This window comes from Leisingera sp. JC11 (genome assembly GCF_040704725.1).
Lineage (GTDB): Bacteria > Pseudomonadota > Alphaproteobacteria > Rhodobacterales > Rhodobacteraceae > Leisingera.
In genome coordinates this window covers 112,972-167,297 of the sequence record NZ_JBFCVS010000010.1, presented here as the reverse complement: position 1 = coordinate 167,297, position 54,326 = coordinate 112,972, and the positions used below count along the sequence as shown (strand labels likewise).

The following is a 54,326-nucleotide window of genomic DNA, read 5'->3' as shown; positions in this document are numbered from 1 at the left end:
GCATGCAGGCAAGAACGCCCCAATTCCAACAGCCGGCGGCCAGAGGTCTTCAGGACGCTCAGGTCATATTCATCCTCGGAATAGAACTGCCCTGCCTTTGCCGCCTGGTCATCGCGCAACAGCCGGTACACACCCACCACCATGCCTTTGACTTCATCCGTCACCAGCATGTGGTCAAAGAACGGGTCAAACCGGTCACACTCCAGCCCGGCCTCGTGATCAATCAATTCGCCGCCGCCGCCCAGTTCGCGCACGAAAACATCATAGCGCAGAGCCTGCGCGGCTCGCAGCTCGTGCTCCGTTTCGGCGATTTTCACGGAAAAATCCAGGGCGGTGTCTGGCATTCGGTCACCTTGCATAGTTCAGGCTTGAGCGCTTCACATCAATAAGGCAAAGAGCGCGCAGGAATTGGGGAGAATTTGAGGGATTACGTTAACCCTTCATAAACCGTTATGGATCAATGACGGGAATAAGGGAGACACGCGCTCCGTCAATCACAAGCTTGCCCTGATCGGGAAAGTTCACAGTGATCTTGCCGCCCGCGTTCGACTGCACCTGGCCGACGCCCCATTCAGGGTGGTCCGGGTGCCGGACAAACATGCCGGGGGCCAAAATAGCGTTGAGGTCATTCATTTGCGGATGGCCCAGTTTGGAGGAAGTAATAGTTATGGGTGTAGATAACGCCAATCTGGCCGCATTGGTAGGGTCTCGGATCTGTCATGATCTGATCAGCCCGGTCGGCGCCATCAACAACGGCCTGGAACTGCTGGGCATGGCCGGCAGCATGTCGGGACCGGAACTGGAGCTGATCTCTGACAGCGTCGCCAATGCAAATGCCCGCATCCGTTTTTTCCGCATCGCCTTTGGTGCCGCCGGAGACCAGCAGACGCCGCGGGCCGAGATTGTGTCTGTTCTGGAAGACGTCGGCAAAGGCGGGCGGATCAAATACCAGTGGTCGCCGCTGGAGGGCTGCACCCGCAGCGAGGCGCGGCTGGCGCTTCTGTCCGCGCTGTGCCTGGAATCGGCACTGCCCTACGGCGGCACGGTCAAGATATTCTGCGCAGACGGCAAATGGACGGTCATGGGCGAAGGCCGCAAGGTCACCGTCGATGATGAGCTGTGGGCGCGGGTCAGCGGCGGCAATTCGAACGCTGAAATCACCCCGGCACTGGTGCAGTTCGCATTGCTACCGGAAGCAGCCAAAGAGGCAGGCCGCACCGTGCGGCTGGAGCTGAACCTGGAAAGGATCACGCTGCAGTTCTGATCTGCGCCAGTTCTCACAAAGAAACGCCGGGCAATCTGCCCGGCGTTTTTCACTTTCTGAGGGTCAGGCGCGGGTGGTGCCGTTACCGCGCACCAGGTATTTGAAGCTGGTGAGCTGGGTGGCGCCCACGGGCCCGCGGGCGTGCATCTTGCCGGTGGCAATACCAATCTCTGCGCCCATCCCGAACTCGCCGCCATCGGCGAACTGTGTCGAGGCATTATGCATCAGGATCGCGCTGTCGAGTTCTGAGAAGAACTTCTGAACAGCCATCTCATCCTCGGTAATGATGCAATCGGTATGCTGGGAATGGTGCGCACGGATGTGCTGGATTGCTTCGTCAACGTCCGCGACCTGTTTCGCCGCAATGATTGAATCCAGGTATTCCTTGCCCCAGTCCTCCGCCTTGGCAGTGGTCATGCCATCCGGTCCGGGCAGGCCTGCCTCGGCGCGGATTTCAACGCCGGCAGAGGCAAGGGTTTCCAGAACCATCTTGCCCAAGCCGGGTGCAATGTCCTGATGAATCAGCAGGCATTCTGCGGCGCCGCAAATGCCGGTGCGGCGGGTCTTGGCGTTCAACACCACATCCAGCGCCTTCTGCGGATCAGCAGCCTTGTCGAGATAGATGTGCACGATGCCCTCAAGATGGGCAAAGACCGGCACTCGCGCCTCGCGCTGGACGAGTCCAACCAGCCCCTTGCCGCCGCGGGGAACGATGACATCGACATAGTCGGTCATTGTCAGCAGTTCCTGCACCGCGGCGCGGTCGCGGGTCGGGACCAGTTGCACGGCGTTTTCCGGCAGACCTGCAGTTCTTAGGCCCTCCGCCAGGCAGGCATGGATGGCCTGGCTGGAATGGAAACTTTCCGAGCCGCCGCGCAGGATCACCGCGTTGCCCGATTTCAGGCACAGCGCGCCTGCATCGGCGGTCACGTTGGGGCGGCTTTCGTAGATTACGCCGATGACACCCAGCGGGGTGCGCACACGCTGGATTTTCAGGCCGGTGGGCTGCTCCCACTCTTCCATCACTTCGCCAACCGGATCGCGCTGCTCTGCCACAGCGCGCAGGCCGTCGACGATGCCCTGAATGCGCGTCTCGTCCAGCATCAGCCGGTCCATCATCGCGTCCGACAGCCCCTTGCCGCGACCAAACTCCAAGTCCTTGGCGTTTGCCGCGATGATTTCTGCCCGGCGGCTCCAAACCGCTTCTGCAGCGCCGATCAGCGCTGCATGTTTGCGTTCTGCACTGGCCGTGGCCAGGACTTGCGCCGCTTGCTTTGCACGTTTGCCAAGCTCCGCCATCACGGCGGGGATGTTTTCATTGTCTTTCATGTGTCTCGTGCCCTTGCCGGTCGCTGTCTGGCACTGGGTGCCGTCCCGGCTGGAATAAACTATCAGGTGGTGCGGTCAAAGCGCCATATCATCGCGGTGGATCAGCGCGGCGCGGCCGGGATAGCCCAGCGTGGCCTCGATCTCCTTCGAATGGCGCCCCTGTATGGCACGGGCCTCATCCGCGGTGTAGCGCGACAGACCCTGCCCCAGTTTGCGCCCGTCTGGGCCAAGGATGGCCAGCGGATCGCCGCGGCCAAAGTCACCCTCCACATGACGGACGCCTGCGGGCAGCAGGCTTTTGCCAGACATCAGCGCGCGGGCGGCGCCCTCGTCAATGGTCAGAACGCCGCGGGTCTTCATCGCCGCAATCCAGTGCTTGCGCGCGGCCTGCGGATCACCCTGCCCTGCGAACCAGGTGCAAGGTGCGCCTTCTTGAAGTGTTTTCAGAGGGTTCAAGGGAGAACCTTCAGTGATCGCCATGGCGCAGCCTGCAGCGGTTGCCATCTTGGCGGCCAGAAGTTTGGTGATCATCCCGCCCTTGGACAGGCCGGAGACGCCATCGCCGGCCATCGCCTCGATCTCTGGCGTGATTGCGTCAATCCGGTCATAGCGCTTGGCCTCCGGATCCAGTGCCGGATTGGCGCTGTAGAAGCCGTCAACGTCCGACAGCAGGATCAGGCAGTCAGCCCCAACCGTCACCGCGACCTGCGCCGCCAGACGGTCATTATCGCCATAGCGGATCTCATCCGTGGCAATGGTGTCATTCTCGTTGACGATCGGCACGGCACCCATCGCCAGCAGCGTCTCCAGCGTCGCGCGGGAGTTCAGGTAGCGGCGGCGGTTCTCGCTGTCTTCCAGCGTCACCAGCACCTGTGCGGTGGTGATCCGGTGCGGCGCCAGCGCCTCTTCATAGGCGCGGGCCAGGCGGATCTGGCCCACTGCGGCGGCGGCCTGGGATTGTTCCAGCGGCAGGTCTGCGCGGGGCAGGCCCAGTACACCGCGGCCTAGGGCGATGGAGCCGGAGGACACCAGCACAACGTCGGTGCCGCGGGACTTCAGCCAAGCAACGTCGTTGGCCAGCGAATGAAGCCAGCCGGCGCGCAGCTCGCCGGTTTCCCGGTCAACCAGCAGCGCCGAGCCGATCTTGACGACAATCCGTTTTGCAGACGTCAGGGCTGCCAAGGCGCTTCCTCCTCGGCGGGTTTCATCCGCAAGCGATCGTCGTCGATCTCATTGCGCAGGGCGCGCAGGATCTCGTTCACACCCTGGCGGCTGACACCGGACATGAGGTGCACAGGACCGCCGACAGCCTCTTCCAGCGCCTTGCGCTTCTCGTCCAGCTCCTCCGGGTCGATGGCATCGACTTTGTTCAGTGCGGTGATCCGGGTCTTTGTGGCCAGAACGCCGCCATAGGCCTCCAACTCGCCGATGATGGTCTCGTAATCTTCGACCACGGTGTCGGAAGTGCCGTCGATCAGGTGCAGCAGCACCGCGCAGCGCTCCACATGGCCCAGGAACCGGTCGCCGATCCCCTTGCCCTCATGCGCGCCTTCGATCAGGCCCGGAATGTCCGCGACCACAAATTCGGTGTTGTCGATGCCGACCACACCCAGGTTCGGGTGCAGCGTGGTAAAGGGATAATCGGCGATTTTGGGCCGAGCGTTGGAGGTGGCCGACAGGAAGGTCGACTTGCCTGCATTCGGCAGGCCAAGCAGGCCTGCATCCGCAATCAGCTTCAGCCGCAGCCAGATGGTACGCTCTACGCCCTCCTGGCCCGGGTTGGCACGCCGCGGCGCCTGGTTGGTCGCAGACTTGAAGTGCAGGTTGCCAAAACCGCCATTGCCGCCCTTAGCCAGCAGCACGCGCTCACCCGGCGTGGTGAGGTCGGCCAGGACGGTTTCCTGATCCTCGTCCAGGATCTCAGTGCCGACAGGCACGCGCAGCACGATATCATCGCCGTCCTTGCCGGTGCGCTGGCGGCCCATGCCGGACTGGCCGTTCTTGGCAAAGAAGTGCTGCTGGTAACGGAAGTCGATCAGGGTGTTCAGACCTTCGGTAACTTCAGCCCAGACAGAGCCGCCCTTGCCGCCGTCGCCCCCGTCCGGGCCGCCGTATTCGATGTATTTCTCACGGCGGAAGCTGACGCAGCCGTTCCCGCCGGCGCCCGAGCGGATGTAGACCTTTGCCAGATCGAGGAATTTCATGACAGCTCCTTAATGCGGCAGGCCCCAGTGCCTGCCCGCGCAGTACAAGAGTCCCGCCAGAACCCAGGGCACTGGCGGGACTGTTTCGATTGCCTTACCGCAAAGCGCGCGCCGCGCCAATCACAGTTTTCGGCTGTAAGTCCAGGTTGGGACGGAGGCGTCGCGCGCCACCGAATAGCTTTCTGCATCGCCCAAATAATCAAAACCGCAGTGGATCAGCACCCGGGCAGAAGCGGGGTTGTCCTGAAAGACTGAGGCAAACATCGCGTCGTTTTTCTGCGGGTTCGCATCGACCAGCGCCTTCAGCGCCGCTGACGCCAGGCCGGTGTTCCAGAACGGCGGCGCGGTCCAATAGGACACTTCGGACTGGTTGCGGTCCATCCGCTTCAGCCCGATCACGCCTTTCAGCTCGGAGTCGCCCTCGATGGTTCCGTCGATCACCCAGACGTCCTCATCCCGCTCCTCGGCCATGGCGCGTGCCACAAACGCCTCAGCCGCGCCGGGCGGCAGCGGATGCGGCACTGAGCGGGTCATGCGGGCAACGCGTTCGTCGCTGACATAATGTTCAATCAGGCCGGCGTCGGATTTTCGCAGGGGCCGCAGGACAAAACGCTCAGTTTCAATCACCTGCTGGCACACGATCTGTTCCAAATTCACGGACACGCTCCTCCTCGGCCAAAATTCTTGCGGCGGCAAACGCCTTTGTTGTTATCGCGATGAATTTCAGATGTGCACGCCGAGCTGTCACGGCAAGGCACACGGCATTCAAATATGGCAAAACTTCCCGTTTGCCCGGTGTGAACACCTGGCTGGTTCAGCGCGCTATACCTGGTTACTGCGGTCACTGGAAAACTCATCACAAGCTCAAGTTTCAAAACAGAAAAAGGGACCGGCCTTGCAGCCGATCCCCTAAAGACTTCTTTACCCTTCGGGTCGGCTTACTCAGCGGCCTCCGCCACTGGGAGAACCGATACAAAGGTGCGGCCTTTCAGGCCTTTGCGGAAGCTCACAGCGCCGTCAGCAGTTGCAAAGAGGGTGTGGTCTTTGCCCATGCCCACGCCTTCGCCGGCCCAGAACTTGGTGCCGCGCTGACGCACGATGATGTTGCCTGCGATGGCTGCCTGGCCACCGTAGAGTTTCACGCCAAGGCGGCGACCAGCAGAGTCGCGGCCGTTACGGGAGGAACCGCCAGCTTTTTTATGTGCCATTCTCTCTCTCCTTAGCCTTTGGCCAGCTCTTTGGCCTGCTCAACCCACTCGGGCTTCACTTTGATCGCCTCGATACCAGCAATGTCGTCTTCGGACAAGGCTGCGATCTGAGCAAAAGTGGTCAGGCCTGCTTCTGCCAGTTTCTTGGCAGCTGCGGGACCGACGCCGGTCAGGGCGGTCAGGTCGTCCGAACCTGCAGCAGCTTCAGCGGCCGGAGCGGCTTTGGCTTTGGCAGCAGCTTTCGGAGCGGCTTTGGTTGCGCCCGAAGCCAGGATCTCGGTGATCCGGACCAGGGTCAGTTTCTGACGGTGGCCTTTGGTGCGCTTGGAAGAGTGCTTCCGGCGGCGCTTGACGAAGTGGATCAGCTTCTCGCCTTTGATCTGCTCGATCACTTCTGCCTTGACGGCTGCGCCGTCAACCAGAGGAGCACCGACAACCGGAGCGTCGCCGCCCAGCATCAGAACTTCGTCGAATTGGATGGTGTCGCCGGCATCTGCAGCAAGTTTCTCAACGCGGAGCACGTCGCCCGCCTGAACCTTGTACTGCTTGCCGCCAGTCTTGAGGACCGCAAACATGTGCGTCTTTCCTTTTCTAACCGCGTCCTACGGCCCCCTTGCGGGCGTTTCGGCAGATGCCGCCTCGAACAGCGCGCCCTTGGATGGGCGTATGACAAATAAACCCCGGCGCACGGATTCCGGGCCGGGATGCGGGCTTATGGTTCGGAACGGGCGGTGTGTCAACCGTTTTCCACAGGCTTTTCAATCAGCCTGCGGAAATCAGATATCCTGGCCCGGCGTCAGCTCGGCCATGCGGTGGGCCAGCTCCTCGAACCGGTTGGCGGTGATCTCATACTGAACCGCATTCAGCAGTTCGTAGACCCGCTGCATCGGCTCCTCCTCCAGCGCCTCGACATAGGCCTGTAATTCGGCGTCCGAGAATTCCTGGTAGGTATAGGCAGAAGCGGCCAGGCTGGACGCCTGCAGGCTGAGACGCAGTTCGCCCTCCTGCTCTTTCATCAAGGCCTGAAGTTCTTCCGCGTCGAGCTCCATCTCGATCACGCCGGCGGCTGAAGCTGCCATCAGGAAGCGGAACTGGATCTGCTGCAAGGCCTTCACACCTGTGCCCGCGGCATCGATGGCACTTCCCATCCGCCTGTACATCGCCACCCGCTTGCTGCCGGCTTTAACGAGGTCGGAAATGATGCGGTTACCGGCCAATTGCTTCACCTCATCATCCTCAATCAGATGGGAGGCATTTTCAGCGCGCACCAGCCGTTTGCCCAGATCGCTGGCATAAAAGGCGGCTGCATGATCCAGTGCCTCGTCATCCAGGGTGTTTTCCAGGATATCCAGCGCCAGGCCGCGCATCTGGCTGGTGTCAAAGACCTCCTCCGACAATTCGGTCCACTGGCTGCCAAAGGCGCCTGCATCGACGCCCAGCATGCCCGGCGCGCTGGAAGCTGACAGAGCGATGCTGTCCAGAGCCACGTCAAATCCGGTGACTTCCAGAAATGCCTCGACCCGAGCGCGGTCGGCGGCAGCGGCGGGCTGGGAAACCGCCCAGCAGGCAAGCCATAGCATTGCCAGAGATGGCAACAGGGAAGCGGAAAGTGTTCGGATCATCTGCATAGTGCAAATCTAGGCAAAAACCTTTGGCTGGCAACGGAAATCCGGCTTTTTTTGCCAAAGCTGCAAATCGCCCCTTGCGCCGGTCCTGAATCAACATTAAACCGCGCCTCACCCCCCGCGGAGAGGTGCCGGAGTGGTCGAACGGGGCGGTCTCGAAAACCGTTGTGGGTGCAAGCCCACCCAGGGTTCGAATCCCTGTCTCTCCGCCATTTTCCCCTTCTGACCGCTTCACAATCAGGCCGCATGCCGCAGCGCTGACGCGCCCTGCATTTACAGGCTGGCGCCCCTTTTCCGACCCCGCCGCAGCTTCATCCGACCGTCTACACGCCTGAAATTTCGGCAACAAAAAAGGCCGGACATTTCTGTCCGGCCCTTGTGTAGTTCTGCCTGTGCGGATCAGGCGCGGCGGCGGCGTCCGCCGGCGCGGCCGCCACGGCCACGGCCTTCTTCGCCTTCAGCGGCAGGAGCCTTGTTGAACTTGATCCACTCACCGCCATGCGGGTCGTTGTTGGTCAGGAAGTTGGCAGCGCGGATGGCTTCCATTTCCTTACCGGCGCGCGGCTTGGTGGAGCCCAGGCCGAACATGGTGACAAACGCTTCGTCATCCATGCTTTCCGGCAGGATGATGCCAGCGGCCTCGACTGCAGCCTTCTTCTCGGCAATGGCCTTCTGGGTCACCGGCAGCGCCACCGGGTTCATGATCGCAGAGGTCATGCCGGCACCCATTGCCATGGGCAGGAAGGCGTTGTTGATGCCGTGACGGTTCGGCAGGCCGAAGGAGATGTTGGACGCACCGCAAGTGGTGTTCACACCCAGTTCTTCGCGCAGGCGGCGGACCAGGGCAAACACCTGCAGGCCGGCAGTCGCCATGGCGCCAACCGGCATCACCAGCGGGTCAACCACGATGTCATGCGCCGGGATGCCGAAATCGGCAGCACGCTCAACGATCTTCTTGGCGACGGCGAAACGCACATCGGGGTCTTCCGAGATGCCGGTGTCGTCGTTGGAGATTGCCACAACCGGCACGTTGTACTTCTTGACCAAGGGCAGGATCTGCTCCAGGCGCTCTTCTTCACCGGTGACAGAATTCAGCAGCGGACGGCCTTCGCAGACTTCCAGGCCTGCTTCCAGCGCACCCGGAACCGAGGAGTCGATGCACAGCGGCACGTCGACCAGCCCTTGAACCAGTTCAACGATCTTCCGCATCAGCGGCGGCTCGGTCTCATTCGGGTTCGGGTTGGAGTTGTAAACCACGCCCGCGTTGATATCGAGAACGGTGGCACCGGCCAGAACCTGAGCCACAGCGTCTTTTTCGACGGTGGAGAAATCGCCGGCTTCCAGCTCGGCCGCCAGTTTCTTGCGGCCGGTCGGGTTGATGCGCTCACCGATCACACAGAACGGCTCATCAAAGCCCAGGACCGCGGTTTTTGTTTTTGATTCTACGACTGTACGGGTCATTGTTGATCCTTAGGGTCTTAGGAGTTGACCGGCTTCGCCGAGGCGCCGCCGTTGTTGATAGCCCAGGTGGCATTGGTCTTGATGCCGCCCAGCGGGAAGAAATGAACCTTCTCGATTGCAAAGTCAGGGTTGGCTGCCTTGTGGGCTGCCAGACCCGCCAGTACCTCACCCGGCTCATGCGGCAGCAGCAGCTTGGAAACGTCCTTGGCGCGCTTCTGCAGAACCTTCAGCGACGGGCCGACGCCGCAGGCGATGGCAAATTTGATCATGGTCTGCAGCTTGGCCGGACCTGCGATACCGATGTGAATCGGCAGGTTCATGCCGCGCTCGTTCAGTTCATTCACCCAGTCGATCACCGGCTGAGACTCAAAGCAGAACTGGGTCGCCAGCGCCATCTGGGCGTCGGTGCGCTTGGAGAATTCCTGTTTCCAGTCCAGCGCCGCGTAGGTGTTGGTGCGGCCGCCCTTGGGGTCGATGTCCAGGTTCGGCTCGGGGTGACCCGCAACGTGAAGGTTGGTAAAGCCCGCCTGGTCAAACAGGCCGGTCTCAAGCAATTGCATCGAGCTGTCGAACTCACCATGCGGCTTGGCAACGCCGCCGGCCAGGATCAGGCCCTGCTTGACGCCCGCTTCGCCCTGGTAGCGGTTGATCCAGTCACCCAAGGTCGCCTTGTCCTTGATGATCCGCGCCGGGAAGTGCGGCATCACATCGTAGCCTTCACCAGCGATACGCTTGGCGGTCTCGACCATATCCTCGATCGGGGTGCCTTCGATGTGCGCAATGTAGACGCGGGTTCCGGCGGGCAGCAGGTCGCGGAAGTCTTCCACCTTTGCAGCCGTGCGGGGCATCACCTCGATGGAATACCCCTTCAGGAAGGCCTCCATCTCAGGGGTGGCGGATTGGCCTGCGCCAGTGTCGCGTTTCTTAAAGTTCAGCAAAGCCATCACGGCCTCCCAAAGTGGTAGGGGTCACGCCCATCCGTCATTCGCAATCAGTGCCTTCAGGCGGTCCTGATCATACTCAGTTTCCAGGCGTTTGGCTTCGGATTCGGCGATGTCAGCGGCCTCTCCCTCAGCAGAGAAAGGCGCAGCCTTGCGCCATTCAGCCAGATAGGCATCCGCATCTTTTGCGTTTACCTTCATGGCTGCGCGGTCAATCGCCTGCTCGAACCGTTCTTCGAGCTGACGCTTGGCGCCGCGGCGGCCTTTGCCAACGATGACCTGAGCGGGGATATCGCGCCAGTATACGATCGTAACGTCGGGCATGCCTTGCTTTCCTCCTAGCCTGGATAGACCACGTTCTAGTGCGGTGGCGCTCAGTAAGTTGGTCGATTTTCGACAACACGATGGGTTTGAGCGACGTTTTGCTGCCGCGACACTAGCTTTGCACACCTGCGAATGCCACAGCGGCTTTGTGCCAAAATATTCATGTGGATTATGAGATTTCCGCGAAGCAGCGGAAATTGCTTCACTTCTGCCTCCAGGGCGCTTGCGCCGCCGCATTTGCGCACCTATTGTCATTCTTAACACGATAATCGGAGGGCGTGAATCATGGCGCCCAGGCGCTCGAAAGGTGCGGGCGCGTTTCCCAAAGCGGTTGAGACCCCTGCACCGGCCCGTCCCGATCCTGATGCGCTCTATGCGGCGCTGGATTTGGGAACAAATAGCTGCCGCATGCTGATCGCCCAGCCCAAGGGCAGCGGCATTCATGTGGTCGACAGTTTCTCCAAGTCGGTGCAGCTCGGCGCCGGGCTGGAGCGGACCGGACGTCTGTCGCGGTCCTCGATGGCGCGCACCATTCAGGCGCTGCGGATCTGTCAGCAGAAACTCAAACGCAACAAGGTCAAGCGGATGCGCCTGGTGGCGACCGAAGCCTGCCGCCGGGCAAAAAACGCCCGCGACTTCATCCGCCAGGTTAAACGGGAGACCGGCCTTACGCTTGAAATCATCCAGCCGGAGGAAGAGGCGCGGCTGGCGGTGATCTCCTGCGCGCCGCTTGTCTCCACCAAGACCGAGCAGCTTCTGGTGGTCGATATTGGCGGCGGCTCGACCGAGTTGGTCTGGATCGATGTCTCCTCGGTGCCGCGGCGCGACCGCCCGTCCGCCATCATGCGGCTGCACAACGGGTTTCACCCGACCGAAAGCCCCTTCCCCGCCGCCAAGGTGGTGGACTGGATCTCGGTGCCGTTGGGGGTCGCCACGCTGCGCGACCAATTCAACGACGTGGAAGACGACGCTGCGCGTTTTGCCCTGATGAGCTGGTTCTTCGAAGAAAATCTTGCCGATTTCGCCCCCTACAAGGATGAGCAGGCGCGCGAGGGCTTTCAGATCGTCGGCACCTCCGGCACCGTCACCACCGTGGCCGCGTCGCATCTGGGGCTGAAGCGCTATGACCGCACCAAGGTCGATGGCCTGCGGATGACCAGCGATCAGATTGACAAAGTGATCCGCGGTTATCTAGAACTCGGCCCTCAGGGCCGCCGCCGCGACCCCCGCATCGGCGAAGACCGGCAGGCGCTGATCATGTCCGGGTCCGCCATTCTGCAGGCACTGTTGCGCTGCTGGCCCACCGACCGGCTGTCGGTCGCCGACCGCGGCCTCCGCGAAGGCCTGCTTTATGCGCAGATGAGCGCGGATGGCGTTCTGGAAGACGGCCCCTATTAAACGGGGCCGGTAGAATTGGATTTTTCCGGGCCGGAGTTGGCAAAACTCCGGGCACCCGGCGCAAATGGTGGCAGTCATGGCAAAGACACCGACAGGAAAGAACACATCCGGCCGCGGGCAGCGGGATCTAAAGGTCAATGTGAAAACCGCCCGCGGGCGCAAGCTCAGCTCGACCCGCTGGCTGCAGCGGCAGTTGAACGACCCCTATGTAAAACGAGCTCAGGCCGAAGGCTACCGCGGCCGCGCGGCCTACAAGATCATGGAGCTGGACGACAAGTTCCGCTTCCTGGTGAACGGCGCCCGGGTTGTCGACCTGGGCTGCGCACCGGGCGGCTGGGCGCAGGTTGCGGTAAAGCGGATCAATTCCCTGGGCGAGAAGCCGGGCAAGGCGGTCGGCCGCATCATTGGTGTCGACCTGCAGGAGGTCGAACCGCTGGCTGGGGCCGAATTCCACCAGCTCGACTTCATGGATGACGGGGCCGATGAACAGGTCAAGGAATGGCTGGGCGGCAAGGCGGACGTGGTGATGTCGGACATGGCGGCAGCCAGCTCGGGCCACAAGCAGACCGACCATTTGCGGATCATCTCGCTGTGCGAAACCGCAGCCTATTTCGCCTTTGACGTTCTGGAGGAAGGCGGCACCTTTGTCGCCAAGGTTCTGGCTGGCGGCGCCGAAGGCGAGCTGCAGAAGCTGCTGAAGCAGAAGTTCACCAAGGTGATGAACATCAAGCCGCCCTCCTCGCGTTCGGACAGCTCTGAAAAATTTGTGGTGGCCACAGGCTTTCGCGGCTAGGCCCCGTCAGACCCGGCGGCTGTGCGGCATGGTCAGCGACCGTGCCGCCAAAGTGCGCAGCATAATGGCCTCCTCGCCGTCTTCATCGGTCAGCCGGGATACCCGCAGCTTGCGGCCGGCATGGCCGCCCATTTCACGCTGCCGCTTGAGTTCAAACAGCCGCAGATGGCGCAGTTTGTTTTGCAGTTTCGTCATGATGGCCCCTTCTGGATCCGCTGCTTTCCTGCGGACCTAAAGGTCGATTGGGCTGAGACATGGGCGCAATTGTGGCAACCCTGCCTTATTGTTGAAATTCCGGAAACAGTTGCACATAGGCCGCAGGCGTCACGTCCGACCCAGGCTGTTTGCGATATCGATCAATGCGCCGTTGAACTCCGCGCCCAGGATTAAAATTGCGGAGTTGAGATAAAGAAAAATCATCGCCGCCATGGCACCAGCAAGGCCCGCGTAAGTAGCGGAATACTGCGCGAAGGAGCTGACATAAATGGCAAATCCGCTGCCGCAGATCAGCCACAACAGAAGCGTCAGCACCGCACCTGGCAGGATCCGCCGGAAACGGTGGACCCGCCCCGGCAGAATGAGGTGAAACGAAAGCACTGCGCCCACCGGCAACATGACCGCAAACAGGCGGCTCAGCCCCCTCTCCCATTGGCTGGAGGGCTGTCCGAACGGCAGAAGGTCGGCCAGGTAGTGCACATACAATGGAAGAAAGACTTCAAAGACCGCTGAAGCCAGGATCCCCGCCCCGCCAAGGATCACCAGCCCGATACAAAGCGCCCGGGTTTTCCAGAACGGCCGGGTATCGGTATCGTGATAGGCCTGCACCAAGGCAATGCGAACGGCGTCGACTCCGTTGGACGCAAAGTACAGCGCAAACAGCCCGCCCAAGGTTGCCAGTTGCGTGCTCGACGTCCGTAAGACCGCCTCAACCTCCGCAAGGATCGGCTGAGCAACGGATTCCGGCCATGAACCGAATACCAATTCGGTCATACTGTCCATTTCTACCCTCTGCGAAAAAATGCCCGCCACCGTGCCCGCCAGTGCCACGGTAAACAGAACAAAGGGAAACAGCGCCAGCATCATCGACATGGCGATGTGACTGCTCATTACCCAGCCATTCTTTCTGTTGAAGCGGCTTGCGGCGGTTATCAATGCGGCTGGCCACATTCGGATTGGCGGCAGGATGGGCATAGCGGCACGGTTCCACAACTGCAGCGAAAATGCCAGCGGCAAAACAAGTCGCCCGCTCTCGCCTTGCTGGACTGGAGGCGCCGGGGATGGCGAAGTGTCCCATTCAGTATTAGGTTGACTCCAAGGCAGTTTTTGGAGCCCGTGATGTTCTGGATTGTTTTCAGCACGGCCGCGCTGGCCGCAACCTGGACGGCTGCCGGACTGGCGGCGCTCAGTGCCGCGCGCACCGCGCGCACACCGCAAGGGGCCATCGGCTGGGTTGTGTTCCTGCTCGCCGTCCCGGTCCTTGCCCTGCCTGCCTATCTGATCTTCGGTCACCATCGGTTCAAGGGATACTGGAAATCCCGCAGGGCCGCAGAGCAGGCCGTTATCGCCAAGCGAAACTTTACCAGCGCCCAATCACAGGACGCCGCGGCGGCGGGTGTCAATACTGCGCCTTTCGAAGTGATTGCCGGCCTCAACATATGCCGCGGTAACGGGTTGGATATCCTGGTTAACGGCACCGAAACATTCAACTCCATCTTTGAAGCCATTGAAAACGCACAGGACTACATCCTGATTCAGTACTACATACTGCGCGCCGACGGCCTGGGGATGCAATTGCAGTCCCGGCTGATTGCCGCGGCAGAGCGCGGCGTTACTGTCTGGTTCATGACGGACAGCATCGGCAGCCGCAAACTGTCCCGCGACTACAAGCGCGCGCTGGAGGCTGCGGGTGTCAACATAATAGATCCGGCGGTTCAGCGCGGCCCCTGGCACCGTTTGCGGATCAATTTCCGCAACCACCGGAAAACCGTAATCGTGGACGGACGCACCGGTTTTACCGGCGGCCTGAATGTAGGGAATGAATACTTGGGGCTGAATCCTGAGTTCGGGCCATGGCGGGATACGCATGTCCGGCTGACCGGACCTGTGGTGCAGCAGCTTCAGCTGTCCTTTGCGGAGGATTGGCTCTGGCGCACCCAGGAGCCTATCCTGGACCTTCTCAACTGGGAGCCCGAAACCTCACCGCAGGACCTGCCAGCACTGATCGCCTCAACCGGCCCCGGTGACACCACCGGCAACGGTTCCATGCTCTACTTCTCCGCCATCACGGCTGCGCGGACCCGGATCTGGCTGGCCTCCCCGTACTTTGTGCCAGACCAGGATGTGTTCGCAGCCTTGAAGCACGCAGGCCTGCGGGGTGTCGATGTCAGGGTACTTTTGCCGGAAACCATTGACCATCACCTACCGTGGCTTGCCAGCTTTGCATTTTTTGATGAACTGCGCGAGGCCGGCGTCCGCATCCTGCGCTATGAGGGCGGTTTCATGCATCAGAAGTGTTTTGTCGTCGACGACACGATCGCCGGAATTGGAACCGCAAACCTGGACAACCGCTCCTTCCGGCTGAACTTTGAAACCATGGCCCTGTTTTTCGCCCAGCGGCCCGCTGAGCAGGTTGCGGAAATGCTCGCCAAGGACTTTCAGAACGCGAAGGAGCTAGCTGTGAGGCTTGACCAGCAGAACCCGCGCGTCCGCCTTCTTGCGCCTGTCGCGCGCCTGCTGGCGCCTGTGCTTTAACCGTCTCCCTCAGAGCGCTGTCCGTTAAAGGAAAACAGCCGCCCCATGGCGCTGACAAGGAACGCCGTGCTGATTCCGAAACCGAACAGCCCCGTTACCGCAGCCAGCGCTGCAAAGATCCTCAGCGCGGGTCCCAGAACCACATCGCCGTAACCAAGCGTGGTGTAGGTCACCAGCGAAAAATAGACCGAAGTATTCCAATCCTCGATCGCGCCGACCAGAACAAAGGCCGAGGACCAGATCCAAACCTGTGCGGTATGGCTGCCAAGAATAATGAAAATGGCCACCACCAGCATAAGACCCAGCTGCCAGGGCCGGTAGGGTTTAGAAAACCGCTTGGACAGCCTGTTCAGCACAGAGGCGCACCAAACCAGGATCGTGATCTCCAGGATCAGGCAAGAGCTGAGGTAGATTGATCCCCACAGCAGCTGGTTCCACAGCGTCATGCCGGACCTCCCATTCTGATCGTGCTCTGGCAACCCATGGCTGCACCTTAAAAATCCTGCCTGCAATAGGCAATTGCCGCTTTCCGCCGCTCCCGGCAGCCGGCGCCGCAGTTGAGCCGGTCTGGACTTCCCGCAATCACGGGTGTTGAGTACCTTTGCAGCAATTGATGACCAAAAAAGCGAAAGTTGCCGCAAATGGTTCTGAAGATCCGCAATGTGACCAAGAGCTATCCCGGCCAGACGGCGGAAACAGCCGTTCTGCGCGGGGTATCCCTGGATCTGGCAGCGGGCAGGAGCCTGGCTCTTACCGGGGAAAGCGGCTCCGGCAAAAGCACGCTGCTGCATCTGGCCGGGGCGCTGGATCATTTCGACAGCGGCGAGATCGAGATTGACGGGACCCGTCTGTCCGGGCTTGGCGACGGTCAGCGGGCTGCATTGCGACGGCGTGACGTTTCGCTTGTATTCCAGCAGTTTAATCTGATCCCTTCACTCAGCGTCGGAAGCAACATCGCATTGCATGCCCGTCTTGGCGGCAAATGGGACACAGGCTGGGGAACACGGCTGGTGGACCATCTGGGCCTGTCCACCGTGCAGGAGCGCTATCCTGAGCAGCTGTCCGGCGGGCAGCAGCAGCGTGTGGCCATCGCCCGCGCGCTGGCCGTGCGGCCCAAGCTGCTGCTGGCGGATGAGCCGACCGGCAACCTGGATGAAACCGCCAGCGCCGCCGTGATGGAGCTGATGCTGCAGCTGGTCCGGGAAAGCGGCACTGCGTTGTTCCTGGTCACCCATTCTGCCGCAATTGCCCAGATGCTGGACCACCGCCTGCATCTGCAGCACGGCACGACCGCATGACAGGCGCCACGCTTCTGGTCATCCTGTCGCATTGGCGGCGCCATCCCCTTCAGCTGGCAACCCTGGTCACCGGGCTGGCGCTTGCGGCTGGTTTATGGTCGGCAGTTCAGGCCATCAACGCTGAGGCGCGGGCCAGCTATGACCGTGCCGCGGAACAACTTGGCACCGCGGGGGCTGCCCGGCTTGTTCCTGAAGCTGGAACCATCCCCGTTGCCCGTTATGCCGACCTGCGCCGGTCCGGCTGGCGGCTGGCCCCGGTGCTGGAGGGCGTTGTCAGGCTCGAGCGGCAAAGCTTTGATATCATGGGGGTTGACCTGCTCCAGCACCCGCAGGCCCCGGCCTTGGCCACGGCCGCGGAAGCAGACTCCGTTCCGCCGCTGGAAGCTCTGCTGCCGCCAGGAAGGATCTTTGCGCACCCGGAAACGGCAGCGCTCCTGACTGCATCGCAGCACGTGCACCCTGTAACTCGAATGGCAACATTGCCACGCGGAATAGCTTTGGCGGACCTCAGCCTCGCCAGCCGCTTGCTGCGGCGTCCGGACAGCCTGAGCTATCTGCTGGTTCTGCCGGAGCAGCGCCCGGGGCTGACACCGCTCAGTGAGCTGGCGCCTGAGCTGACCCTCATCCCTGCCCATGCCGCCGCCTCGGACACAGCGCGGCTGACGGACAGTTTCCATCTGAACCTTACCGCCTTTGGCCTGCTCTCCTTTGCGGTAGGCCTGTTCATCGTCCAGGGCACCATCGCGCTCAGCCTCGAGCAGCGGCGCGGGATGATCCGGACGCTGCGCAGCCTCGGGGTGCCAATGCGCTTGCTGTCCGGCCTTTTTGCTGCGGAACTGGCCGTGCTTGCGCTCCTCGCTGGCGCAGCCGGACTGGCCGGCGGCTATGTGGTGGCGGCCGCGTTGTTGCCCGGTGTCAACGCTACGCTGGCTGGTTTGTATGGTGCACCAGTGGATGGCAGCCTCTCGTTGCGGCCGGGCTGGGTTCTTTCAGGTCTGGCAATGACATTGGGCGGCACGTTCCTGGCCGCGGCGCAGTCTCTCTTTGCGCTTTGGCGCATGCCATTGCTTGCTGCTCCGGCGGCCCGCGCCAGAGGCCAGCAAGCCAGCCGATCGCATCTGGCAGGAGCTGTGTGCGGGGTCGCAGCTATCGCCGCTGGATTCTTGATACTTGCAACATTTCAAGGACTTATTTCTGGCTTTGCATTTCTGGGCGCCCTCATGCTCGGCGCTGCACTTTTGCTGCCGCTGCTTGTTTCAACCGGTTTGTCGCTGGGCGCGCGGTTTGCGAAGGGGGCCTACTCAGAGTGGCTATGGGCTGACACGCAGGCGCAGATTCCGGGTATGTCCCTGGCCTTGATGGCACTTCTGCTGGCTCTGGCCGCAAACATCGGCGTTGGCACCATGGTATCCAGTTTCCGCCTGACCTTTACCGGCTGGCTGGATCAGCGCCTGTTTGCTGAGGTCTACGTCACAGCCACCAGCGATTCCCAGGGCGCAGAATTAGCGCGATGGCTTGAAAAGCAGGGTATAACAGCCCTGCCGCGCCGCTATAAAGACAGCCGCTTCAAAGGTGCGCCCTTGCGGATCTACGGCTTTGAGGATGACGCCGCCTTCCGGAAGAACTGGCCGCTGCTGGACGCTCTGCCGGATGTCTGGGACCAGACCGCCAGAGGTGAGGCCATGCTGATAAATGAGCAGCTGGCGCGCCGTCACGGGCTGGTTCCCGGCGGGGTGCTTGAGCTTGAACCAGAATGGCGTCTGCCCATTGCCGGAATCTACTCAGACTATGGCAACCCGAACGGCCAGGCAATGGTCTCGCTGGCGGCCCTTCTGGCACGCGCGCCGAACATTCCAAACCGCCAGTTCGGTTTGCGCGCAGCTCCGCAGGAGATTTCAGGATTAATCAAGTCGATCCGGGAAGAATTTGATATTCCCAGGGAAAACATCACTGACCAAGCGACAGTCAAGGCCCGCTCACTGGCGGTCTTTGACCGAACCTTTGTCATCACCGCGGCACTGAACCTCCTGACGCTGGGGGTGGCGGGTTTTGCGCTGCTGACCAGCCTTCTGACTTTGTGGAACCAGCGCCTGCCCCAGCTTGCACCGGTCTGGGCCATGGGAGTGACCCGCCGCCAGCTGGCCGCTGCGGAGGTTCTGCGCAGCCTGCTATTGGCGGCTGTCACAGCGGTTCTGGCGCTGCCGCTGGGGCTGGCTTTAGCCTGGTCGCTGCTGTCGGTGATCAATGTGGAGGCCTTTGGCTGGAAGCTGCCGATGTTTCTGTTTCCGCTCGACTGGCTGCGGCTGTTCCTGCTGGCGCTGCTGGCAGCGGTCATTGCCGCCGCGCTGCCTGCCCGGCGGCTCAGCCGGATCGATCCGGCAGAACTGCTTAAGGTGTTTGCCAATGAACGTTAGGTTTTTCCTTTGTGCCGCAGCCGCAGGCTGGGCCACCGCCGCGCAGCCACAGGGCTACGCCGGGCTGGGAACGGAAGCAGAGGGGTTCGCCATCCCGCAGCCCGGCACCCAGCTGTCCTTTCCTGCAGACCATGGCCCGCATCCCGATTTCCGCATTGAATGGTGGTACTTGACCGCCAACCTCGTAGGAACCGACGGTGCGGATTACGGCATCCAGTGGACGCTGTTCCGCTCCGCTCTGGCGCCGGGAGAAGCGGAAGGCTGGAAAAGCCCGCAAATCTGGATGGCCCATGCGGCCGTGACCTCGCAGGATCAGCACCTGTTCGCAGAGCGCATTGCCCGCGGCGGGGTTGGCCAGGCTGGCGTGCAGGCGGATCCCTTTAACGCCTGGATAGATGACTGGCAGATTCGCTCCGCTAGAGAGACCTTTGAGAAGTTGTCACTTTCCGCCGCTGGAAGTGACTTTTCATACGATTTGGACCTCACCTCTTATGGCCCGCTGGTACTGCACGGCGACAATGGCTATTCGGTGAAATCCGCCAGCGGCCAGGCGAGCCACTACTATTCTCAGCCGCATTATCAGGTCTCCGGCACGCTCGAGCTTCCCGACGGCCCAATCACGGTCACTGGCCATGGCTGGCTGGACCGCGAGTGGTCAAGCCAGCCGCTGGCAGAGGATCAAAGCGGCTGGGACTGGTTCTCCCTCAGCTTTGACAGCGGCGGCAAGCTGATGGGATTTGTGCTGCGCGGCGAAACCAGCAATTTCACTTCCGGCACCTGGATAACTGCTGACGGAACAGCTGAGCCGTTGGCGCCGGGAACTTTCCAGGCAGGACCCTTGGAAACCAGTGATGTGGAGGGACGCAAGATCCCCACGCGCTGGAAAGTCTCCCTGCCTTCCCAAGGAGTTTCCGTTGAAGTTCAGTCGCTTAATCCGCAAAGCTGGATGGGCACCTCGTTTTCCTACTGGGAGGGGCCGGTCACGGTAGCCGGCAGCCACAGCGGCACAGGATACCTTGAGATGACCGGTTATGAATAAGGGCGCCCGAAAGCGCCCTTGTTTTTTAGCGGACCACAAAGACCGAGCAATCCGAGTGCCGGATCACCCGGGCCGCGTTTGGCCCAAGCAGGTAGTCCTTCAGATCCGGCTTATGCGCACCAATCACGATCAGGCCGCTGCCCGCGGTTTCGGCAACCTTCAAGATCTCCTGATAGGCGGTACCGGTTGCCACCAGGTGGCGGACCTTGGCATTGCGCTCTTTACCCAGAACCTTGGCGCATAGATCGCTCAGACGCTGGGTCGCGTCCTTGACCGCATTCTCATGGTGATGCTCCTCAAAGAACCCCGAGACCCAGCTCTCGCCGAAGTCCGGCAGGACATTGACAACATCCAGCTGGGCCCCGTCCAGGCCGGCCAGCCGCCCGGCCTGCGTCAGGACCTTCTCGTCCAAGTCCTGATCGTTCAGTTCCAGGGCGCAAAGAACGGGTTTGCTCATGCTGTTACTCCTTCTTCTTCACGCGCGCGGCCGCGCTGCATCAGGGCGATCAGCGCCACCAGCAGCAGCGCCGGCAGGAACATCAATTCCTTTGGAAGCTGGCTGGCGGGCGCCTGGATTGCAATGATCTGAACCGGTGCGTCAGCGTAGAAATCGAAGCTTTCCAGATTCGGCGCTGCCGGGGTTCCGAACATCGGTTCTTCCAGCTTGACCGCACCGTCTTCCTCCAGCAGCAGAAGCCCGTAGGCATCCACAGCCGCCTGGCCATCCGTGCCGTCGGCGGTCATGATCATTGTAGTGCTTTTGATTTCGGAAGTGTCGAAATCAGGACCTTCCACGGTGATCCGCAGCTCCGCCCCTGGCTCCGCATCTTCCAGCGCCTGTGCCAGCTGGGCCGGCGGGACCTGAGCAAAGGGAGGCATCACCCGGTCCATGAAGAAGTCCGGCCGGAACAGCGCAAAGGCTGCGAAGATCAGCAGGATGCTTTCATAAATCCGGTTGCGGCTGACGAAGTAGCCCATGGTGCCGGCGGTAAAGACCAGGATCGCAATGGTGGCTGATATGGCCACGAGTATCCCCTGTATCCAGTTCACATCGATCAGTAGAAGATCGGTGTTGAAGATGAACACAAACGGCAGTGCCACAGTCCGCAAGCTGTAGAAGAACGCAGTGAAGCCGGTGCGGATCGCATCGCCGCCTGATACCGCCGCCGCCGCAAAGCTGGCAAGCCCGACCGGTGGCGTCACATCCGCCATGATCCCGAAGTAGAACACGAACAAGTGCACCGCAATCAGCGGCACGATGAGCCCGGACTGCGCACCCAGTTCCACCACCACACCGGCCATCAGCGAGCTGACAACGATGTAGTTGGCGGTGGTCGGCAGGCCCATGCCCAGAACAAGCGAAAGAAGGCCGACCATCACCAGCATCAGTATCAGGTTTCCGCCCGAGACAAACTCGACCAGATCTGCCATCACCTGACCCACACCGGTCAGCGTCACCGTCCCCACGATAACGCCTGCAGTAGCAGTGGCCAGCGCGATGCCAATCATGTTGCGGGCGCCATCGATCAGGCCGTTCCACAGGTCATGGACGCCTTCAACAAAGGCGTTTGCCATGTGGCTCTGACCGCGGAAGATCGCCTTAAGCGGTTTCTGGGTCAGCAGGATCACAAACAGAAGCGCAGTTGCCCAGAACGCCGACAGCCCCGGCGACTTCTGTTCGATCATCAGGAAGTAGACCAGCACGATGATCGGCAGAAGGTAATGCAGGCCTGCCTTGTAGATCTCAGCGACCACCGGCAGTTCGACCTCCTGCGCGTTCGGGTCATCCGGCACCAGGTCATCCACACCCGAGGCCAGCCACAGCAGCGCGATATAGGCAACCACGACTAGCGCAGACAGGGTCATGCCAGACGCGCCGGGCATCGCCGCGACGATCCATTTCACCGGATACTGTACGCCGTAGCAAAGCGCAGCAAAGCCTGCGAAGAACAACGCCATGCCGCCGATGGTGCGGCCCATGGACACCACGCGGTTGCCAAGCGTAGGCATGTTCCGCTTCACCGCCTCCAGATGCACGATATAGACCAGCGCGATGTAGGAAATCGCGGCCGGCAGGAAGGCATGGGTGATCACCTCGACGTAGGAAATGCCCACGTATTCCACCATGAGGAAGGCGGCAGCCCCCATCACCGGCGGCATGATCTGTCCATTCACAGAGGAAGCGACCTCAACCGAGCCCGCCTGTTCGGAGGTGAAACCGACGCGTTTCATCAGCGGGATGGTGAATGTGCCGGTGGTGACCACGTTCGCGATGGAGGACCCGGAAATCAGGCCGGTTGCGGCAGAGCCGACCACCGCTGCCTTGGCCGGGCCGCCGCGCAGGTGGCCAAGCGCGCCGAAGGCCATCTTGATGAAGTAATTGCCGGCGCCTGCCTTATCGAGCAGGGCACCGAACAACACGAAGAGAAAGACGAATTTGGTGGAGACACCCAGGGCAATGCCGAACACGCCCTCAGACGTGATCCACATATGGCTCATCGCCTTTTTCAGGCTGGCGCCCTTCCAGCGGATGACTTCCGGAACGTATTCGGAAGAGCCGAAGAACACGTAGAGAAGGAAAATCGTCGCGATGATCGCCATCGCCGGTCCAAGGGCCCGGCGGGCAGCTTCGAACAGCAGGATCAGGCCGGCGAGGGCAAACCACTTGTCCATGTCGTCTGCAAGGCCGCCGGAATCAACGATTTTCTGATAGAAAATATAGCCGTACATCGCGATCGCGGTGCCGGCCAATGCGAAAATCCAGTCCTGCACCGGGATGTAATTCCGCGGACTGGACTTCAACGCGGGATAAGCAGCGTAGGCCAGGAAAATGGCAAAGGCCAAATGGATTTGGCGGGAATTGTTAATCACGCTGCCAGGCAGCAGCAGGTTGGCCACTGGCGAGGCCAGGATGACTTGGAACACGGACCAGATGACGGCGACGATCGCCAGGAACAGCCCCACGCTTCCCACCGGGTTGCGGGCGCCGGCGTCGGAGGACGCGACCAGTTCCTGAAGCTCTTCTTCGCTAAGCGGCCGATTTCCCTGAGCATCGGATGTCATGGATAATCTCCCCTGCGGCCGCCGTTTCCCGGGGCCGGTATTGTCAAGCCCGGGCCTGTGGCCTCAGGCGAAAACGGGGCGCGTGATGCGCCCCGTTCCTGCTGTCTGGCGGATTACTCGATCCAGCCTTTTTCTTTGTAGTATTTGGCTGCGCCCGGATGCAGCGGCGCCGACAGGCCGTCCGCGATCATCTCTTCCGGTTTCAGGTTGGCAAACGCCGGGTGCAGCTTCTGGAAGGCTTCAAAGTTCTCGAAGACAGAGCTGACCACTGCATAGACCGCATCCTCAGAGACGTCGGCGGAGGTGACGAAGGTCGCGCCCACACCAAAGGTGTTGGTGTCGTTGTCGGACCCGCGGTACATGCCGCCCGGAATGGTCGCGGTACGGTAGAAGGAGTTGTCGGCAACCAGTTTCTCAACCGCTTCACCATCCACGGTCACCAGCACCGAGTCACAGGCGGTGGTGGCTTCCTGAATGGAGCCCGACGGGTGGCCAACGGTATAGATCATCGCGTCGATCTGGTTGTCGCACAGCGCTGCGGACTGTTCTGCCGCCTTCAGCTCGGTCGCCAGGGCGAAATCTTCCATGCCCCAGCCCTTGGCTTCCATCAGAACTTCCATGGTGCCGCGCTGGCCGGAGCCCGGGTTGCCGATGTTGACGCGCTTGCCTTTGAGATCGTCAAAAGTGGAAATACCGGCATCTGCGCGGGCCACAACGGTGAAAGGTTCCGGGTGGACCGAGAACACGGCGCGCAGGCCTTCGAAGGCACCTGCTTCCTCAAACTTGGAAGAGCCGTTATAGGCGTGGTACTGCCAGTCGGACTGGGCAACGCCGAACTGCAACTCGCCTTCGCGAATGGTGTTGATGTTGTAGACCGAACCGCCGGTGGATTCGACGGCGCACTTGAACCCGTGCTCCTTTCGGCCCTTGTTCACCAGACGGCAGATGGCGCCGCCGGTCGGGTAATACACGCCGGTCACGCCGCCGGTGCCGATGGTGATATATTCCTGAGCAAATGCTGCGGGCGCCGAAAAGGACGCCGCCACCAATGCACCGATAGCCAGCTTGGTGTGTTTCATGATCAAGTCTCTCCCACTTGTCTTATGATTTGCAGCTTGTCCATGTACGCCGGAAACACAGTTCTGCAGTCGTCCCACTGCCGTAAGTTCCGGCCCGCTGGGCAAGCTGCGTGCCGATTATTTTGCACGCGCAGAAGGGTTCCACTGCCCATCCTTCAAGTCAAGGGTGCTATTTATTGCCGCACCCACTTTGTGCCTGTTTTTCCCGGCATTGACGTCACTTAGGGAAATTTCCCCGCAGAAGACCGGCCCTTCCCTCCTGAAGTAGCACAATGTTTTTTCTTGCAAGGAAAATCCGCTTGCGCGCGATTCTCCTGCAGCCCCTCTTCCATTTCGCTTGTGGCGCTTTTCCCGCTCCGCAGGAAATTTCTGCGTTCCTTGCCCGTTTGGAAAATGAACCGGTGACAAACTGCCGCAACGACGCTATCAAGCGTCACATAAAAACTTGAGCCACGATTCAAAAAGCTGTGGCCATTACCAGCAATTGACAGGGAGCCTGCAGCAATGCTGCTGAGCCAAGTAATTATCAACAATCCGTCCTTGACGGATTTTTGGGCGTTGGAGCGATGTGTCTCCGCCCAGGCCCGCCGGATTCCGAAAGAAATCAGCGCGCCGCTGACCTGTGATGTGGAGCCGGAATTCCGCTGCACGCCTCGAAAGTGGGACCTGATCCTAGCTGAAGCCCACGAACGCGGCCTGCGGGCGAGGCAGGCCGCCTGAGGCCTTCCGGCCGTTTCAAGTCTAGAACAGTTCCCCGGCAGAATTAAACCTGCCGGGGATGTTTACCTTACTCAGCTGGGCTAGGCTCCGGCTGGCCTTTGATCCGCTCACGCAAGCCCTGCATCATTGCATAGAGCACCGGCACCACGATGACGCCGACGACCGTCGCCGCCAGCATTCCGCCAAAGACAGCGATACCGATGGCACGCTGGCTGGCCGCCCCTGCGCCGGATGCGACCATCAGCGGCACTACCCCCAAAAGGAAGGACAGCGCGGTCATCATCACCGCCCTGAAGCGCTGTTTGGCCGCCTCCTGTGCGGCTTCGCGGATGCTGAGGCCAGCGGCCCGCTGCTCCATTGCGAATTCGACGATCAGAATGGCGTTCTTAGATGCCAGGCCGATCAGCATGATCATCCCGATCTGCGTGTAGAGGTTGATGTCATTACCTGCCAGCGCCACAGCAGCAACCGCACCGAACAGGGCAACGATCACCGACAACAGGATCGCAACCGGCATGGTCCAGCTTTCGTATTGCCCGACCAGGAACAAGTAACCGAACAGCACCGCCATCGCCAGGATCACGGTCACCAGCCCGGCCGAGTCCAGCTGCTGCTGCGCGGTGCCGGTCCATTCAAAGGCGTATCCCGGCGGCAGCGCCGTCGCGGCTTCTTCCTGCATCACCCGGATCGCGTCGCCCGTAGACAGGCCGGGTGCCGGAACCGCAGTGACGGTCGCCGAGCGGAAGATATTGTGCCGCTTCAGCAGCACCGGCCCCAGCACGTTCTCAACGTCGATCAGGGTCGACAGCGGCACCATCTCCCCGGACTGCGCCCGCACGTACAGGCCGCCGATATCCTCGATCTTGTCGCGGTAGGAACCCTCCGCCTGCAGCATCACTTTGTAGACGCGTCCGAACAGGTTGAAGTCGTTGACATAGTAGGACCCTAGATGCGCCTGCATGGTTTGGAACACCTCGGCAATCGGCACGTTTAGCGTCTTGGCCTTTTCCCGGTCCAGGTCAACAAACACCTGGGGCACGTTGGCCCGGAAGGTGGTGTAGGACTGGGCAATCTCCGGCCGCTGGTTGGCAGAATAGACCAGTGAGCCGACCGACTGCGCCAGGTCCTGCGGCGTGCCGCCTGCGGTCTGCTGCACTGCCATTTCCACACCGGCCGACATGCCAAGGCCGGAAATCGGCGGCGGGTTGAAGGCAACGATGCTGGCCGCAGCCTCGCCGTTGGCGATGCCATAGATCTGGCCAAGGATCGCGTCCGGCTGCAACGCCTCGTCCTGCCGCTCATCCCAGGGGGTCAAGTTGGCAATGATCATCGCACCGTTGGCGCTGGCGCCGTTCAGCAGGCTGAACCCATTGACCAGCACGGTTCCCTGCACACCCGGGATCTGGCGGATCTGCTCGTCGATCCGGCTTGTCACCGTTTCGGTCCGCCCTAGTGCCGCAGCGTCGGGCAGCTGAACGTCGACAAACAGATAGCCGTTGTCCTCCAGCGGCAGGAAGCCCTTGGACGTTGTGCTGAAAACCGTTCCGGTGCCAAAGGCCACGGCTGCAATGATCGCAAGCCCGATCACCGGAAGCCGCAGCAGACGGGTCACGACGCTGAGGTAGCCGCTGCGAACCCCGCCGATCATGTTCTCGAACATCGCCAGCAGCCCTTTTGGCGGACCGGAACGGGCCTTGAGCACGATGGCGCACAGTGCAGGCGACAGCGTCAGCGCGTTGACCGAGGAGATCACCACTGCGACGGAGATGGTCACCGCAAACTGCGAATAGAGCCTGCCGGTGATACCTGGCATAAAGGTAACCGGCACAAACACTGCCAGCAGCACCAGCGTGGTGGCAATCACCGGGCCGGTGATCTGCCCCATTGCCTTGCGGGTGGCCTCAGGTGGTGACAGCCCTTCCACCGCGATGATCCGTTCGACGTTTTCCACCACGACAATGGCGTCATCCACCACGATGCCGATGGCCAGAACAAGCGCGAACAGCGAGATGGTGTTGAGCGACATGCCAAGCGCCAGCAAGAAAGCAAATGTGCCGATCAGCGAGACCGGGATTGCCACGGCCGGAATGATGGTGGCACGGAACGACCCCAGGAAGATGAACACCACTGAGATCACCAGCACAAAGGTCATCATCAGGGTGGTGATCACGTCATTCAGCGACTGTTCGACAAAATCCGTGGTATTGAACGGCACCGAGTAAGAGACATCCTCGGGGAAGGACTGCGAGAGGCGATCCATTTCCGCAAGAACAGCTTCGGACACGGCAAGCGCATTGGCGCCCGGCGCCTGATAGACCGCCAGAATTGTGGCCGGAACGCCATCGAAATAGCCGGAAGAACTGTAGTTGGAAGCCCCCAGTTCCACCTTGGCAATATCCCTCAGGCGCACCGTGCTGCCGCCTTCACCGGTGCGGATCACAATATCCTCGAACTCACTGACCTCGGTCAGACGACCCTTGGATTTGATTGTGTATTGAAACACCTGATCACCCGGCACCGGCGGTGCGCCCACCTGCCCTGCCGACACTTCTATATTCTGCTCCTGCACCGCATTGATCACGTCGCCGGGTGAAATCCCCAAGCCCGCCATCTTGTTCGGTTCCAGCCAGACCCGCATGGCATATTCAAAGTTGGTCAGGATATCCGCCTTGCCAACGCCGGCGACACGCGCCAGTGCATCCTTGATGTTGATGGCCGCATAATTTGACAGGAAGACGCTGTCATAGGACCCGTTGGGAGAGGTCAGCGCTGTCACCAGCAGCATGTTGGAGGAGCTTTTCTGGGTTACAACGCCATTCGCGTTGACCTCGGCGGGAAGAGCCGCCGTTGCCTGCGCCACCCGGTTCTGCACGTTGACGGAGGCGATATCCGGATCGGTTCCGACCTCGAACGTCACCGCCAGAGAATAGCTCCCGTTGTCAGCGGAGGTGGAGGACATGTAGAGCATCCCGTCCACCCCGTTGACCTGTGCTTCAATCGGCGCAGCGACGCTCTTTTCAACGGTTTCCGCATTGGCCCCGGTGTAGGTGGCGGTGACATTCACCACCGGCGGCGTGATTTCCGGGAACTGCGCCACCGGCAGTGCAAAATACCCGATCACCCCCATGACCGTCAGCACCAAAGAAATGACGATCGCGAATTTCGGCCTTGAAATGAATGTGGAGGAAAACATCGGTTATTCTCCAGCCTGAGCAGCCATGACCGGGTCCACCTCGACACCGGGGCGGATCTTTTGCAGCCCTTCGACAACCACGGTTTCGCCCTTGATCAGCCCGTCCAGAACGATGATCCCCGTGCCCTGCACTTCGCCCGTCGCAATGTAGCGCTGCTGCACCTGGTTGTTCTCGTCCACCACCAGAACAAACGGCCCCTGCTGATCGCGCTGGATTGCGGCCTGGCTGATGACAACGCGATCAACAGCTTCTTGCGACTGCAAGCCTACTGTAAGGAACGCGCCATCGAGAATCAGCCGGTCATCATTCTGGAACTTCGCCCGCACGGTGACAGCGCCAGTGGCGGGGTCCACGCGGTTGCCGGCAAAGGCAATCCGGCCCTTCTCCTCCAGTTCGGCCCCATTGGGCAGCACGACAAAGACTTCCGGCGCAGTTTCAGTGCTGGAGCGGTCGATACCCTCGGATTCCAGCTGCTGCAGGATCTCGACAAATTGCTTTTCGTTCAGCGAGAACGATACATAAACCGGTGCCTCGCGCACGATGTTGACCAGCGGTGCGCCGCTGGGGTTGACCACGTCGCCGATACTGACTTCGATACGCCCGACACGGCCCGAGAATGGCGCGAGAATCTCAGTGTAGCTCAGATCAAGCTCTGCCTGCTGGATGGCGGCCCGGGCAGCCCGCACCTGCGCCTCTGCCACCTGTTCATTGGCACGGGCAGTGTCGCGGTCCGTTTCCGGAACAGAGCCGCGCTCGAAAAGCTCCTGCTTACGGACCAGTTCCAGTGACGCCAGCTCAAGGCTGGCTTCCGCCTGCGCCAGTTCGGCACGGCGGCTTTCCAGCACCGCTTCATAAGCGCTGCGCTCGATCCGGAACAGAATATCCCCCTTCTCAACTTCTGCACCGTCCTGGACCAATACTTCCTCCAGGTAGCCGCTGACCCGGGCCATGATGTCGGCCTTGTCGATTGCCTCGCCCCGGCCGATGAAGGTTGCGGTGTCCTTGATCGGTTTGATCACCGCCTCCGAGACGGCCACCTTGGGTGCAGCCGCCTGCTGCTGTGCCAATGCTGGGCCTGCAGCAGACAGGCTAACAGCTGCAATAACTGCCAGCCCGGTACGGCCGGTCAGGCCCCTGTTCCAGAAACACGTCATTCTTGAGCCTTTCAACTTAAACAGAAATATTGTGTGCAGCCGATTACCCGGCCTGCTGTCCCGTATCCAAATCTTTACCCTATTGAATACCTTCCCAGCACACATCTGCAAGCTGCACACGCAAAACTCGCCTGCATCCGCCGCCATAAAGCCAAAGTTTCCAACAGGTTTCCGCAACGAAACCTTGCGTGCTCGGCGCAATTCAGAGAAACCGGAGAGTAATATTCCGGACATGGCAGCCCGCACGGCAGCACCGCGAAACAAGGAGATTCTCCGATGCAAGTAAACGGCACCCATTACCGGTCTCTCTGGTGGGATCACGGCGAAGATGCGCTGCAGATTATCGATCAGCGCTGGCTGCCGCATGAATTCCGCATTCAGCAAGTGGACACGCTGCAGGACTTTGCTGATGCCATCGTCGAGATGCGGGTGCGCGGTGCGCCCCTGATCGGCGCGACTGCCGCCTATGGCATGGCGCTGGCGATGCGGCTGGATCCGTCCGATGCGGCCATGGACCAGGCTTGGGGCTTCCTCAACGCAACCCGCCCGACCGCGATCAACCTGCGCTGGGCGCTGGACCGCTGCCGCGCCCATCTGCGTGTGCTGGCGGAAGGCGAGCGCGCCGCAGCGGCCCTGCAGCTGGCTCACGAAATCGCCGACGAGGATGTTGAAATCAACCGGTGCATCGGCATGCACGGTCTGGAACTGATCCGGCAGATCGCAGCGGGCAAGCCCGCTGGTGAGCCGGTCCGGCTGCTGACCCACTGCAACGCCGGCTGGCTGGCGACCGTTGACTGGGGCACCGCCACCAGCCCGATGTACCAGGCGCATGACGCGGGCATCCCGATACACGTCTGGATTGACGAAACCCGCCCCCGCAACCAGGGCGCGCTGACCGCCTGGGAGCTGGGCAGCCACGGCATCAGCCACAGCTACATCACCGACAACGCCGGCGGCCATCTGATGCAGCACGGGCAGGTCGATCTGGTCATCACCGGAACCGACCGCACCACCCGCCGCGGCGATGTCTGCAACAAGATCGGCACCTATCTGAAGGCGTTGGCTGCCAAGGACAACGGGGTGCCCTTCTACGTCGCCCTGCCCTCGCCGACCGTTGATTGGACGGTCTCCGACGGCGTTGGCGAAATCCCGATCGAGGAACGCAGCGAACGAGAGATCACCCATGTTCAAGGCAAGACCGAAGACGGCGCAATCGGCGTTCTCCAGGTGACGCCCGACGGCACGCCGGGCGGCAACCCGGCCTTTGATGTGACGCCGAACCGCCTGGTGACCGGGCTGATCACCGAACGCGGCGTCTGCGAAGCAACTGAAGAGGGCTTGGCCCGCCTATTCCCGGAAATGGCGGCGGCGAAATCCGCCTGATGCCGGAGGCCGCCCAATGAAACCGCCATATCACGATTGTGCCGAAGTCCGGCAGGCGGTGATTGACGCCTGCCTGGAAATGAACGCCCTCGGCATTAATCAGGGCACCTCCGGCAATGTTTCCGTACGGGCAGGAGATCACATGGTTATCACCCCGTCCGGCGTGCCCTATGAAAAATTGGCGCCTGAAGATCTTGTCTTGATTCCGCTGGACGGCAGCCCGGAGCCAGAGGGACAGCTGAAGCCCTCGACGGAATGGCCCTTTCATCAGGCGATCCTTCGGTCCAAGCCCGGGGTAAACGCCGTCGTCCACGCCCATCCCGTTTACTGCAGCGCGCTGGCAATGAACCGGCAGGTGATCCCGGCCTGCCACTACATGGTCGCGGCCTTTGGCGGCAGCGATGTGCCAGTGGCCGACTACGCGCTGTTCGGCAGTCAAAAACTCTCGGACAATGTCACTGGCGCTTTGCAGGACCGCAGCGCCTGCCTGATGGCCAACCATGGCGCGGTGACAACGGGAGAAAGCCTGCCCCGTGCGCTTTGGCGCATGGTGGAACTGGAAACACTTGCAAAGGGTTACACGGCGAGCCTGACCATCGGGCAGCCGCATATCCTGACGGATGACGAAATGGCGGAAGCCATCGCTGCCTTCGCAGACTATGGATTGAAGGACAGCCGCTGATCCTGCGCTGATGCAAAACGGAGCCGGAATGGAACACCCGCTGATCTTTGATGGTCACAACGACCTGCTGCTGCAGATTCAGTCAGGCAAAGTAACGTTCGATGAGCGCGGCTTCATGGGCTCTGGCGGCCATCACATCGACCTTTCCAAGGCCCGGTCAGGCGGTTTTGCAGGCGGGATCTTCGCCATTTTCGTTCCGGGCGATAGCGATGCCTCCTTCATGGAAGAAATGATGGCAGACAGCTACGATCTCCCCTTGCCGCCCGCCGTGGACTGGCCGCGGGCGGCACAGATCGCCCTTGCCCAGGCTGCCATCCTGATCCGGCTGGAGAGACAAGGCGCGCTCAAGATCTGCCGCACCGCGGCCAGCATTCGTGAAGCCATGCAGAGCGGTGTTATGGCCGCCGTCATGCATATGGAAGGCGCCGAGGCTATCGACCCGGACTTCCATACGCTGGAGGTGCTGCACGCCGCGGGCCTGCGCTCGCTCGGCCCGGTCTGGAGCCGCCCCACGATCTATGGCCACGGTGTTCCGTTCCGCTTTCCTTCCAGCCCGGACACCGGCCCCGGCTTGACAGCCGATGGTGTTCGTCTGGTCAAAAAATGCAATGAACTTAACGTTCTGATCGACCTCTCTCATCTGAATGAAGCCGGATTCTGGGATGTTGCCCGCTACAGCAGCAAGCCGCTGGTCGCGACCCACTCCAATGCCCACACCCTGTGTCCGCACAGCCGGAACCTGACAGACCGCCAACTGCACGCCATCCGCGACAGCGATGGTCTGGTGGGGTTGAACTTCGCCGTCGCTTTTCTGCGCGAAGATGGCCGGATGGACGCGGACACGCCGGTTGCCCGGATGATTGAACATCTCGACTATCTGATCACAGAGCTTGGCGAGGACAGGGTTGGGCTGGGTTCGGATTTTGACGGCGCAATCATACCGGATGAGATCACAGATGCCGCAGGACTGCCGGTGCTGTGTGAGGCAATGAAGGCACATGGATATGACAGCAGGCTGATGGCAAAACTTTGCCACGGCAACTGGCTGCGGATATTGGAGCGGACCTGGGCGTAACGCCGCGGCCGCCACACGTTTCCATCGCAAACATCTGATTTTAAAGGAATGCGGTGGTGCCCAAGGAGAGACTCGAACTCTCACGATGTTGCCATCGGGGGATTTTGAATCCCCTGCGTCTACCATTCCGCCACTTGGGCCGCGATCTGTTCCTAGCCAAGCAATCGGCCAAGGTCCAGAGACAAAACGGAACTCCGCCGCCGAAAATGCGCCGCGTGGCAAAATCACTGGCTGCGAAGGTTGACGGAGCGCCGCGCGCATGCCACCTCCCTTGGCAAACGCCGTTGAGGACGCAGGGCGCAGAATGCTGAAACCGCTATATGACCGGACGATGGCCCTGGCCGATCATCCCAAGGCGCTGTGGTGCCTGGCCGTTGTGGCATTTGTCGAGAGCTCGGTTTTCCCGATCCCGCCTGATGTTCTGATGATCCCGATGATCCTGGCCCGCCCGTCGCGTGCCTGGCTGGTCGCGCTGGTGGCGCTGGTCGCCTCTGTGGCCGGCGGTGTTCTTGGATATGCCATCGGCGCCTTCTTTTATGAAAGCATCGGCCAGCCGGTGCTGGAGGCCATGGGCAAGGGCAACGCCATGGCGGAATTCAACACCCGCTTCAACGACTTTGGCTTCTGGGCAGTGCTGGGCGCAGGCATCACGCCATTCCCCTACAAGGTGATCACCATCATGTCGGGCTGGACCGGGATGCCGATCGGCACCTTCATTGCCACGTCTATCCTCGCGCGGGCATTGCGTTTTTTCATCGTGGCAGGCCTACTGTGGCAATTCGGTGCCCCGGTCCGCGACTTCATTGAACGCCGCCTGGGGATGGTCTTCACCGCCTTCATGGTGATCCTGTTCGGCGGTTTCCTGATGGTGAGGTTTATCTGAATATGCACAGACTTCTGATCGCATTGGCTGCCGCAGGATCCGCTGCGCTTCTGCTGGGTGCGCTGGGATTCCAGTACATCGGTGAAATGGCGCCCTGCAAACTCTGCTACTGGCAGCGCTATCCTCATGCTGCCGCAGCAGGAATCGGCGTCCTAGCTCTGGTCATCCCCGGCGCGGTTCTGCCCTATCTGGGCGCGCTTGCTGCGCTTGCTACTGCCGGGGTTGGCGCCTACCACACTGGGATTGAGCGCGGTTGGTGGGAAGGCCCCTCCACCTGCACCTCCGGCCCGATTGGCGGGCTGTCCCCTGACCAGTTGATGGAACAGATCATGGCCGCGCCGCTGGTGCGCTGCGACGAGGTCCCCTGGGAAATGCTGTCGCTTTCCATGGCAAGCTGGAACGCCATCGCCTCCTTTGGCCTCGCGCTGCTGTGGATTGCTGCAGCCAACCACATCCGCAAGCAGGGTTAACCTTCCAGCAAGCTGCAATGCGGCCGCCAAGATATTGGCCGCATTGCAAAAGCCAATCTTAGTCAGGTGTCCTTCTTGGTCGCCAGCAACAGATTGGTTTCGCTGCTCACGACGCCTTCGAAGGTCCGGATCTTGGCGAGGGCGGCATCCAGGGTTTCCAGCGTTTCGGTGCCCAGTTCGACAATCAGATCCCAGCGTCCGTTGGTGGTGTGTATTGCCCTGACTTCCGGCAACCCCTGCAGCTGTCTGGTGATCCGGCTGGTGCCGCGGCCTTCGATCCCGATCATCATCAGCCCGCGGACCGGATCGCGCAGGACATCCTCTTTCAGCACTACGGTGAAACCCAGGATGTCCCCCCGGGCCTGAAGCCGCTCGATCCGCGCCCGCACTGTGGTCCGCGACAGGTTCAGTTCCAGCGCCAGGTCCGAAAGCGACGCCCGCGCGTTGTGCCGCAGGGCTGACACCAGCCGCTCATCCGTTTTGTCCATGCCCCACTCCGTTATGATCATTTGCCCATCATTATGGGCAAAATGATTGCTGGATTCCATCACGTTTCGGAAGTTTCTAGTATTAAACCTGAGAATTTGGGAGATCAAAACAGTGACCTCACAACACTGCATTCTGATTGGCGCCCCGGTAGACAGCGGCAAACGCAGGGCGGGCTGCCTGATGGGCCCCGACGCCTACCGCACCGCCGGCATCACCGAAGCCCTGCAGAGCCTGGGCCACACCGTTGAAGACCTCGGCAACCTGGCGCCAGACACCCACGCAGAAGACGACAACGACGGGCTGGTTTATGCCCGCAACGAGACCATCGGCTGGACCTCGCGCCTGGCGCAGGCCGCCGAAAATGCGCTGCCGCGCGGCATGCCGGTCTTCCTCGGCGGCGATCACTCGCTGTCGCTGGGTTCCGTGGCTGGAGCCGCCAATCATGCCGCCAAGGCGGGCCGGCCGCTGTTCGTCCTCTGGCTTGACGCGCATACCGACTTCCACACACCGCAGACGACGGACAGCGGTAACCTGCACGGAACACCGGTTGGATACTTCACTGGGCGCAACGGCTTCGAAGGTTTTCCTGAAGTGACCAACCCGGTGCCGCAGGAAAACGTCTGCATGATCGGCCTTCGCTCTGTCGATACGCAGGAGCGGCTCGCGCTGGAAGGCAGCAGCATCCGCACCCACGACATGCGCCACATTGATGAGAACGGAATCGCCGGTCCGCTGAACCAGTTCCTGGAGCTGGTCGCAAAGGCCAACGGCATGCTGCATGTATCGCTGGACGTCGATTTCCTGGACCCGTCCGTGGCCCCGGCTGTCGGCACCACAGTGCCCGGCGGCGCTACCGTGAGGGAGGCGCATCTGGTTTGTGAAATCCTGCATGATTCCGGCCTGATGACCTCGCTGGACCTCGTGGAACTGAACCCCTTCCTGGACGAGCGCGGCCGCACCGCGCATCTGATGGTGGACCTCTGCGCATCTGCGCTTGGCCGCCGCGTCTTCGACCGCCCGACCCGGAGCTACCAATGAGCAGCCTGCAAGCTCCCTCTGCCGTGGTGATGATCCGGCCCCACCACTTTTGCTCGAACCCGGAAACAAAGAGTGATAACGCCTTCCAAACGCTGGCAAATACTTCGGCTGAGGCTACGTCTGCCCAGGCGCTGGCAGAGTTTGACGGCGCGGTGGAAACCCTTCGCGGTGCCGGTGTCATCGTGCATGCCTTTGATGACACCACCATTGAAACGCCGGACAGCGTTTTCCCGAATAACTGGTTCTCCACCCATGCAGGCGGCCATGTTGCGGTGTACCCGATGTACGCCGAGAACCGCCGCAAGGAACGCCGCTGGGACGTGATCGAACTTCTGAAACGCGACTACCGCGTGCAGGACGTGATCGACTACTCCGGCCTGGAACAGGACGGCCTATCGCTGGAAGGCACCGGCGCGATGGTGCTCGACCATATCGGGCGGATTGCCTACACGGTGAAATCCAACCGCGCCGACCCGGTGTTGCTGGAACGCTTCTGCACCCATTTCAACTTTGAACCCATGGTGTTCGAAGCCAAGGACAATGCCGGCCGCGACGTATATCATACTAATGTCCTGATGGGCATCGGCACCGAATACGCGCTGATTTGCCTGGATATGATCGTTGATCCCGTCCGCCGTGCTGAGGTTGCGGCACGGCTGGAGGAGACAGGCCGCCGGGTCATTGACCTGACGCCGGGTCAGATCGTCAGTTTTGCGGGCAACGCTCTGGAGTTAACAGGCCGCAGACGCCTTCTGGCACTATCTGCCAAAGCCCTGAAGGCGCTGAGACCAGACCAGATTTCGATTATTGAGCAAAGCGCCGAGCCGCTGCCCCTGACCATTCCCACCATCGAAACTGCAGGCGGGTCGGTGCGCTGCATGCTGGCAGGCATCCACCTCAGCCCCCGTGAAAGGAAAGCCGCATGACACAGCCTTCGGATAAGGCCCTGGTGCCTTTTGTCAGCGTCGACAACATGATGCGCCTCATTCATCACGTTGGCATCGAACAAATGCTGCGCGATCTTGCGGACTATGTCGAACAGGACTTCAAGCGTTGGGAGCTGTTCGACAAGACCCCGCGCGTTGCCAGCCACTCAGACGTCGGCGTGATCGAACTGATGCCGACCTCGGATGGTGAGGCCTATGGCTTCAAATATGTGAACGGCCACCCCAAGAACACTTCCGAAGGGCTGCAGACCGTCACCGCCTTCGGCCTTCTGGCGGATGTTTATACCGGTTATCCGGTGCTGCTGACCGAAATGACCATGCTGACCGCCCTGCGCACCGCCGCCACATCAGCAATGGCCGCCAAATATCTGGCGCCAAAAGGTGCCACCACCATGGCAATGATCGGCAACGGCGCCCAGTCGGAGTTCCAGACCCTGGCGATGAAGGCGATCATCGGCCTGAAGTCCGTGCGTCTTTATGACAAAGATTCCGCTGCCACAGAGAAATGCGCCCGCAACCTGCAAGGCCTGGGGATTGAGGTTGTCAGCTGCAGGACACCGGAAGAAGCTATTGAAGGCGCGCAGATTCTCACCACCTGCACCGCGGACAAGCAGTATGCCACCATCCTGACCGACAACATGGTCGGCAGCGGCGTCCATATCAACGCGATCGGCGGCGACTGCCCCGGCAAGACAGAACTGGCCGCAGGCATTCTCAGCCGCTCCGACGTGTTTGTCGAATACCCGCCGCAAACCCGGATCGAAGGCGAAATCCAGCAGATGCCGGAGGACTTTGCCGTGACCGAGCTGTGGGAAGTCATCGCTGGCAAGAAGCAGGGCCGCACCGGCGACCGCCAGATTACCCTGTTCGACAGCGTCGGCTTCGCGATCGAGGATTTCTCGGCACTGCGCTACATCCGCGACCGTATCAAGGGCACCGACTACTTCATCGATCTCGACATGCTCGCAGACCCGGATGACCCGCGCGACCTGTTCGGCATGCTTCAGCGCGCCAAGGTCTAAACCAGGCCCCCTGTGCCGGCTGGAACAGATTCGGGTATGGGGGCCAGCTTTTCGCCCCTGTTTTGCTTCACGCCGGCAGGAAGCGCCTCTGCGTAAAAAACTTTTGGGGAACCAATCTGCGCTTCAGGCGTCTTGATTGGGATAGCAGCCTGCCGCTGCTTCTGGACACGTCCCCAAAATGTCCAACACCTTGCCCCCGCCTCTGTCCCGGCGGGGGCCTTTTCATTTCCGGAAGCCTTCTGCAAGCAAATGCACTGGAACCTTTTGCCTGCCCAACCGTTGACCCGGCAGACAGCGCTGCCGTCAGCGCGCAACCGGAACAGGGCAAGAGACATGCTGAGCTGAGCAATCACATTCCTGATCGTGGCAGCCATAGCCGCGGATTTCGGGTTCAACGGTATTGCTGCCGCATCTGCTGGCGCAGCGAAGATCCTGTTTGTGATCTTCCTGGTGCTGTTCGCCGTTTCCGCCGTTGCGCGTCTCGCCCGCAGGTAATCTACACCGACCCGCCCACCGAACCAAAGTCAGACGCAGAGGACACAAAGCATGACCGCTAAAGCTGAAACCAAACAGTTTTCCGACGCTAAATCCGCAACCAGTGACCCCGGGGCCGACCGGCTGGCAGACCGTGCAAAAGAGCAAGCTGCACAAACCGTTCAGAAGGCGCAGGAAAATTTGGAGGCCGGAATTGACTACAGCAAAGGCGAAATCGAACGCCTGGCCAGTCAGTCTCAGGACTTCATCAAGAAGAACCCGGGCCTGGCCGTGGCTGGCGCGCTTGGCGCCGGTATCCTGCTCGGGCTGGCGTTGCGCAAACGGTACTGAACCGCCTGCAGTCACTCAATTTCCGGAAGGCCGCGCAGACTGCGCGGCTTTTTCCTTTCCGCTCATGGCGCTGCTGCCCGCCCAGTCTCCAAAGGAGCAATTTGGCGGCAGCCGAGGGAACCTTATCCGCCCTGCCCGCGTTCTCTCATCAGAAGCATATATCCAAGGGAGAAGATCATGGAATATGGACTAATTGGCCTGCTTGTCATGGCAGCAGACGTCTACGCGATCGTCAAGGCCGTGTCCTCTGGCGCTTCCACCGCAGCCAAGGTTCTGTGGGTGCTGCTGATCCTCCTGCTGCCGGTTCTAGGCTTCATCATCTGGCTGATTGCCGGTCCGAAATCTTCCGCCGCTCACATCTGACCATTTCGCCGAACCGATCCGCAGGGCTGGCTCCGGCAGGGCCAGTCCGTTTTTGCCCCGCAGGGGGCCTGACACGGCTTTTCCCGCGTTAGTTCAATGTGCGGCTATTAGAAAGGCAAGGAAAATGACCACTACTACCGATCTGGAACAGCAGGCGCGCGCACAGGCCGCCAGTTTAGGGCGCAAGGCAAAGTCCGCGGTGACGGAAAAAGTTCGCGAGGCCACGGATGCCGCGCAATCTCAGGCCGCGCATGAGGTGCAGGCAGCCGCGGACGCGGCCGGCGCTGCTGCTGATGCCTTTACTCGCGGCTCAGTCCAAGCCCAGGCTGCACAGATGGTGGCTGGTCATTTGGAGGATGCGGCCCATCGTGTCCGTGCGCTGGACATCGAGCAGACGGTTCAGGATGTTAGCGCCTTCGCTCGCCGCAATCCGCTTCTGTTTCTCAGCGCTGCTGCCTTGGCCGGGTTCGCTGCCATCCGTTTTCTGAAAGCCCGCGAACCGTTGCATGCCAGCCTTCACGAAACAGGCGGCGCTTTGTCTCCGGCACATGGGGGAACCCGCCATGGCACTTCGTGAATTGAACGCGGCACCCGAACTGTTCATCGAAACGCTTCGCCATTTCGCAGCCTTGCTGCGCAGCGAGGCGGAACTTGCCAAAGGCGAACTGAAAGAAAAAGCCGCGCGCGCCGGAGCCGGGCTTGCCTGTATGGCGATCGCAGCCATTCTCGCACTGACAGGCCTGCATGTCCTTGCCGCAGCACTTGTTGCCTGGATCGCCGCTGCTGGTTTGTCCCCCGGAGTGTCTGCGCTGATCGTCGGCGGCGCATTTCTGGCCGGTGCCGCGTGCCTTCTCGTGGCGGGCAAATCCCGGCTCAGCAGCGAAGCGCTTTTGCCGTCGCGCACCATCCGCAATGTGAAACGAGACGCTGCCAGCATCAAGGAGGCCGCAAATGCCCGGAACTGACAGTCTTGAACAGCAAGTCGACGCAGACCGCCGCCGCCTGGCCGCCTCGCTGTCTGGCCTGAGCAGCACCCTTGCGCCGCGCTCCGTCACGGAACAGCTGACCGCCGCCGCACAGGGCTACGGCGGCCAGCTGGGCCATCAGGCTGTGGCTGCTGCCAAACGCAATCCTGCGGCACTGGTCCTGGCAGGAGCAGGGCTCGCGCTCATGTTCACCGGAACCGGTGCCCGCCGGCACGGCCCCGCACCCGAACCGGCTGCTCTCCCGCCCGAGGCCGCCTTTGCCGGTTTCGATGACCGTGTCGCCGCGGCGGATGCTGCCATGAAAAAGGAGATGACCGGTATGAGTGAAGAAAGCTTCCGTACCAGCAAGATGCGTGAAACCTTGAACGCAGGCCTGGACGCGCTGCCCGATGCCGCCCGCGAACGTGTCCTCAAGGCCCGGACGGCTGCGCTGCAGGCCCAGGAAAAAGTCGAAGCCCACGCGGCAGACCTAGCAGCACAGGGCCGTACCTTCTATGATCAGAACCCTCTGGCCGCAGGTGCCATCGCGCTTGGTCTCGGCGCGCTGATCGGAGCGCTACTGCCCGCCACCCGCCGCGAGGACGAGCTGCTTGGCGCCCACCGTGATGCGCTGGCGGCCAAAGCTGAAGCGGCCCTGCGCGAGGAAATGGACAAGCTGTACCAGAAGGCCAGCGCCCAGCTGGATCCGGCGGAGAGCTATGAGCCGCCGCAAACCACGGCCAGCTGACCGCGATGCCTGGATTTCTGAAAACTGCTCTCAGCGGCCGGGGGGTCCGTGTGATGCTGATGATCCTGACGGTCATCAGCATCACTGCTGCCTTGCAACTGGCCCAGCAGATCCTGGCTCCGATGAGCTTTGCGCTTGTGCTGGGGGTTGTGGTGTCGCCGCTGGCCGACAAGCTGGCCCGCTACGGAGTGCCGCGGCTGGCGATTGCCTTGTCACTGCTCCTGCTGTGCACGCTTTTTGTCGCAATCATCCTGCTTCTGATCGAACCGCTTATCAACGTCCTGATTGAGGAACTGCCCCGCATCAAGTCGGTTATGGCAGGCTTGATTGACCGCGCCTCCTCGCTGCTGCGCGGCATTGAGACCATCAGCCAGGAGATAGAGGAAAGCGTCGGCGCCGAGGCAGTGGAACCGCAAACCGCTATCCCTTCGGTGGGTGACGCCCTGTGGCTGGCGCCCAGCTTTGTCTCCCAGGTTTTCATCTTCGTGGGCACATTGTTTTTCTTTACCCTGACCCGCAACGATCTCTACCGGATGACGGGACCGCTGAAGGACAGGCTGAAACACGCGGATACCGTTGTAGCCCGCTACTTTGCCGCCATAACTCTGGTGAACACCGGCCTTGGTGCTGTTACCGCAGCTGCCATGATGGCGTTTGGCGTCGAATACGCGCTCCTTTGGGGTTTGGCGGCCGGGCTTCTGAACTACGTTCTCTACCTCGGCCCGCTGCTGATGGCGGTAAGTTTGACCATCGCAGGAATGCTGCAATTTCACGGCATATACGCCGTGCTGCCGCCGCTCGCCTTTCTGCTGATCAATCTGGCAGAGGCCAATATCGTGACCCCCCTGGTCGTAGGCCAGCGCATGGCGATCAACCCCTTGCTGATCTTCCTGGCAATTGTCTTTGGCCTATGGCTGTGGGGACCGGTCGGCGCTTTTGTAACGCTGCCGCTGCTGCTTTGGCTCGGTGTTCTGCTGGATCCTCAGCCCGGCGCTCGGAAACTGGACGCGGATGATCCGCTAAGCAAAGCCATGTAACAGCCTACCGTCCGCCGCGCGGCGGGCAGCTGCCGGCTTCATTCAACCCTTTGCTGATCGTCCAACAAATTTTCGCCGCCATCCACTCCCTCGCGTTCCCTCTCCGCCGCTTCTGCCACTGCCAGTTCCGCCCGTGCAGGATCGGCAGCCTCCGGCAGGTCCGCAATAGCAGCCTTTGCGGTGCGGTATTCTTCAGCAGGCCCTGCCGAGGGTGGCAGCGCAGCCTGTCCGCGATCCAAACGCACCCGGTAAGTCGGCTCCGGCAGGCCGAATCCCGCAGCTTCCATCGCCAGCTTGGCGGCCCGGATCGCCTCGCCGCGCGCCTTGGCGAAATCCACTCTGGTCTGGTCCACCCAGCCGGTGAAGGTCAGGATCACGTTGGAATCGCCAACCTCGCTGATCCAGGCGCCAACCTCCGGCTCTTTCAGAACAAACTGCTGCGCCTCCAATGCGGCAACGGCCGTGGCCAGCGCCGCCGCCAGATCCGCATCCGCATCAACCCCCAAATCAAAACCAAAACGGCGCCGGGGGTCGCGGGTGAAATTCACGATACGGCCCTTGAACACGGTCGCATTCGGAATGCGGATATGGTTGCCCTCGGGCGATATCAGAATGGTCGCGCGCGAGGTCAGCCGCGCCACGGTCCCCTGATCCCCCTGAATGTCGACAAAGTCATTCGGCCGGAACGGCTGCCGCAGGCTGAGAAGGATAGACGCAATGAAATTCTCCACCGTATCGCGCACCGCAAAGCCAAGCGCCAGGCCAACAACACCGGCAGCGCCCAGGACCGCACCGATCAGCGCTGTGGCATTCAGGATATCCAGCGCCAGCACCAGCCCCGTCAGAATGAACAGAATCCGCGCCACCGCCCGGTAGACATCAGCGATAAAGGCGTTGGGGGCCAGCCGGGTCCAGATGCCGATCCGGGTGGTGAGCAGCCAGCCCCCGGCCGCGACCACCAGAAAGGCCGTCAGGGCGACCAGAAAGATCGGCCCGTTTGCCAGAATGTTCCGCGTCCGTCCTGCGATCCGCTCCATCGCCGGTGCCAGCCGTTCCTCCAGGGTGCCGCTGATTTCCGTTTCGTTTTCGATCGCGACCACGCCGGCGACGCGGTTGATAATCTGAGTCAGACGGTCCTGCGCTGCATTGTCGATCACCTGCCCGGTGACCCTGACAACACCTTCCGTCACCGACACCTCGACACCGCCGAAACCATCGATTTGGCCCAATAGCTTTTCAATCCGGCTGAGGATCTCGCTGTCGCGCACCGCCTCGGCGCCCACTTCGATCTGGCCGTCTGTCTGAACCGGGCCGTCTGCCGACTGTGCGAGGCCGCCAACCGCGGAGAAAGCAAGAATTGCTGCCGCCGCCAGAGCGAAAACCGCCTGCATCCTCACCCGGTTTGCACTCGATGAATTACCCGTACCCTGTTCACGGTTCAATTCAAGTTCCTCCACAGCACATAATCACATTGGCAAATGCGTGCCCCGCCCCGCGGCGAGCTGCCGGATGGATGGAGGCTGAACATTGCTTAAAGCAGAATGAACGGCTTGAACACGCCTGCTGCTAACTCCCTCAGCCTCTGAAACAAGTTGCTCCTGACATTCTCAGCGCGTTGCCGCGGATTTTTCAGTCGGCCGGCGGCACGAACACAAGAAACCGCAGCCCCAGACCCGATTGTTCTGTGACAATTCAAGAATCCGGATGGCGCGGCGGGCAAGAGCAGAAAGTAACAGCATTTCTCAAACAAGCGCTCGGGGGAAATTGCGCCTGCCCCCTTAATTTCTTGAACTTAATGGAAGATCCAAACCGTCAGAACTCTTCTCACTGCGCGTATCACACTTGGGCCAAAGAAATTTTTTCTTCCAAATAACGCGATCCGGTATGTCACAGTTTAATGCAATCGCCCCAGGCCAGTGGCATGGCTCCTCCAACACTTGAGGAGACTAAATGGGCACTGAACCTAGTGGTGCGAACGCACCAATTCTGATCCTGACTGAAAACACATTCGAAGCTGTCGACATCAGCGACTATCTCATGCGCCGCGGTCTGGACGACATAATCAGCGAAACCAAAATTGAGCTTTGCGAAGCGTTTCTGGATGACCGTGCACCAACGCCACGGCTGGTGTTCTTCGCCTTCCCGCTCAGAGATCCAGCGGCCCGGAACTGGCTGCTGGCGGCACGTGACAAGGGCTGGCGCATCATTCTGGTCAACGGAAAGACCACAGATCCCGACCTAAGGAACCTGCCAATGCTTACCCGGCCATTTGCAACAGCGCATCTGGACGCAATCATGGGCCAAGTCGGGGAGTAGCCGCCGCTGAACCCGTGCCTTTCCGCGATGAATGGGAAAAGGCCTGACGGCCTTTTCCGGCACACCGAAATCCGTAGCAGTCCTTTGACGCCAACCCGGGCAGAAGGATGCTCGGGTCACCTGCGTGCGCATCAGGAGCAGTTTCGTCTGCTCCTGTCAGGCGTCCAGTTCAGTATCCCAGTACAGGAAATCCATCCAGCTTTCGTGCAGATGGTTCGGCGGGAACTTGCGCCCTGTGTTGCGCAATTCCTCTGCTCCGGGCCGCCGCGGCGGCTTGCGCAGAGACATCCCGGCCCGGTGCAATGATTTCGATCCCTTTTTGAGGTTGCAGGGGCTGCACGCGGCGACAACGTTTTCCCAGCTGGTCACCCCGCCAGCAGCGCGCGGCACCACGTGGTCGAAGGTCAATTCGCCCTTGCTGCCGCAGTACTGGCAGCAGAATTCATCCCGCAAAAACAAATTAAAGCGCGTGAAGGCCACGCGCTTTTGAGGTTTCACATAATCTTTCAGAACCACCACAGACGGTATTCGGATCTCGGTGCTCGGACTGTGCACCACCTCGTCATACTCGGCCACGATGGCCACCCGGTCGAGCCAAGCTGCCTTCACTGCATCCTGCCAGGACCATAGAGAAAGCGGGTAATATGAAAGCGGCCGGTAATCCGCATTCAGCACCAGCGCCGGGTGCTGTTTCAGCGCCCCTGGAGATCTGACAAACTCTGCCCTGAAATCGCCATCCATTTTTGAACGTCTTCCTCGCCCTGATCTTCCGTTTCCCGGAACCAGAGCGGGGAACCCGCCCCAGCCTGACTTTGACTATATATCGTGGTTGGCACCTGGCAAGCCCCAATGATCCACAATATATCGAGAGTTGGCTAAGCTGATTCCGTGACAGGCCCGTGACAGTTATCCACAGGTCGGCATGCCGCCTGCCTCTTGCCCTGCTGCACCTTCCCGCCTATTGCCCTGCCATGACCCGCCTGATCCGCTTCAACAAACCCTATGACGTGCTGCCGCAATTCACCGACCGCGGCAGCCAGGACAGCCCGCGGGCAACCCTCAGCCGGTATATCGACTGCCCTGGAGTCTATGCCGCCGGCCGTCTCGACCGCGACAGCGAGGGGCTGATGCTGCTGACCGACAATGGCCGCCTGCAGTCCTGGATCACCGATCCCAAGCACAAGATGGACAAGACCTACTGGGTGCAAGTGGAGGGCCTTCCCGGTGCCGACGCGCTCAAGCTGCTGGCAGAAGGCGTTGATCTGAAGGACGGCAAAACCCGGCCCGCCAAGGTGCAGGTGATCCCGGAACCGCCGGGGCTCTGGGCGCGCACCCCGCCGGTCCGGGTGCGCAAGACGGTCCCCGACAGCTGGATCGCGCTCACCATCCGTGAAGGGCGCAACCGGCAGGTGCGCCGGATGACGGCGGCTGTCGGGCACCCCACCTTACGCCTGATCCGCTACAGCATCGGCGCCTGGACGCTGGACGGGCTCGCGCAGGGCGCCTGGGAGGATCTGGAGCCGCCCGGCGTGCCCGGCCCGCCCAAACCCTCGCAGAAGCCGCCGCGCAGGCCCAAGGCCGCATCGCCGCGTCCGGCAAAAGGTGACAGGCCCCGCCGCCGCTGATAGCCTGCAGGCATGCTGCCCCAAGCCCCTTCCCCCGATGCCATCCTGGAAGCGTCCCTGTATGTGGACGATCTGGACGCGGCAGAAGCATTCTACGGTAGCCTTCTTGGACTGGAACGCATCCAGAGGGTCGGCAACCGGCATGTGTTTTTCCGCTGCGGCAGTGCCGTCGTGCTGCTGTTCAATGCCGCCGAAACCGTGAAGCCGCCCGGAAATCCGCGATTGCCGGTGCCGCCGCACGGCGCACATGGACCTGGGCATCTGTGTTTCACGCAACCCCGCGAGGATCTGCTGCTGATGCGGGAGCGGCTGCTGGCGGCAGGTGTGGAGATCGAGGCCGAATTTGACTGGCCCAGCGGCGCGCGTTCGGTCTATTTTCGTGATCCCGCCGGAAACTCGCTCGAGATTGCCGAGCCGCATCTGTGGGCCTATTGACCCACAGTACAACCCAGATTCATTACAGGCCGAGCTTGTCGCGCATGAAGGCCAGCGCGACGCTCAGCCCGTCCGGCGCGATGCCGTGGGCGGTGCCCTTCTGGATATGGGCAAAGACGTCCTGGAAACCGGCCTCCTGCAGCGCCTCGGCCGCCGCGGGCAGCGATTGCACCGGCACCACGTCGTCCTGATCGCCATGCACCAGCAGAACCGGCATCCTGGAAACCGCCTCATCCTTCAGCAGCTCCGGCGCCAGCAGACGGCCGGAAAATGCAACAATCCCGGATACAGCGTCCTCGCGCCGCGGCGCAACATGCAGGCTCATCATGGTGCCCTGACTGAAACCGAACAGCACCACCTGTTCCGGCAGCACGTCCTCGTCCACCATCAGCGCATCGAGGAAGGCGTTCAAGTCTTCCACCGCGGCCTGCATTCCGCGCATGCTTTCCTCTTCCGACGAACCGTCGATCCAGGGAATCGGGAACCACTGGAAGCCGAACGGCGCACCGGCACAGGCCTCGGGCGCGTCGGGTGCGACAAACAGCGTATCCGGCAGGTGTTCGCCCAGAGGATCGGCCAGCCCCAGCAGGTCCGCGCCATTGGCGCCATAGCCATGCAGGAACACCACAACGGAGCGGGTTTCGCCGGAGAGCGGCTCCTTGCGGCCGGCATTCAGTACACGAGTCATCGGATTCCTTCCCTGTCCTTCGCCACCCGGTAATAGGCCCACAGAATGCGCGCCGCAACCGACCGCCACGGCGACCAGGCTTCCGCAATTTGCCGCATCTCCCGCTCTTTCGGGCGGGCGGGGAGATCGAACAGAACCCGCGCGGCCTCCTGCAGGGCCAGGTCGCCATGGGCAAACACGTCTGCCCGGCCCAGCGAAAACATCGCGTAAATCTCCGCGGTCCAGACGCCGATTCCCGGCACCTGGACCAGCGTGGCGATCACCTCCGTATCAGGAGCATTGCGCAACGCTTTGAAATCAATACGTGCCTCGGCCAGCGCCCGGGCGTAACGGATTTTCTGGCGGCTGAGGCCAGCCGCGCGCAGGTCCTCGTCTGTTGCCCACTGAATCTTGCGAGGGCCGGTCAGCTTGGCCTCTTTCATCCGTTTCCAGATCGCATTGGCGGAGGCCACGCTCACCTGCTGGCTGACAATGGCGCTCAGCAACTCGGCAAACCCTTCAGGCTTGCGCCGCAGGGGCAGCGGGCCGGTCAGGTCCAGCGCATGGGCAAACCGGCAGTCCTGTGCCGCCAGCCATTCCGCGCCCTCGGAGACGCAATCGTCACACTGAATGATCCGGCCAACTCCGGGCAGAAACCTCTGCTGATCTGACGCCACGTCACCCCCTTTGGCCGCGGCTAAACGGCGGCCCTCCAGCGCGGCAAGCGCCTTGCCCCGCCCCCGGTTCACCGCTACGCATCCCATATGAGCATGACCATGACCACCCCCAGCGACGCGGTCGCCAAGAAAAACGTTGCCATCCTGGTGCTGGCCCAGGCGATCCTCGGCGCCCAGATGCCGATGATTTTCATCGTTGGCGGCTTGGCGGGCCAGTCGCTGGCCTCCAACCCCTGCTTTGCGACGCTGCCGATCTCGCTGATCGTGGGCGGCTCGATGCTGGCAGCCACACCGATCTCGGCAATCATGCAGCGCTGGGGCCGCCGGGCCGGCTTTTTCACCGGCGCCGCCTTTGGCGCGGTTGGCGGCCTGGTTGGCGCTTACGGGCTGTATCTCGGGTCGTTCCCCATCTTCCTGGTCGGCAGCCTGCTGACCGGCGTCTACATGAGCGCGCATGGCTTCTACCGTTTTGCGGCCGCCGACACCGCATCCGAAGCGTTCCGCCCCAAGGCGATTTCCTATGTCATGGCGGGCGGGCTGGCGGCCGCTGTCATCGGCCCGCAGATTGTGAAGGCCACCAGCCAAGCCTTTGTTATTCCGTTTCTTGGCACCTACATGGCGGTGATTGCCGTCAACGTTCTGGGCGCGGCTCTATTCCTGTTTCTGGACATCCCCAGGCCGCCTGCGCCCAGTCACGACAGTCCTAAGGGCCGCAGCCGCCTGGAGCTTCTGAAAACGCCGGTTATCGCCGTTGCGGTGATCTGCGCCATGGTTTCCTATGCGCTGATGAACCTGGTGATGACCTCGACGCCGCTCGCGGTGGTGGGCTGCGGTTTCACCGAGGGCAACGCCGCGGATGTGGTCACCTCCCATGTCCTTGCGATGTATGTGCCCTCCTTCTTCACCGGCCACCTGATCGCCCGTTTCGGTGTCGAAAAGATTGTCGCCGCAGGCCTGATAATCCTCGCCGGCGCAGGCGCAGTCGCGCTGCAAGGCGTGGATCTCGTAAACTTCTTCATTGCTTTGGTTCTGCTCGGCATTGGCTGGAACTTCGGCTTCATCGGCGCCACGACCTTGCTGGCCGGCGCACATGACAGCCATGAAAAAGGCCGAATGCAAGGCCTCAACGATCTTCTGGTGTTTGGCGGCGTGACCATGGCTTCGCTTGCCTCAGGCGGGCTGATGAACTGCTCCGGCGGCAACCCGGTGGATGGCTGGAACGCAGTGAACATGGCCATGGCGCCCTTCCTGATGCTGGCAGGCGGCGCGCTGCTGTGGCTGGTGATGCGGCCCAAAGCGGCCTGACCGGGCCAGTTCGGAGGCACGGGCAAATGAAAAAGGGCGCCGAAACGGGCGCCCTTTTTTCACGTTGTTTCCCTACCAGCGCCCGGAGACGGCCCGCCGCATCAACCCCGCCCGGCGCCGGAACTCGCTCAGGCCGAGGGCCCCCTGCGCGACCCGCTCGGGTTCGCGGATGGCCTGTTTCAAAACTGCTTCCGCCTGCCAGCCTGCCAGTAGCGCAGCCCCGGCCGATTTCGAAACCGCCCCCCTCGTCGAATGCGCTTCTTTCAGTTTTTTCAGCCCCTTGCGTGCCAAAGCTTGCACCCCTTCCAGAGTTCCATCCAGCAGCGGGATTCGCTTTTGCGCCTCCAGTTCAGGGATTGCCCGCAGCCAATTAGCGATGCCTGCGCCATAGCCGAAATCCCTGACAACAGCCTCATCCGCCTGCCCCAAAGACGCTGCAGCCATCCACATCAGCGAACCGCTGGTCCGGTCGATATAGCTGTCAAAGGCGGCCTCATCCTCAAAGGGGTCTTTGTAGATGTCCCAGCGCCGCGCCTCTGCCATGCCGTCAATGCAGGCCGCCAGTTCCGGCTTCAGCAGCTGCGCCAAAGGCGTTGACACATAATGGCGGCGGACCGGCTTCCCTTCGGCGATCTCCGCGCCAACATCGCGCCACCACTGCACCCGCATTTCGGCGATCATGCTCTCCTGGCTGGCCCATGGCGCCCGTGCAAGCTCGATATTAAAGGCGTACAGCGCGAACAGCAGCGGCCGCGCCGGAACCGGTGCAGCCATTGTAGCCAGAAACCGGTCCGGGTCGCTTTTCTGCACCTGCTCTGCGCAGGCCGTCAGGTCGGCGTCAAACTGCATCCGCCTGCCCGGCCCCGCTGTCATGGATCACCTTCCAGCGGATCGCATCAAGCAGTGCCTCAAACGAGGCGTCAATTATGTTCGGGCTGACACCGACGGTGGACCAGCGATGGCCCTGGCTGTCCTCGCTGTCGATGATGACCCGGGTGACCGCCTCGGTGCCGCCCTGGGTGATCCGCACCTTGAAGTCCACCAGCCGCATATCCTCCAGCTGCGCCGAATAGCGCCCCAGGTCCTTGCTCAGCGCCCGCGCCAGCGCGTTGACCGGACCGCGGTCGCTGCCGGTGTCGTCCAGCGACTCGCTGACGGACAAGCGTTTTTCGCCGTCAACCTTCACCACAACCACCGCCTCGGACAGGCTCACCATCCGGTTGTACTTGTTCTTGCGCCGCTCAACGGTGACCTTGTAGCGCTTGACTTCAAAAAAGTCCGGCAACTGGCCCAGCTCTTTGCGCGCCAGCAGTTCGAACGAGGCCTGCGCGGTATCGTAGGAATAGCCCTCCGCCTCGCGGTCCTTGATCCGCTCCAGGATCCGCGCCAGCGCCGGGTTGCCCTTTTCGACGGTCAGCCCTGCATCGGTCAAACGCTTGCGCAGGTTCGACTGCCCGGCCTGGTTCGACATCGGGATCACCCGCGCATTGCCGACCTTGCCCGGCTCGATGTGTTCATAAGTGGACGGGTCTTTCAGGATCGCGCTGGCGTGCAGCCCCGCCTTATGGGCAAAGGCCGAAGCCCCCACATAGGCCGCCTGGCGCACCGGAACCCGGTTCAGGATATCATCCAGCATCCGGCTGGTCCGGGTCAGGCCAGCCAGCGCCTCCAGGCTCACCCCGGTCTCGAACTTGCTAGCATAGGGCTCCTTCAGCAGCAGCGTCGGGATCAGCGCAGTCAGGTTGGCATTGCCGCAGCGTTCGCCCAGACCGTTCAGGGTTCCCTGGATCTGCCGCGCCCCGGCATCCACCGCCGCCAAGGAGCAGGCCACGGCATTTTCTGTGTCGTTATGGGTATGTATGCCCAGTTTCTCACCTGGGATACCGGCCCCGACCACTTCGCCGACGATCCGGTGGACCTCCGCCGGCAGCGCACCGCCATTGGTGTCGCACAGCACCACCCAGCGCGCGCCCGCCTCCAGCGCCGAGCGGCAGGCCGACAGGGCGTAGTCCGGGTTGTCCTTGTATCCGTCAAAGAAATGCTCGGCATCGAACAGCGCCTCGCGCCCCTGTGCCACAATATGGTCGACCGAAGCGCGGATGCTCTCCAGGTTCTCCTCCAGCGTGATCCCCAGCGCATGGGTCACGTGGTAATCATGGCTCTTGCCGACCAGGCACACTGCCCGGGTTCCCGCGTTCATCACCGCGGCCAGGACATCGTCGTTTTCAGCCGACCGGCCTGCCCGCTTGGTCATGCCGAAAGCGGTCATGGTGGCGCGGGTCCGTGGCGCCTTCTCAAAGAACGCGCTGTCGGTCGGATTGGCACCCGGCCAGCCGCCTTCGATGTAGTCGATGCCCAGATTGTCCAGAGCCTGCGCAATCTGCTTCTTCTCTTCGGTGGAGAATTGCACGCCCTGAGTTTGCTGCCCATCGCGCAGGGTTGTGTCGTAAAGATAGAGGCGCTCCTTGGCCATCACAGCGCCTCCAGCTTGGCCGGATCAAACCCGGCTCCCGGCACCAGTTCCACCCCGGCCTTGCTCATCCGCACTTCCAGTCCCGCCTCGACGAAGGCCGCCTTCAGCTCGTCGACTTCCGAAAAGTTCTTGCTTTCCATAGCCTTCTGACGAGCTTTGAACAGCCTTGCCTCATATGCGGAAAGGTCGACGGAGAGTGCGGAGGCCCAGGCGCCCATGTCTTCTGTCAGCAGCCCCAGCATTTGTGCCGACGCCAGCAGACCGGCGGCATCGCCCGCCGCTGCCAGCTTGTGCAGCTCGGCAATCGCACCTGCCGAATTCAGGTCATCGGCCAGTGCATCCAAGACCGCGGCAGCAGCGCTGGGCGCGGGTTCGATGCCCGCGGTCAGCGCCCGCCACTTGCGCAGCGTGGCTTCTGCTTCCTTGGCCTTCTTGTCGGTCCAGTCCATCGGCTTGCGGTAATGGGTCTGCAGGAACACCAGCCGGATCACCTCACCGGGATAGCCCTGGTCCAGCAGGTCGCGCACGGTGAAGAAGTTGCCCAGGGATTTGGACATCTTCTTGCCTTCCACCTGCAGCATCTCATTGTGCAGCCAGAAACGTGCAAACTCACCTTCCGGATGGGCGCAGCAGCTTTGCGCAATTTCATTCTCGTGGTGCGGGAACATCAGGTCGTTGCCGCCGCCATGAATGTCGAAGGTCTCTCCCAGCAGCTCAAAAGACATCGCCGAGCATTCGATGTGCCAGCCCGGCCGTCCGCGGCCCCAGGGGCTGTCCCAGCCCGGCAGATCGCCGGTGGAGGGTTTCCACAGCACAAAATCCATGGGGTTCTTCTTATAGGGCGCCACCTCAACCCGGGCGCCGGCGATCATGTCATCGACAGACCGGCCCGACAGTTTGCCATACAGCTCCTTCCAGCTGTCGACAGCAAACAACACATGGCCCTCCGCTGCATAAGCGTGGCCCTTGGCGATCAGATCCTCGATCATCGCCACCATCTGCGGGATGTATTCGGTTGCCCGCGGCATGTGGTCCGGCTCCAGGGCGCCCAACTCGCCCATGTCGTCGAGAAACCACTGCGTCGTCTCGGCGGTGATGTCGCCGATCGGCCGCCCGCTCTCGGCGGCGCGGGCGTTAATCTTGTCGTCAACGTCCGTGAAGTTTCGGGCGTAAGTCACTTTATCTGCGCCATAAACCTCGCGCAGAAGACGATAGAGCACGTCAAACACCACGACCGGCCGGGCATTGCCCAGATGCGCCCGGTCATAAACCGTGGGGCCGCAGACATACATCCGCACGTTGCTGGCGTCGATCGGCTCGAAGACCTCTTTCTTGCGGGTCTTCGTGTTCTGCAGCTTGATCACTCTGTCCTTGGTTCCCATGCCCGGTTCCTTTTGCATGCCCAGCTCAAAACGGCCGGCATCACCCATTGCGCGCAACGCGGGCTTAGCAACTTGTCAGGGAAATGAAAACGACAGAAACCAGCCCGCTGATATGTCAGCAGGTAATGCAGCAGATAATGGTGGTGCATTTCTGGTTCATGCAGGCTGCTTAGCACGGGGCGGCAGCCCCGCCAAGCCTTTTGGCAGCCTGAAAAGGCAGAGGCCGCCCGGCCTGCCTTGGGTACAGACCGGGCGGCCAGCGGCGCGGCGGAACTAGAGTGCCGCGCCGGTGCTTGTGTCAGTTTAGAACTTGAAAGATGCGCGCAGCGACACCGAGGTGGCATCCGAGCCAACGCCCGAGGTGCCGAACTCGTCGAAGTCATGCTCCAGCACTTCGCCGCCGATCTGCCACTGGTCGGTCACCTGATAGGCCAGGCCGACACCATAGAAGTCGCCGGTTTCGCTGCCCAGCGAACTGTCGGCCTCAGCCACACCGCCGGTCACATAGGCCAGCACCCGGCCGAAGTCATAGCCTGCCTTCACCTTGGCGCGGGCCACCGAGTCGACGGTTGCGCCGCCGCCCAGATCCAGGTCGGTTGCGTCATAGTCCAGTTCGCCGCCCAGCACGAAACGGCCGAAATCATAATTGTAGCCGCCGTGGACACCGTAAGCGGTATCATCACCCGAGGCACCGTTGCTGGCATCCGCGTCCAGCTGGCCGATCTGGCCACCCAGATAGAAACCGGTCCAGTCGCCGCCCTCATTGACCACAACCGGCGCCGGAGCCGGCGCGGGTTCGACCACCGGCTCAACCAGATTGCCGGCAAAGGCCGCACTGCCCATTACGGTTGCGATGGCTGTCATAGCTACGAAACGAGTCATTCAGACTTCTCCTTTTGCAGTCCCGGCGCAGGCTGTGCGCCGTTGACGCCTACAAAAGGTCTTTGCCCCGGAGTTTCCAGAGCCGCTCAGGTCACGATCAGTGAATTGGCAGTGACTGGCCGAAATCCCGAATCTGCCCGCGCTTTTCCGCCGGATTCCGCAGGCGGAAATTCGCCAAGCCATTGAAAAGGTGAACTGCTTTTCCTATCGCCCGGAGGAGAAACACGCAGAAGCTCTATCAGAACCGGAAAGCGGCGCTCACAGCCAGAGTCTCACCGCGCGGGCTGGCGCTGCCGTCCTTCGGCCCGGCCTCGTGATGCAAAATCTCTCCGGTCAATTGCAGCGCGCGGTTCAACGATACCCGCATCCCAAAGCCGAACAGCGGCCCACGGCGCCGGCCGCCGGACGCCTCCGCCTGAAGCCCGCCCAGGGTTACAAAACCGGTGGCCGGTCCAAAGTCATATCCGGCATGAAGGCGCAGCTGATGCGTTTCCTCCGCTTGCACCGCACGTGTCAGCGGCCCGTTTTGCCCGGTTGCCAGGCTGCCGCCGAATACAAAACCGCCCTCCCCGTCGCCATAGCCGAACGCAAATGTTCGTGCCTCTCCACCGAAAGACCTTTGTTCAGCTTGCAAAAATCCAGGGGAAACGGAACGGGCGCTCTCTTCAGCGAGTCCGGACTGGGCGTGGAATACGGTAACGGTGAGCACTGCAGCGAGCGTTTGGCAGAGTTTGGTCTTCTTAACCATCGGCATGTGGCTGTGCCTTCCTGCAATGCACCTTTCAGCGCGCCATCCCCCATGGCCCGAGCATAGGCATTAATGATTAATATTTCGTTCCCGGAACCAAACTGCCAGCTACCTTGCAATGCGGGAACCGATAAAAATGCCCTCCGCACCGTTAAAAATAATGAAATTTAGTAAACTCCTAGGGCTGCAGCCTTGCGGCCTGCCCCTGTGAAAAAAGTGTCGCATTTTTCACTCAGGTCGTTATCGTGCTAGAAACTTCGCAAACGCATGCCAAACTGCCGGGAAGTCACAGGAGACCGCATGCAGGAAGAACGCAGCCTTGTCAGCCTCATCTGCCGCACAATCGGTGCGGCGCGGGGCCGTGCGGCCAGAGGCCGGCCGCACTGAGTTGAAATTTCTCAAATTTCTACTCTCTTCTCCTGAAAGGCTCCTTGAATGAACGATCAAGCCTCCTCCACCCGCGCAGCCCGCAGCGGCGGACGCAACGCGCGCCGTGCCGCCCGTGCCGCCGCCCTGCCAGAGCACCTGCGCCCGGTCCGCCCCGGCATGGAATCCACCGCGCTGAAACTTCTCAGCCAGGCCGATATGGAAAAAATCCACGAGGCCGCGCTCACCGCACTGGAAGAGATC

At 61.5% G+C, this 54,326-nt stretch carries 58 protein-coding genes and 2 tRNA genes (2 of these 60 only partly in view); 29 read left to right on the top strand and 31 right to left on the bottom strand.

All coding sequences use genetic code 11. The features are described 5' to 3' along the window. Together AB1A62_RS13225 and AB1A62_RS13220 are read right to left on the bottom strand one after the other, a co-directional pair. Window positions 1-344: the beginning of a GNAT family N-acyltransferase gene (locus tag AB1A62_RS13225; RefSeq protein WP_366661922.1), read on the bottom strand. 418 nt of this gene lie to the left of the window's left edge; the window shows 344 of its 762 coding nt (coding positions 1-344); its start codon is at window positions 342-344; its stop codon lies off the left edge, out of view. 106 nt (window positions 345-450) lie between these two features. Then, window positions 451-633, bottom strand: coding sequence for a DUF3553 domain-containing protein (locus AB1A62_RS13220; RefSeq protein ID WP_366661921.1), 183 nt, complete (start codon window positions 631-633; stop codon window positions 451-453). A gap of 34 nt (window positions 634-667) precedes the next feature. Here AB1A62_RS13220 and AB1A62_RS13215 point away from each other — a divergent pair, with 34 nt between their 5' ends. Next, entirely contained in the window at window positions 668-1,264 is a 597-nt protein-coding gene (locus tag AB1A62_RS13215; RefSeq protein ID WP_366661920.1) for a histidine phosphotransferase family protein, read from the top strand. Between the two features lie 63 nt (window positions 1,265-1,327). On the opposite strand, the gene AB1A62_RS13210 is transcribed toward AB1A62_RS13215, so the two are convergent. The 7 genes from AB1A62_RS13210 to AB1A62_RS13180 all read right to left on the bottom strand — a co-directional run bounded on the left by AB1A62_RS13210 (window position 1,328) and on the right by AB1A62_RS13180 (window position 7,633). Then, window positions 1,328-2,593 carry a glutamate-5-semialdehyde dehydrogenase gene (locus AB1A62_RS13210; protein ID WP_366661919.1) on the bottom strand — a complete coding sequence of 422 codons (1,266 nt, stop codon included), beginning with the start codon at window positions 2,591-2,593 and terminating at the stop codon, window positions 1,328-1,330. 75 nt (window positions 2,594-2,668) lie between these two features. Then, window positions 2,669-3,775, bottom strand: coding sequence for a glutamate 5-kinase (gene proB, locus AB1A62_RS13205; protein WP_366661918.1), 1,107 nt, complete (start codon window positions 3,773-3,775; stop codon window positions 2,669-2,671). Then, window positions 3,763-4,797 carry a GTPase ObgE gene (obgE, locus tag AB1A62_RS13200; protein WP_366661917.1) on the bottom strand — a complete coding sequence of 345 codons (1,035 nt, stop codon included), beginning with the start codon at window positions 4,795-4,797 and terminating at the stop codon, window positions 3,763-3,765. Before obgE ends, proB begins: the two co-directional genes overlap by 13 nt. Window positions 4,798-4,917: 120 nt before the next feature. Beyond that, window positions 4,918-5,454 (bottom strand): GNAT family N-acetyltransferase, encoded by a 537-nt coding sequence (locus tag AB1A62_RS13195; RefSeq protein ID WP_366661916.1) that lies wholly within the window; start codon window positions 5,452-5,454, stop codon window positions 4,918-4,920. Between the two features lie 281 nt (window positions 5,455-5,735). Further along, window positions 5,736-6,005 (bottom strand): 50S ribosomal protein L27, encoded by a 270-nt coding sequence (gene rpmA / locus AB1A62_RS13190; protein ID WP_019297807.1) that lies wholly within the window; start codon window positions 6,003-6,005, stop codon window positions 5,736-5,738. Between the two features lie 11 nt (window positions 6,006-6,016). Next, window positions 6,017-6,580: a 50S ribosomal protein L21 gene (rplU, locus tag AB1A62_RS13185; protein WP_039145986.1), complete on the bottom strand. Its 564-nt coding sequence runs from the start codon at window positions 6,578-6,580 to the stop codon at window positions 6,017-6,019. A 201-nt stretch (window positions 6,581-6,781) separates the two neighbouring features. Beyond that, window positions 6,782-7,633: a DUF2059 domain-containing protein gene (locus AB1A62_RS13180; RefSeq protein ID WP_366661915.1), complete on the bottom strand. Its 852-nt coding sequence runs from the start codon at window positions 7,631-7,633 to the stop codon at window positions 6,782-6,784. Window positions 7,634-7,752: 119 nt separating this feature from the next. On the opposite strand from AB1A62_RS13180, the gene AB1A62_RS13175 reads away from it, so the two are divergent. After that, window positions 7,753-7,842: transfer RNA gene (locus tag AB1A62_RS13175), tRNA-Ser, on the top strand. Between the two features lie 187 nt (window positions 7,843-8,029). Here AB1A62_RS13175 and AB1A62_RS13170 read toward each other — a convergent pair. Genes AB1A62_RS13170 through AB1A62_RS13160 form a run of 3 tightly spaced genes read right to left on the bottom strand, consistent with a single transcriptional unit; the run spans window position 8,030 to window position 10,356 of the window. Continuing rightward, window positions 8,030-9,091: a methyltetrahydrofolate cobalamin methyltransferase gene (locus AB1A62_RS13170; RefSeq protein ID WP_366661914.1), complete on the bottom strand. Its 1,062-nt coding sequence runs from the start codon at window positions 9,089-9,091 to the stop codon at window positions 8,030-8,032. A gap of 17 nt (window positions 9,092-9,108) precedes the next feature. Beyond that, a complete protein-coding gene (locus AB1A62_RS13165; RefSeq protein ID WP_366661913.1) occupies window positions 9,109-10,035 on the bottom strand; it encodes a methylenetetrahydrofolate reductase in 927 nt (308 codons plus the stop codon). Window positions 10,036-10,059: 24 nt separating this feature from the next. Next, window positions 10,060-10,356 carry a virulence factor gene (locus AB1A62_RS13160; RefSeq protein WP_366661912.1) on the bottom strand — a complete coding sequence of 99 codons (297 nt, stop codon included), beginning with the start codon at window positions 10,354-10,356 and terminating at the stop codon, window positions 10,060-10,062. A 285-nt stretch (window positions 10,357-10,641) separates the two neighbouring features. Between AB1A62_RS13160 and AB1A62_RS13155 the strand changes: the two genes are divergently transcribed. Together AB1A62_RS13155 and AB1A62_RS13150 are read left to right on the top strand one after the other, a co-directional pair. Further along, a complete protein-coding gene (locus AB1A62_RS13155; RefSeq protein WP_222475781.1) occupies window positions 10,642-11,754 on the top strand; it encodes a Ppx/GppA phosphatase family protein in 1,113 nt (370 codons plus the stop codon). A gap of 76 nt (window positions 11,755-11,830) precedes the next feature. Continuing rightward, window positions 11,831-12,547: an RlmE family RNA methyltransferase gene (locus AB1A62_RS13150; protein ID WP_366661911.1), complete on the top strand. Its 717-nt coding sequence runs from the start codon at window positions 11,831-11,833 to the stop codon at window positions 12,545-12,547. 6 nt (window positions 12,548-12,553) lie between these two features. Here the strand turns inward: AB1A62_RS13150 and AB1A62_RS13145 are convergent, their stop codons facing one another. Then, window positions 12,554-12,742 carry a hypothetical protein gene (locus AB1A62_RS13145; protein ID WP_366661910.1) on the bottom strand — a complete coding sequence of 63 codons (189 nt, stop codon included), beginning with the start codon at window positions 12,740-12,742 and terminating at the stop codon, window positions 12,554-12,556. A gap of 129 nt (window positions 12,743-12,871) precedes the next feature. Next, entirely contained in the window at window positions 12,872-13,654 is a 783-nt protein-coding gene (locus AB1A62_RS13140) for a YihY/virulence factor BrkB family protein (RefSeq protein ID WP_366661909.1), read from the bottom strand. 228 nt (window positions 13,655-13,882) lie between these two features. Here AB1A62_RS13140 and cls point away from each other — a divergent pair, with 228 nt between their 5' ends. After that, the gene (gene cls, locus AB1A62_RS13135; protein ID WP_366661935.1) at window positions 13,883-15,298 is read left to right on the top strand and encodes a cardiolipin synthase; all 1,416 of its coding nucleotides are present in this window, start codon (window positions 13,883-13,885) and stop codon (window positions 15,296-15,298) included. Here cls and AB1A62_RS13130 read toward each other — a convergent pair. Continuing rightward, window positions 15,295-15,744 (bottom strand): potassium channel family protein, encoded by a 450-nt coding sequence (locus AB1A62_RS13130; RefSeq protein ID WP_366661908.1) that lies wholly within the window; start codon window positions 15,742-15,744, stop codon window positions 15,295-15,297. The genes cls and AB1A62_RS13130 overlap by 4 nt on opposite strands. A gap of 195 nt (window positions 15,745-15,939) precedes the next feature. Here AB1A62_RS13130 and AB1A62_RS13125 point away from each other — a divergent pair, with 195 nt between their 5' ends. The 3 genes from AB1A62_RS13125 to AB1A62_RS13115 are packed head-to-tail and all read left to right on the top strand — an operon-like array spanning window position 15,940 to window position 20,049. Then, window positions 15,940-16,596 (top strand): ABC transporter ATP-binding protein, encoded by a 657-nt coding sequence (locus tag AB1A62_RS13125; RefSeq protein WP_366661907.1) that lies wholly within the window; start codon window positions 15,940-15,942, stop codon window positions 16,594-16,596. Beyond that, window positions 16,593-19,010, top strand: a complete 2,418-nt coding sequence (locus AB1A62_RS13120; RefSeq protein ID WP_366661906.1) for an ABC transporter permease — start codon at window positions 16,593-16,595, stop codon at window positions 19,008-19,010. The genes AB1A62_RS13125 and AB1A62_RS13120 overlap by 4 nt, the downstream gene beginning before the upstream one ends. Further along, entirely contained in the window at window positions 19,000-20,049 is a 1,050-nt protein-coding gene (locus AB1A62_RS13115; protein WP_366661905.1) for a lipocalin-like domain-containing protein, read from the top strand. The genes AB1A62_RS13120 and AB1A62_RS13115 overlap by 11 nt, the downstream gene beginning before the upstream one ends. A 25-nt stretch (window positions 20,050-20,074) precedes the next feature. Here AB1A62_RS13115 and AB1A62_RS13110 read toward each other — a convergent pair whose 3' ends face one another. The 3 genes from AB1A62_RS13110 to AB1A62_RS13100 form a co-directional block, all read right to left on the bottom strand. Then, a complete protein-coding gene (locus AB1A62_RS13110) occupies window positions 20,075-20,506 on the bottom strand; it encodes a universal stress protein (protein ID WP_366661904.1) in 432 nt (143 codons plus the stop codon). After that, entirely contained in the window at window positions 20,503-23,112 is a 2,610-nt protein-coding gene (locus AB1A62_RS13105) for a TRAP transporter permease (RefSeq protein ID WP_366661903.1), read from the bottom strand. The genes AB1A62_RS13110 and AB1A62_RS13105 overlap by 4 nt, the downstream gene beginning before the upstream one ends. 113 nt (window positions 23,113-23,225) lie before the next feature. Then, on the bottom strand, window positions 23,226-24,191 hold the full coding sequence (locus tag AB1A62_RS13100) for a TAXI family TRAP transporter solute-binding subunit (protein WP_366661902.1): 966 nt from the start codon (window positions 24,189-24,191) through the stop codon (window positions 23,226-23,228). 504 nt (window positions 24,192-24,695) lie between these two features. On the opposite strand from AB1A62_RS13100, the gene AB1A62_RS13095 reads away from it, so the two are divergent. Next, complete coding sequence (locus tag AB1A62_RS13095; protein ID WP_174149313.1) at window positions 24,696-24,911, top strand: hypothetical protein; 216 nt, start codon at window positions 24,696-24,698, stop codon at window positions 24,909-24,911. 67 nt (window positions 24,912-24,978) lie between these two features. Here AB1A62_RS13095 and AB1A62_RS13090 read toward each other — a convergent pair whose 3' ends face one another. Together AB1A62_RS13090 and AB1A62_RS13085 are read right to left on the bottom strand one after the other, a co-directional pair. Next, window positions 24,979-28,104, bottom strand: a complete 3,126-nt coding sequence (locus tag AB1A62_RS13090; protein WP_366661901.1) for a multidrug efflux RND transporter permease subunit — start codon at window positions 28,102-28,104, stop codon at window positions 24,979-24,981. Window positions 28,105-28,107: 3 nt separating this feature from the next. After that, window positions 28,108-29,172, bottom strand: coding sequence for an efflux RND transporter periplasmic adaptor subunit (locus AB1A62_RS13085; RefSeq protein WP_366661900.1), 1,065 nt, complete (start codon window positions 29,170-29,172; stop codon window positions 28,108-28,110). A 363-nt stretch (window positions 29,173-29,535) separates the two neighbouring features. On the opposite strand from AB1A62_RS13085, the gene mtnA reads away from it, so the two are divergent. The 3 genes from mtnA to AB1A62_RS13070 are packed head-to-tail and all read left to right on the top strand — an operon-like array spanning window position 29,536 to window position 32,399. Then, on the top strand, window positions 29,536-30,642 hold the full coding sequence (mtnA, locus tag AB1A62_RS13080) for an S-methyl-5-thioribose-1-phosphate isomerase (protein WP_366661899.1): 1,107 nt from the start codon (window positions 29,536-29,538) through the stop codon (window positions 30,640-30,642). A 16-nt stretch (window positions 30,643-30,658) separates the two neighbouring features. Next, a complete protein-coding gene (locus tag AB1A62_RS13075) occupies window positions 30,659-31,324 on the top strand; it encodes a class II aldolase/adducin family protein (protein ID WP_366661898.1) in 666 nt (221 codons plus the stop codon). Between the two features lie 28 nt (window positions 31,325-31,352). Next, window positions 31,353-32,399 (top strand): dipeptidase, encoded by a 1,047-nt coding sequence (locus tag AB1A62_RS13070; RefSeq protein ID WP_366661897.1) that lies wholly within the window; start codon window positions 31,353-31,355, stop codon window positions 32,397-32,399. A gap of 54 nt (window positions 32,400-32,453) precedes the next feature. On the opposite strand, the gene AB1A62_RS13065 is transcribed toward AB1A62_RS13070, so the two are convergent. Further along, a tRNA-Leu gene (locus AB1A62_RS13065) sits at window positions 32,454-32,539 on the bottom strand. Between the two features lie 164 nt (window positions 32,540-32,703). Here AB1A62_RS13065 and AB1A62_RS13060 point away from each other — a divergent pair. Further along, a complete protein-coding gene (locus AB1A62_RS13060; protein ID WP_366661896.1) occupies window positions 32,704-33,282 on the top strand; it encodes a YqaA family protein in 579 nt (192 codons plus the stop codon). A gap of 2 nt (window positions 33,283-33,284) precedes the next feature. Then, a complete protein-coding gene (locus AB1A62_RS13055; RefSeq protein ID WP_366661895.1) occupies window positions 33,285-33,752 on the top strand; it encodes a disulfide bond formation protein B in 468 nt (155 codons plus the stop codon). A gap of 62 nt (window positions 33,753-33,814) precedes the next feature. Here AB1A62_RS13055 and AB1A62_RS13050 read toward each other — a convergent pair whose 3' ends face one another. Beyond that, the gene (locus AB1A62_RS13050; RefSeq protein ID WP_065267363.1) at window positions 33,815-34,240 is read right to left on the bottom strand and encodes an Lrp/AsnC family transcriptional regulator; all 426 of its coding nucleotides are present in this window, start codon (window positions 34,238-34,240) and stop codon (window positions 33,815-33,817) included. Window positions 34,241-34,352: 112 nt separating this feature from the next. On the opposite strand from AB1A62_RS13050, the gene rocF reads away from it, so the two are divergent. The 10 genes from rocF to AB1A62_RS13000 all read left to right on the top strand — a co-directional run bounded on the left by rocF (window position 34,353) and on the right by AB1A62_RS13000 (window position 41,186). Beyond that, window positions 34,353-35,279 (top strand): arginase, encoded by a 927-nt coding sequence (rocF, locus tag AB1A62_RS13045; RefSeq protein ID WP_366661894.1) that lies wholly within the window; start codon window positions 34,353-34,355, stop codon window positions 35,277-35,279. Continuing rightward, entirely contained in the window at window positions 35,276-36,205 is a 930-nt protein-coding gene (ctlX, locus tag AB1A62_RS13040; protein WP_366661893.1) for a citrulline utilization hydrolase CtlX, read from the top strand. The genes rocF and ctlX overlap by 4 nt, the downstream gene beginning before the upstream one ends. Then, window positions 36,202-37,248, top strand: coding sequence for an ornithine cyclodeaminase (locus tag AB1A62_RS13035; protein WP_366661892.1), 1,047 nt, complete (start codon window positions 36,202-36,204; stop codon window positions 37,246-37,248). Before ctlX ends, AB1A62_RS13035 begins: the two co-directional genes overlap by 4 nt. Window positions 37,249-37,596: 348 nt before the next feature. Then, the gene (locus AB1A62_RS13030) at window positions 37,597-37,743 is read left to right on the top strand and encodes a DUF1328 family protein (RefSeq protein ID WP_366661934.1); all 147 of its coding nucleotides are present in this window, start codon (window positions 37,597-37,599) and stop codon (window positions 37,741-37,743) included. Between the two features lie 51 nt (window positions 37,744-37,794). Continuing rightward, a complete protein-coding gene (locus AB1A62_RS13025) occupies window positions 37,795-38,073 on the top strand; it encodes a hypothetical protein (RefSeq protein WP_366661891.1) in 279 nt (92 codons plus the stop codon). 177 nt (window positions 38,074-38,250) lie between these two features. Beyond that, a complete protein-coding gene (locus AB1A62_RS13020; RefSeq protein WP_366661890.1) occupies window positions 38,251-38,436 on the top strand; it encodes a PLDc N-terminal domain-containing protein in 186 nt (61 codons plus the stop codon). Window positions 38,437-38,560: 124 nt separating this feature from the next. Then, window positions 38,561-39,013 (top strand): hypothetical protein, encoded by a 453-nt coding sequence (locus AB1A62_RS13015; RefSeq protein WP_366661889.1) that lies wholly within the window; start codon window positions 38,561-38,563, stop codon window positions 39,011-39,013. Then, window positions 39,000-39,401 carry a phage holin family protein gene (locus AB1A62_RS13010; RefSeq protein WP_366661888.1) on the top strand — a complete coding sequence of 134 codons (402 nt, stop codon included), beginning with the start codon at window positions 39,000-39,002 and terminating at the stop codon, window positions 39,399-39,401. The genes AB1A62_RS13015 and AB1A62_RS13010 overlap by 14 nt, the downstream gene beginning before the upstream one ends. Beyond that, window positions 39,388-40,149 carry a hypothetical protein gene (locus AB1A62_RS13005; RefSeq protein ID WP_366661887.1) on the top strand — a complete coding sequence of 254 codons (762 nt, stop codon included), beginning with the start codon at window positions 39,388-39,390 and terminating at the stop codon, window positions 40,147-40,149. Before AB1A62_RS13010 ends, AB1A62_RS13005 begins: the two co-directional genes overlap by 14 nt. 53 nt (window positions 40,150-40,202) lie before the next feature. Next, window positions 40,203-41,186, top strand: a complete 984-nt coding sequence (locus tag AB1A62_RS13000; protein WP_366661886.1) for an AI-2E family transporter — start codon at window positions 40,203-40,205, stop codon at window positions 41,184-41,186. 38 nt (window positions 41,187-41,224) lie between these two features. Here AB1A62_RS13000 and AB1A62_RS12995 read toward each other — a convergent pair whose 3' ends face one another. Continuing rightward, complete coding sequence (locus AB1A62_RS12995) at window positions 41,225-42,577, bottom strand: mechanosensitive ion channel domain-containing protein (RefSeq protein WP_366661885.1); 1,353 nt, start codon at window positions 42,575-42,577, stop codon at window positions 41,225-41,227. Between the two features lie 559 nt (window positions 42,578-43,136). Here AB1A62_RS12995 and AB1A62_RS12990 point away from each other — a divergent pair. Continuing rightward, window positions 43,137-43,502 (top strand): hypothetical protein, encoded by a 366-nt coding sequence (locus AB1A62_RS12990; protein WP_366661884.1) that lies wholly within the window; start codon window positions 43,137-43,139, stop codon window positions 43,500-43,502. Window positions 43,503-43,658: 156 nt separating this feature from the next. Here the strand turns inward: AB1A62_RS12990 and AB1A62_RS12985 are convergent, their stop codons facing one another. Beyond that, window positions 43,659-44,243, bottom strand: a complete 585-nt coding sequence (locus AB1A62_RS12985; RefSeq protein ID WP_019297838.1) for an HNH endonuclease — start codon at window positions 44,241-44,243, stop codon at window positions 43,659-43,661. 230 nt (window positions 44,244-44,473) lie between these two features. Between AB1A62_RS12985 and AB1A62_RS12980 the strand changes: the two genes are divergently transcribed. Both AB1A62_RS12980 and AB1A62_RS12975 read left to right on the top strand, forming a co-directional pair. Next, complete coding sequence (locus AB1A62_RS12980; protein ID WP_366661883.1) at window positions 44,474-45,127, top strand: pseudouridine synthase; 654 nt, start codon at window positions 44,474-44,476, stop codon at window positions 45,125-45,127. Window positions 45,128-45,139: 12 nt separating this feature from the next. Next, window positions 45,140-45,562 carry a VOC family protein gene (locus AB1A62_RS12975; RefSeq protein ID WP_366661882.1) on the top strand — a complete coding sequence of 141 codons (423 nt, stop codon included), beginning with the start codon at window positions 45,140-45,142 and terminating at the stop codon, window positions 45,560-45,562. Between the two features lie 22 nt (window positions 45,563-45,584). On the opposite strand, the gene AB1A62_RS12970 is transcribed toward AB1A62_RS12975, so the two are convergent. Beyond that, window positions 45,585-46,250 (bottom strand): alpha/beta fold hydrolase, encoded by a 666-nt coding sequence (locus tag AB1A62_RS12970; RefSeq protein WP_366661881.1) that lies wholly within the window; start codon window positions 46,248-46,250, stop codon window positions 45,585-45,587. Continuing rightward, entirely contained in the window at window positions 46,247-46,993 is a 747-nt protein-coding gene (locus AB1A62_RS12965) for a DNA-3-methyladenine glycosylase 2 family protein (RefSeq protein WP_366661880.1), read from the bottom strand. The genes AB1A62_RS12970 and AB1A62_RS12965 overlap by 4 nt, the downstream gene beginning before the upstream one ends. Here AB1A62_RS12965 and AB1A62_RS12960 point away from each other — a divergent pair, their 5' ends adjacent. Then, complete coding sequence (locus tag AB1A62_RS12960) at window positions 46,994-48,211, top strand: MFS transporter (protein ID WP_366661879.1); 1,218 nt, start codon at window positions 46,994-46,996, stop codon at window positions 48,209-48,211. A gap of 72 nt (window positions 48,212-48,283) precedes the next feature. Here AB1A62_RS12960 and AB1A62_RS12955 read toward each other — a convergent pair whose 3' ends face one another. From AB1A62_RS12955 to AB1A62_RS12935, 5 genes are all read right to left on the bottom strand, one after another. Then, complete coding sequence (locus AB1A62_RS12955) at window positions 48,284-49,060, bottom strand: squalene/phytoene synthase family protein (protein WP_366661933.1); 777 nt, start codon at window positions 49,058-49,060, stop codon at window positions 48,284-48,286. Continuing rightward, window positions 49,050-50,684, bottom strand: coding sequence for a citramalate synthase (cimA, locus tag AB1A62_RS12950; protein ID WP_366661878.1), 1,635 nt, complete (start codon window positions 50,682-50,684; stop codon window positions 49,050-49,052). Before cimA ends, AB1A62_RS12955 begins: the two co-directional genes overlap by 11 nt. After that, the gene (cysS, locus tag AB1A62_RS12945) at window positions 50,684-52,066 is read right to left on the bottom strand and encodes a cysteine--tRNA ligase (protein ID WP_366661932.1); all 1,383 of its coding nucleotides are present in this window, start codon (window positions 52,064-52,066) and stop codon (window positions 50,684-50,686) included. The genes cimA and cysS overlap by 1 nt, the downstream gene beginning before the upstream one ends. Window positions 52,067-52,369: 303 nt before the next feature. Further along, entirely contained in the window at window positions 52,370-52,948 is a 579-nt protein-coding gene (locus AB1A62_RS12940; protein WP_366661877.1) for an outer membrane beta-barrel protein, read from the bottom strand. A gap of 238 nt (window positions 52,949-53,186) precedes the next feature. Then, window positions 53,187-53,702, bottom strand: a complete 516-nt coding sequence (locus tag AB1A62_RS12935) for a hypothetical protein (RefSeq protein WP_366661876.1) — start codon at window positions 53,700-53,702, stop codon at window positions 53,187-53,189. 429 nt (window positions 53,703-54,131) lie between these two features. Here AB1A62_RS12935 and AB1A62_RS12930 point away from each other — a divergent pair, with 429 nt between their 5' ends. Next, a protein-coding gene (locus AB1A62_RS12930; RefSeq protein WP_366661875.1) for a trimethylamine methyltransferase family protein crosses the window boundary here: on the top strand, window positions 54,132-54,326 show its beginning. It continues 1,356 nt past the right edge of the window; 195 of the gene's 1,551 nt are visible here — the first part of the coding sequence; the start codon lies at window positions 54,132-54,134; the stop codon falls past the right edge of the window.

Bases quoted from the DNA above. Each gene is read 5' to 3' on its own strand.
- AB1A62_RS13220 (WP_366661921.1), bottom strand. From the start codon at position 633: ATGAATGACCTCAACGCTATTTTGGCCCCCGGCATGTTTGTCCGGCAC.
- AB1A62_RS13215 (WP_366661920.1), top strand. From the start codon at position 668: ATGGGTGTAGATAACGCCAATCTGGCCGCATTGGTAGGGTCTCGGATC.
- AB1A62_RS13210 (WP_366661919.1), bottom strand. From the start codon at position 2,593: ATGAAAGACAATGAAAACATCCCCGCCGTGATGGCGGAGCTTGGCAAA.
- obgE (WP_366661917.1), bottom strand. From the start codon at position 4,797: ATGAAATTCCTCGATCTGGCAAAGGTCTACATCCGCTCGGGCGCCGGC.
- rpmA (WP_019297807.1), bottom strand. From the start codon at position 6,005: ATGGCACATAAAAAAGCTGGCGGTTCCTCCCGTAACGGCCGCGACTCT.
- rplU (WP_039145986.1), bottom strand. From the start codon at position 6,580: ATGTTTGCGGTCCTCAAGACTGGCGGCAAGCAGTACAAGGTTCAGGCG.
- AB1A62_RS13180 (WP_366661915.1), bottom strand. From the start codon at position 7,633: ATGCAGATGATCCGAACACTTTCCGCTTCCCTGTTGCCATCTCTGGCA.
- AB1A62_RS13170 (WP_366661914.1), bottom strand. From the start codon at position 9,091: ATGACCCGTACAGTCGTAGAATCAAAAACAAAAACCGCGGTCCTGGGC.
- AB1A62_RS13165 (WP_366661913.1), bottom strand. From the start codon at position 10,035: ATGGCTTTGCTGAACTTTAAGAAACGCGACACTGGCGCAGGCCAATCC.
- AB1A62_RS13160 (WP_366661912.1), bottom strand. From the start codon at position 10,356: ATGCCCGACGTTACGATCGTATACTGGCGCGATATCCCCGCTCAGGTC.
- AB1A62_RS13155 (WP_222475781.1), top strand. From the start codon at position 10,642: ATGGCGCCCAGGCGCTCGAAAGGTGCGGGCGCGTTTCCCAAAGCGGTT.
- AB1A62_RS13150 (WP_366661911.1), top strand. From the start codon at position 11,831: ATGGCAAAGACACCGACAGGAAAGAACACATCCGGCCGCGGGCAGCGG.
- AB1A62_RS13145 (WP_366661910.1), bottom strand. From the start codon at position 12,742: ATGACGAAACTGCAAAACAAACTGCGCCATCTGCGGCTGTTTGAACTC.
- AB1A62_RS13140 (WP_366661909.1), bottom strand. From the start codon at position 13,654: ATGAGCAGTCACATCGCCATGTCGATGATGCTGGCGCTGTTTCCCTTT.
- cls (WP_366661935.1), top strand. From the start codon at position 13,883: ATGTTCTGGATTGTTTTCAGCACGGCCGCGCTGGCCGCAACCTGGACG.
- AB1A62_RS13130 (WP_366661908.1), bottom strand. From the start codon at position 15,744: ATGACGCTGTGGAACCAGCTGCTGTGGGGATCAATCTACCTCAGCTCT.
- AB1A62_RS13125 (WP_366661907.1), top strand. From the start codon at position 15,940: ATGGTTCTGAAGATCCGCAATGTGACCAAGAGCTATCCCGGCCAGACG.
- AB1A62_RS13120 (WP_366661906.1), top strand. From the start codon at position 16,593: ATGACAGGCGCCACGCTTCTGGTCATCCTGTCGCATTGGCGGCGCCAT.
- AB1A62_RS13115 (WP_366661905.1), top strand. From the start codon at position 19,000: ATGAACGTTAGGTTTTTCCTTTGTGCCGCAGCCGCAGGCTGGGCCACC.
- AB1A62_RS13110 (WP_366661904.1), bottom strand. From the start codon at position 20,506: ATGAGCAAACCCGTTCTTTGCGCCCTGGAACTGAACGATCAGGACTTG.
- AB1A62_RS13105 (WP_366661903.1), bottom strand. From the start codon at position 23,112: ATGACATCCGATGCTCAGGGAAATCGGCCGCTTAGCGAAGAAGAGCTT.
- AB1A62_RS13100 (WP_366661902.1), bottom strand. From the start codon at position 24,191: ATGAAACACACCAAGCTGGCTATCGGTGCATTGGTGGCGGCGTCCTTT.
- AB1A62_RS13095 (WP_174149313.1), top strand. From the start codon at position 24,696: ATGCTGCTGAGCCAAGTAATTATCAACAATCCGTCCTTGACGGATTTT.
- AB1A62_RS13090 (WP_366661901.1), bottom strand. From the start codon at position 28,104: ATGTTTTCCTCCACATTCATTTCAAGGCCGAAATTCGCGATCGTCATT.
- mtnA (WP_366661899.1), top strand. From the start codon at position 29,536: ATGCAAGTAAACGGCACCCATTACCGGTCTCTCTGGTGGGATCACGGC.
- AB1A62_RS13075 (WP_366661898.1), top strand. From the start codon at position 30,659: ATGAAACCGCCATATCACGATTGTGCCGAAGTCCGGCAGGCGGTGATT.
- AB1A62_RS13070 (WP_366661897.1), top strand. From the start codon at position 31,353: ATGGAACACCCGCTGATCTTTGATGGTCACAACGACCTGCTGCTGCAG.
- AB1A62_RS13060 (WP_366661896.1), top strand. From the start codon at position 32,704: ATGCTGAAACCGCTATATGACCGGACGATGGCCCTGGCCGATCATCCC.
- AB1A62_RS13055 (WP_366661895.1), top strand. From the start codon at position 33,285: ATGCACAGACTTCTGATCGCATTGGCTGCCGCAGGATCCGCTGCGCTT.
- AB1A62_RS13050 (WP_065267363.1), bottom strand. From the start codon at position 34,240: ATGGACAAAACGGATGAGCGGCTGGTGTCAGCCCTGCGGCACAACGCG.
- ctlX (WP_366661893.1), top strand. From the start codon at position 35,276: ATGAGCAGCCTGCAAGCTCCCTCTGCCGTGGTGATGATCCGGCCCCAC.
- AB1A62_RS13035 (WP_366661892.1), top strand. From the start codon at position 36,202: ATGACACAGCCTTCGGATAAGGCCCTGGTGCCTTTTGTCAGCGTCGAC.
- AB1A62_RS13025 (WP_366661891.1), top strand. From the start codon at position 37,795: ATGACCGCTAAAGCTGAAACCAAACAGTTTTCCGACGCTAAATCCGCA.
- AB1A62_RS13020 (WP_366661890.1), top strand. From the start codon at position 38,251: ATGGAATATGGACTAATTGGCCTGCTTGTCATGGCAGCAGACGTCTAC.
- AB1A62_RS13015 (WP_366661889.1), top strand. From the start codon at position 38,561: ATGACCACTACTACCGATCTGGAACAGCAGGCGCGCGCACAGGCCGCC.
- AB1A62_RS13010 (WP_366661888.1), top strand. From the start codon at position 39,000: ATGGCACTTCGTGAATTGAACGCGGCACCCGAACTGTTCATCGAAACG.
- AB1A62_RS13005 (WP_366661887.1), top strand. From the start codon at position 39,388: ATGCCCGGAACTGACAGTCTTGAACAGCAAGTCGACGCAGACCGCCGC.
- AB1A62_RS13000 (WP_366661886.1), top strand. From the start codon at position 40,203: ATGCTGATGATCCTGACGGTCATCAGCATCACTGCTGCCTTGCAACTG.
- AB1A62_RS12995 (WP_366661885.1), bottom strand. From the start codon at position 42,577: ATGCAGGCGGTTTTCGCTCTGGCGGCGGCAGCAATTCTTGCTTTCTCC.
- AB1A62_RS12990 (WP_366661884.1), top strand. From the start codon at position 43,137: ATGGGCACTGAACCTAGTGGTGCGAACGCACCAATTCTGATCCTGACT.
- AB1A62_RS12985 (WP_019297838.1), bottom strand. From the start codon at position 44,243: ATGGATGGCGATTTCAGGGCAGAGTTTGTCAGATCTCCAGGGGCGCTG.
- AB1A62_RS12980 (WP_366661883.1), top strand. From the start codon at position 44,474: ATGACCCGCCTGATCCGCTTCAACAAACCCTATGACGTGCTGCCGCAA.
- AB1A62_RS12975 (WP_366661882.1), top strand. From the start codon at position 45,140: ATGCTGCCCCAAGCCCCTTCCCCCGATGCCATCCTGGAAGCGTCCCTG.
- AB1A62_RS12970 (WP_366661881.1), bottom strand. From the start codon at position 46,250: ATGACTCGTGTACTGAATGCCGGCCGCAAGGAGCCGCTCTCCGGCGAA.
- AB1A62_RS12965 (WP_366661880.1), bottom strand. From the start codon at position 46,993: ATGGGATGCGTAGCGGTGAACCGGGGGCGGGGCAAGGCGCTTGCCGCG.
- AB1A62_RS12960 (WP_366661879.1), top strand. From the start codon at position 46,994: ATGAGCATGACCATGACCACCCCCAGCGACGCGGTCGCCAAGAAAAAC.
- AB1A62_RS12955 (WP_366661933.1), bottom strand. From the start codon at position 49,060: ATGCAGTTTGACGCCGACCTGACGGCCTGCGCAGAGCAGGTGCAGAAA.
- cimA (WP_366661878.1), bottom strand. From the start codon at position 50,684: ATGGCCAAGGAGCGCCTCTATCTTTACGACACAACCCTGCGCGATGGG.
- cysS (WP_366661932.1), bottom strand. From the start codon at position 52,066: ATGGGAACCAAGGACAGAGTGATCAAGCTGCAGAACACGAAGACCCGC.
- AB1A62_RS12940 (WP_366661877.1), bottom strand. From the start codon at position 52,948: ATGACTCGTTTCGTAGCTATGACAGCCATCGCAACCGTAATGGGCAGT.
- AB1A62_RS12935 (WP_366661876.1), bottom strand. From the start codon at position 53,702: ATGCCGATGGTTAAGAAGACCAAACTCTGCCAAACGCTCGCTGCAGTG.